Source organism: Aromatoleum toluclasticum ATCC 700605 (assembly GCF_000378245.1).
GTDB lineage: Bacteria > Pseudomonadota > Gammaproteobacteria > Burkholderiales > Rhodocyclaceae > Aromatoleum > Aromatoleum toluclasticum.
Genome location: NZ_KB899495.1, coordinates 91113 through 147659 on the forward strand (window position 1 = coordinate 91113; position 56547 = coordinate 147659).

Consider the following 56547-nt stretch of genomic DNA (forward strand, 5'->3'; position numbering starts at 1 on the left):
TTCATGCCCGGCATCTGGCAGGACGACTGGGGCCTCGAGATCACCGAGAGCATCCTCATCACCGAAAACGGCGTCGAGACCTTCTGCAACACGCCGCGCAAACTCTTCGTCAAGGACTGATGCGATGAAACCCTCCCCCATCAGCGCCTCCGTCGACTTCACGCGCGACGGCGTGCAGCACGGCTTTCTCAAGCTGCCCTACTCGCGCGACGATGCCGCGTGGGGCGCGGTGATGATCCCGATCACGGTGGTGCGTAACGGCGACGGCCCGACCGCGCTGCTCACCGGCGCGAACCACGGCGACGAATACGAGGGTCCGGTCGCGCTGACCAAGCTCGCGGCGACGCTCGTCGCCGAGGACGTGCGCGGCCGCGTGATCATCCTGCCGTTCATGAACTACCCGGCCTTCCGCGCCGGCACGCGCACCTCGCCGATCGACCGCGGCAACCTCAACCGCAGCTTCCCCGGCAAGCCGGACGGCACGGTCACCGAGAAGATCGCGGATTATGTGCAGCGCCACCTGCTGCCGCTCGCCGACTACGTGCTCGACATCCACTCGGGCGGCAAGACGCTGGACTTCCTGCCCTTCGCTGCCATCCACGTGCTCGACGACAAGGGTCAGCAGGAGCGCTGCGAGGCCGCGATGCAGGCCTTCAACGCGCCGTACTCGATGCGCCTGCTGGAGCTCGACAGCGTCGGCATGTTCGACACCGCGGCCGAGTCGGCCGGCAAGGTCTTCGTATCGACCGAACTCGGCGGTGGCGGCAGCGCGACCGCGAAGAGCGTCGCGGTCGCCGACCGCGGCGTGCGGCAGTTCCTGATCCAGGCCGGCATCTGCGCCGGCCGCATCGAGCGCCGCGACACCGTCACCCTCGACATGCCCGACGGCGACTGCTACGTCACGAGCCTGCACGACGGCCTGCTCGAGATGTGCCGCGACCTCGGCGACGCGGTCGACAAGGACGAGGTGATCGCGCGCGTGCATGACGTCACGCGCACCGGCGTCGCTCCCGTCGAATACCGCGCGCGCCGCGGCGGCATCCTCGCCGCGCGCCACTTCCCCGGCCTGATCGGCCGCGGCGACACCCTCGCGGTAGTCGCCGAAATCGTCGGCTGAATGCTCGGCCAACCCCACGAACAATCTTCCAAAGGAGAAACAACATGAGCGAGACCAACAAGGCCGGCACCGCCGCCGTATGGGCGGGCGAGGAGCACCTCTTCGCCGAGGGCGCGATCTGCCTGCCCGTCTTCAACTCGGTGACCTTCGGCTACGACGACATGAACGAATGGTTCGACGTCGCGCTGGGCCGCAAGAAGGGCCACATCTACTCGCGCAACACCAACCCGACCGTGCGCCCGCTCGAGGAGAAGATCCGCATCCTCGACGGCGCCGAGGAAGCCACCAGCTTCTCGACCGGCATGGCTGCGATCAGCAACACGCTGTTCACGCTGCTGAGCCCTGGCGAACGCGTGGTCGCGATCAAGGACACCTACGGCGGCTCGAACAAGATCTTCATCGAGTTCCTGCCGAAGATGAAGGTCGACGTATGCCTGTGCGACACCAGCGACTTCGACATCATCGAGGCCGAGGTGAAGAAGGGCTGCAAGGTGCTCTACCTCGAGACGCCGACCAACCCGACGCTGAAGGTCGTCGACATCGAGCGCCTCGCCAAGGTCGCGCACCAGCACGGCGCGGTGGTGGTGGTCGACAACACCTTCGCCACGCCGATCAACCAGCGCCCGATCGAACTCGGCGCCGATCTCGTCGTGTATAGCGCGACCAAGTTCCTCAACGGCCACTCCGATGTCATGGGCGGGCTCGTCACCGGCAAGAAGGAACTCGTGGACCGCATCTTCCACTACCGCGAGATCACCGGCGCGACGCTGCACCCGCACTCGGCCTACATGATCCTGCGCGGCATGAAGACGCTGGAACTGCGCATCGAGCGCCACAACCAGAACGCGATGCGCGTGGCGACCTACCTGTCGCAGCACCCCAAGGTCGAGCAGGTGTTCTACCCGGGCCTCGAGACCCATCTCAACCACGCGATCGCGAAGAAGCAGATGCGCGGCTTCGGCGGCATGCTGAGCTTCTCGCTCAAGGGCGGCTTCGACAAGGTCGTCACCGTGCTCGAGAACCTCAAGTACGCGCACAAGGCCGCGAGCCTGGGCTCGGTCGGCACCCTGGTCGGCCCCCCGCGCACGACCAGCCACGTCGAGCTCACCGAGCAGGAGCGCGCCAACGCCGGCATCCCCGAGAGCCTCATCCGCTACTCGGCCGGCATCGAGAACGGCGACGACCTGATCGCCGACCTGGAGCAGGCGCTCGCCAAGATCTGATCCGCCCCCACCCCGGCAGCATCCGGCGCGGCGTCCCACGGGGCGCCGCGCCCACAAGGAGCCCCCAATATGAGCCAGATTGTTGAAGTGAAGGTGCCGGACATCGGCGATTTCGATTCTGTCCCGGTGATCGAGTTGTTCGTGAAGGCCGGCGACACCATCAAGGTCGACGACGCGATCTGCACGCTCGAATCGGACAAGGCGACGATGGACGTGCCGTCATCGGCCGCGGGCATTGTCACCGAAGTGCTGGTCAAGGTCGGTGACAAGGTCGGCGAAGGCGCCGTGCTGCTGAAGGTGGAAGCTGCAGGTGCGGCCGCTGCGGCAACCCCCGCCGCCGCGCCGGCTCCGGCCGCTGCCCCCGCCGCGCCGGTCGCCGCTCCAACGGCCGCCAGCCACGCCGGTGGTGCCGACATCGAGTGCGACATGCTCGTGCTTGGCGCCGGCCCCGGCGGCTACTCGGCCGCATTCCGCTCGGCCGACCTCGGCATGAAGACCGTCATCGTCGAGCGCTACGCCACCCTCGGCGGCGTGTGCCTGAACGTCGGCTGCATCCCGTCGAAGGCGCTGCTACACGTCGCCGCGGTGATCGACGAAGCCGAGCACATGTCGGCCGCGGGCATCACCTTCGCGAAGCCGACCGTCGATATCGACGCGCTGCGTGCCCACAAGGACAAGGTCGTCGGCAAGCTCACCGGCGGTCTCGCCGGCATGGCCAAGGGCCGCAAGGTCGACATCGTGCGCGGATACGGCAGCTTCCTCGACCCGAACCACGTCGAAGTCGAAGTCACGACCGGCGACGGTCAGGACAAGACCGGCGAGAAGAAGGTCATCAGGTTCAAGCAGTGCATCATTGCTGCGGGTTCCGCCGCAGTGCATCTGCCCTTCATCCCGCGCGACCCGCGCATCGTCGACTCCACCGGCGCACTGGAACTCCGCCAGGTGCCGGCGAAGATGCTGGTCATCGGCGGCGGCATCATCGGCCTCGAGATGGCGACCGTGTATTCGACCCTCGGCACCCGTGTCGACGTCGTCGAAATGCTCGACGCCCTGATGCAGGGCCCGGACCGCGACGCCGTCAAGGTGTGGGAGAAGCAGAACGCCCACCGCTTCGACAGCATCATGCTCAAGACCAAAACCATCGCCGTCGAGGCGAAGGACGACGGCCTGTGGGTCACGTTCGAAGGCGCCGATGGTGGCAACAGCGCCCCGGCCGGACCGCAGCGCTACGACATGATCCTGCAGGCGGCCGGCCGCAGCCCCAACGGCAAGAAGATCGGTGCCGAGAAGGCCGGCGTCGTCGTCACCGACCGCGGCTTCATCCCGGTGGACGCGCAGATGCGCACCAACGTGCCGCACATCTTCGCCATCGGCGACATCGTCGGCAACCCGATGCTCGCGCACAAGGCGGTGCATGAGGCGCACGTCGCGGCAGAAGTCGCGGCCGGCGAGAAGTCGGCGTTCGACGCCACCGTGATCCCGGGCGTCGCCTACACCCATCCGGAAGTGGCCTGGGTCGGCTACACGGAAGAACAGGCGAAGAAGGAAGGCCGCAAGGTCGAGACCGCCAAGTTCCCCTGGGCCGCTTCCGGCCGCGCGATCGCCAACGGCGCCGACTACGGCTTCACCAAGCTGATCTTCGACGCCGAAACGCACCGCGTCATTGGCGGCGCGATCGTCGGCCCCTCGGCCGGCGACATGATCGGCGAGGTGTGCCTCGCCATCGAGATGGGCGCGGACGCGGTGGATATCGGCAAGACTATCCACCCGCACCCGACGCTGGGCGAGACCGTCGGCATGGCCGCGGAAGTCGCGCACGGCAGTTGCACCGACGTGCCGCCTACACGCCGCCGCTAAGGCGCCAAAACCTTGCGTCCGAGTACGCCCGATCGAGTGTCCTAGGTCATTCGATCGGGCGTACCAGCCCCCTACACTGCATTACACGAACCGATCGCGCGAGCGGCTCGCCCCGCATCGCGACGCCCCTGCTCACACCAAAGGAACCGCGCCATGACACACAATCCGCCGCCCACGAACATGAATTTCGGCGCCGACAGCGACGCCGGCGAGACCCTCGACTGGCTCGACAGCCTCGCCGAAGTCGTCGAGCGCGACGGATTCGGCCGTGCCGAGTACCTCGTCGACCGCCTCATCGAGGCCGGCCGCCGCGCGGGCGGGCGCTTCCACACCCGCCACACGACGCCCTACCGCAACACCATCGCCGTCGAGGCGCAGCCGCAGTACCCGGGCGACCTCGACCTCGAGGCGCGCATCACCTCGATCCACCGCTGGAACGCGCTGGCCATGGTGTCGCGCGCGAACAAGACCCACCCCGAACTGGGCGGCCACATCGCGACCTATGCGTCGATCGCCGACCTCTTCGAAGTGGGCTTCCACCACTTCTTTCGCGCGCGCAGCGAGGCGCACCCCGGCGACCTGGTCTACTTTCAGCCGCATGCTGCGCCCGGCGTGTATGCGCGCGCCTTCCTCGAAGGGCGCCTGAGCGAGGACCGGCTCAACCATTTCCGCCGCGAAGTCTCCGGCGGCATCGGCCGCGGCCTGTCGTCCTATCCGCACCCCACGCTGATGCCGGACTTCTGGCAGTTCCCGACCGGCTCGATGGGACTGGGCCTCCTCAGCGCGATCTACCAGGCACGCTTCCAGCGCTACCAGCAGCACCGCGGCATCGCGCCGCAGAGCGACCGCCGCGTGTGGGCCTTCGTCGGGGACGGCGAGATGGACGAGCCCGAATCGCTCGCCGGCATCTCGCTCGCCGCGCGCGAGCAGCTCGACAACCTGGTCCTCGTCATCAACTGCAACCTGCAGCGTCTGGACGGCCCGGTGCGCGGCAACGGCAACGTCGTACAGGAGTTCGAGACGCTGTTCGCCGGCGCCGGCTGGAACGTCGTGAAGTGCCTGTGGGGCTCGAACTGGGACGTGCTGTTCGCGCGCGACCGCGACGGCTGGATCCTCAAGCGCATGGCCGAGGCGGTGGACGGCGAATTCCAGAAGCTCTCGGCGACCGACGGCCACTACAACCGCGAGCACTTCTTCTCGCGCTACCCCGAACTCGCCGCGCTGGTCGCCAACATGTCGGACCACGACATCGACGCCCTGAAGCGCGGCGGCCACGACCCGATCAAGATTTACGCCGCCTACGCCGCGGCGGTCGCGCACAAGGGCCAGCCCACGGTGATCCTCGCGCAGACCACCAAAGGCTACGGCATGGGCGCCTCGGGCCAGGGCGCGAACAGCGCGCATCAGACCAAGAAGCTCGCGCGCAAAGACCTCGAAAGCTTCCGCGAGCGCTTCGAGCTGCCACTGACCGACGAGGACCTCGACGAACTCAACTACTACCACCCCGGCGAGGACAGCCGCGAGCTGCGCTACCTGCAGGAACGCCGCGCCGCGCTGGGCGGCTATGTGCCGGCGCGCAACCGCGATGCGAAGCCGATCGCGCTCGCGCAGCCCGAGCTCTACGATGCCTTCCACGGCGACTCGGCCGGGCGGGAAGTGTCGACGACGATGAGCTTCGTGCGCCTGCTCGGCAAACTCATGGCCGACAAGCAGCTTGGACGCCGCGTCGTGCCGGTGGTCGCCGACGAGGCGCGCACCTTCGGCATGCAGGCGATGTTCCGCCAGTTCGGCATCTACTCGCCGTGGGGCCAGCGCTACACGCCACAGGACTCCGACCAGCTCGCCTTCTACCGTGAGGATGTGAAGGGCCAGATCCTCGAGGAAGGCATCTCGGAGGCCGGATCGATGGCCTCGTGGATCGCGGCCGGCACCGCCTACTCGCATAGCGACGAGCCAATGCTGCCGTGCTACATCTTCTACTCGATGTTCGGTTTCCAGCGCGTCGCCGACCTGATCTGGAACGCCGCCGACTCGCAGGCGCGAGGCTTTCTGCTGGGCGCGACCGCCGGCCGCACGACGCTCTCGGGCGAAGGCCTGCAGCACGAGGACGGGCAGAGCCACGTCTATGCTGCGACGATCCCGACCTGCCGCGCCTACGATCCCGCCTACGGTTTTGAAGTCGCGGTGATCGTCGAGGACGGCGTGCGCCGCATGATGAGCGAGGGCGACAACGGCTTCTACTACATCACCCTCTACAACGAGAACTACGCCCACCCGGCGATGCCGGCCGGGGCCGAGGAAGGCATTCGCCGCGGTCTCTACCTGCTGCGCGCAAGCGCGCTCGAAGGCAAGCCGCGCGTGCAGCTCGTGGGCAGCGGCACGATCCTGCGCGAAGTGCTCGCCGCGGCCGAGCGGCTGGAAGCCGAGTTCGGCGTCGCCGCCGACGTGTGGAGCGCGACGAGCTTCGGCGAGCTGCGCAAGGACGGCCTCGCCTGCGAGCGCTGGAATCTGCTGCACCCGGAAGAGGCCCCGCGCGAGCCCTGGGTCGCGCAGCAACTCGCGGGCCGCGGCCCGGTCGTCGCCGCGAGCGACTTCATGCGCGCCTATCCGGACCTGATCCGCAACTGGGTCCCCGCGCGCTACACCGTGCTCGGCACCGACGGCTTCGGCCGCTCCGACACGCGCGTCGCACTGCGCGACTTCTTCGAGGTCGACGCCCGCTACGTCACGCTCGCCGCGCTGCGCAGCCTCGTCGCCGACGGCGTGCTGCCGGCCGCGACGCTCGAAGGCCTCGTCGCGCGCCTCGGCATCGCCGCCGACAAACCCAGCCCGCTCGCGATCTGAACGCGGCGCCCGGAAAGAACAATCGAGGTGAACAGATGACCCGACTCATAGACGTGACCGTGCCGGACATCGGCGACTACAAGGACGTGCCCGTGATCGAGCTGCTCGTGCAGCCCGGCGACCACATCACCGCCGACGATCCCATTCTTACGCTCGAATCGGACAAGGCGACGATGGACGTGCCCGCGCCGGTGGCCGGCATCGTCCGCGAACTGCTCGCGAAGGTCGGCGACCGCGTGTCGCAGGGCAGCCTGGTGATGAAGATCGAAACCGCCGAGGGTGGCACGGCGGCAGCTGCTGCGGAAGCCGCGCAGGCTGCGCCGCCCGCGTCCGTCGCTGTCCCGATGGCGGCCGCTCCTGCGGCACCGCCCCCACCGCCCGCGGCTGAACCGTCGGCGCCCGCCGCCCTCCCGCCGGCCCTGCCGCCCGGCGGCAAGGTGCACGCCAGCCCCTCGGTGCGCGGCTACGCGCGCGAGCTGGGCGTTGACCTCGCGCAGGTGCGCGCGAGCGGAGCCAAGGGCCGCATCACCCGCGAGGACATCACGGCGCACGTGAAGGCCGCGATGAGCTCTGGCAGCGTGCCCGGCAAGACCCCGGCCGCGGCGCCGGGCAACGGGCTCGACCTGCTGCCCTGGCCCAAGATCGACTTCGCGAAGTTCGGCCCGATCGAAACCCAGCCGCTGTCGCGCATCAAGAAGATCTCCGGCGGGAACCTCTCGCGCAACGCGGTCGTGATCCCCCACGTCACCAACTTCGACGAGGCCGACATCACCGATCTGGAAGCCTTCCGCGTCGCCCTCAACAAGGAGAACGACAAGAGCGGCAGGAAGCTCACGATGCTCGCCTTCCTGATCAAGGCCTGCGTCTCGGCGCTGCGCAAGTTCCCCGAGTTCAACGCCAGCCTCGACGGCGACAATCTGGTGCTGAAGAAGTACTTCCACGTCGCCTTCGCCGCCGACACGCCCAACGGGCTGGTCGTGCCGGTGATCCGCGACGCGGATCGCAAGGGCCTCTACGAGATCGCCGCGGAGGCCGCCGAGCTCGCGAAGAAGGCGCGCGACGGCAAGCTCGGCCCCGCCGACATGAGCGGCGGCTGCTTCACGGTCTCCAGCCTGGGCGGCATCGGCGGCACCGCCTTCACACCGATCATCAATGCCCCCGAGGTCGCCATCCTCGGCGTCACCAAGGCCCAGACGAAGCCGGTGTGGGACGGCCAGCAGTTCGTGCCGCGCCTGATCCTGCCGCTGTGCCTGTCGTGGGACCACCGCGTCGTCGACGGCGTGCTCGCCGCACGCTTCCTGGTGCATCTGCAGAGCGTGCTCGGCGACTTCCGGCGCATCAGCCTCGAAGGCTGAAGCCCTCGGCGCCGCATTAGCAGGGCGGACACCCCCGCTGCGAGATGTCCGCCCTTCGCCGTCTATGACGCTCGCCGACGCGGGTGGATTGGCGGTATTCGGCAGCCCTATCTGGGTTGGCCGCGACTCCCCTCACCCCAGCCCTTCAACGAGCCCGGCCATCTCGCGATTCCCGTGCGGATCAGCCTCGTCGCGCAGGCCCGCGACGACCCCGGCCCGGTCGGCCTCGCTCCTGTTCTGGCTCATCTTGAACTTGCCCTCCAGGCGCGCGATGGGAATCTCGATGCCGACGATGGCTTTCATCTGTGCCGCGATGTAATCGGCCGGCGCGTCGCTGACCGCCCACGGCACGGGCCGCGGATGCTCGTGGAACGCGGTCAGGTCGTCGAGTTGTCGGCGCAGCCAGGCAGCGTCCTCGATCGCCGTCGGTTTGCCCCAAGCGTGGACGGTGGCGTAGTTCCAGGTCGGAACGGCCTTGTGCGTGTCGGCCTTGCTCGGATACCACGACGGGGTGACATAGCCCTGCACGCCCCCAAAAACGACCAGGCATTCGTCGACGCAGGTTAGCTCCTGCCAGTGCGGATTCGCCCGCGCGAGGTGGGCGCGCAGCACGCCAAACTCCCCCTCGTCCGGGTAGACCAAGAAGGGCAGCGGCGACGCCTGCAGGCCGCCCTCGCCGTGCGTGACCAGCAGGCCGAGCGGATTCGCCTCGATCAGCGCATGCAGGCGGACGGTGGCGTCTTCTCTGAAGCTTGAGGGGGTATACACGGGACAAGCCTTTCTCGATTCGCACGGGTTCCGAGCATACCGCAATGGCTGCGGTGCCCAAGCGGATCTCCTGCCGGGGCTGCCGCCCCTTACTCCTTTCTCACGTCACGGCGGCCGCAGACCGCCCAGCGACGCGCCAGCCGGCGAGCGTGTGTCCGAGCAGCGCGAGCAGCACCACCATCCCCCCGAACAGCACCCGAGCGCCTGGCGCCTCGCCGAGCAGCCACCACACCCACAGCGGGCCGAGCACGACTTCGAGCAGGAGCAGCAAGCCGACCTCGGCGGCACCGATGCGTCGCGGCCCGAGTTGCACGAGCATGAAGCCCAGCGGCAGCAGCAACAGCGCCATTGCCGCGAGCGCGGCGAACTCGCCGGCGTCGAGGCGCGGCGCGCCACCCAGCGCGAACGCTGCGAACGAGGCCAGCAGCGCCCCCGGCAGCAGAGCCGGGCTCATGTCGACGAGCGGGCGGCTGCGCGCGAGCGCGAGGTTCGCGGCGAACAGCGCGGCCGCGGCGAGCGCCAGCAGGTTGCCCGGCAGGCTCGCGCCGGGAGCATCGTCGGAGACGATCAGCACGATGCCGGCGACGCACACCAGGATCGCCGCAAGGTCGCGGCGCGACAGGCGCTCGCCGAGCCAGACCCAGGCGATGAGCCCGGCGACCAAGGGCGAGACGCTGTAGATCAGCAAGGTGCTCGCCGCACCGGCGAGGTTCATCGCCGTGACGTAGCACATCGTGCTCGCCGCGTAGCTCAGCGCGCAGCCCGCGCCAGTCCAGCCGCAGCGCGCGAGCGCTCGCGGCAGCGCGGTGCGATAGCGCAGCCCGAGCAGCACCCCGAGGCCTGCCGCCATCATCAAGGCGCGCCATGCGAGGACGTGCAGCGCATCGGCACTCACCCAGCGCAGCACGAACGCATCGGGCGACATCAGCAGCACGCCGGCTGCGGTCATCAACAAGCCCTTCTGCCGTTCCTGCACGGCGCTCTCCTTGTCGTTGCGCGAGGGTCCACAAATGCGCCGCCACGGCGATCGCGGCGGCGCTGAGGGCGAAGCGCGCAATCAGAACGCGTACTTCGCCGCGGCTTGGAAGCGCAGCGCGCGCGCCGATTCGCCGTCCTGCGTCTCCTTGGCCGCGCGCGAGACCTCGAACGCCAGCGTGACTGGCTCGGACAGCTTATAGAAGTGGCTGAAGTGGATGCTCTCGAGCTTGCGCGTCGAGGTCGGGAACAAGGCCTCGGGGCGATCGCCGTGCACCTGGCCGTAGGACAGCGAGGAGCTGAACCGGCTGGTCCAGTCGTGCGTGAGCGCGACGTTGAATCCGCGCGCGCGGATCGTCTCGAGCGAGCCGTCGGCCTTGATGTAGGCCGCGCCGATACCCGCCGATCCGTCGGACTCGCCGCTCGCGGAATACACGTAGCGGCCGACGCCGTCACCCCAGATGACGCCACCCATCAGCCGCGTCGCCGCACCGAGGGCAACGTTGCCGGCAAGCATCAGGCCGTAGCCGGTCACCGCGTCGTCGTTCGCGCCGTCGTCATAGGCGAGGCGGCGCAGCACCGCGCCGGCCTCGAGTGCCGCCTTGTCGCCGCTCCAGCTGTAGCGCGCCGTCAGATCCGGCGCCGTATCCTTCGCGTCGGCGAAGCCCGTGCCTTCCGGGTTCTCGGCCGAGAACGACAGGCTGCCCGCACCGAGCGGCAGCGTATAGCGCAGCTGGGCCTGGCGCAGAAAGCTGACGCCGACCGGCCCATCAAAGTCGACGGTCGCCGGATAGGCCGCGAAGTGCATGAAGTTCGACCAGGTCTGGCCCGCGAGCACGCCGCCCAGCTCGCCGTAGGCGTGGCGGATGCGGAAGTTGCGCGAGTTGGAGAACAGCTCGTTGCCGCCGGCGCCGAAGAAGTCGGCTTCGAGGTGGGTACGTAGCGACCCCATGTCGGTCGCGGTCGTGGTCTTCACGAACAGGCGCGACTCCCGCGCGTGCATTCGGAAATGGCCGTCCTTGGAACTGCCGCTAGTGGACAATCCGTCGACGAAGAGCGTATCGCCCAGATCCTGGTCGCGGTCATAGATCGCATCGAGCTTGAGGTAGCCGCCGATCTGCACCGAGGTCTTCGAGCCCGGCAGCTTGAAGCTGCCGGGAGTGTCGCCGCCAGTGACGACATTGCCCGCCTTCAGGGCCGCCTCCCCTTCGCGGCCGGATTTCTCGATTTGGTCGATGCGCGCCTGCAGGCGATTGAGTTGCTCGCGCAGCGCCTCGATCGAATTGTCCTGTGCGAACGCGGGGCTAACTGCCAATACGGCGGCAACGCCGGCAAGTACATGTTTCATCGTCTGCCTCACTCCACTGTTTGAAATTGCGACGCCCTTCTCACGGGGCGCCATCAGGAGACAGGCGCACACATCCATGCCACTGAAAAACGTGGATTTCAAACCTGAAAGAGGTGTGCGGCCGTCGCGAGCAAGACTACGAAGGCTGCAGCGGGAATCGAAATATCCTAGTACGCGATATTTCTTTGCACTGGCGTAGAAGCCTTGGCATTCGGATGATGGCAAATGCGAGAGGCTAACCGGATCGCGCTCCACCTGCGCCCTTAGCGACTCGGCGGTCTTTCCCGGCCCCAGCAGGATTGTCTTGATGCCGGTAGCGCTCTTCTGGAACCCCAATGCCGGTTGGTCATAGACGGGAAGACAAAAAGCACGTCCATGACCGCCAAGAGGATGCGAACATCGCGGTCGTGCGAGTTTTCGAACGGCTCTTTCGTGTTGCTCATCCGCGCCGTCATGCCCATCACGTTCGCTGAGGAAGATCAGACGCGTTTTGTTGCGCTGACGCAGGCCGGGTTCAGGACCATTCACCCCGGCAGCGCGATCCGCTTCGGGTTGAGGCCGCTGGAGTTTTCGGCGTGGTTAAAGAGGGAGGCTGGACGTGCTTGAGCGGGTAACGAGCCAAGGGCAGGCAATGCGGTCGATCTGCTGTCGCTCCTCGCCCCCTTGACCGTCGGCAAATCATGCCGATGAAATATGAGCACTGGAGAGTATTTAGTAGAACGGCCGACTTTTGAAAAAACGGCACCCCGAAGGGTGCCGTAATTCCTTGATTTTATGGGGCGACATACCGGGATCGAACCGGCGACACCTGGAGCCACAAGACCGGACTCTAAACCAACAAATCAAATACTTGCGTGACTTTTCTTTCAAAACAACGTCTCGCCATACCCAGTAACGGCGCGGAACGTCGGCGGAGTTTTGAAAGGTCGTCGGGCGTAAATTGACTGATTCCGATGTCCTGATCCAAACGACAGTCACCACCGGGTGCTACCACGTAATCACCACTCGGATCGATCGACGAGAACAGCCGCACGGCCGCGTCCTCAGCAAGATCCGATGGGTCCTCGAGCACACTCTCAGATGGGCGCGGCTGACGCCTGAATGAACTCCTGAGCCCCGTCTGGTCAGGAGGGATGCCGAGCCAGCCGCGTGGTGTCGAAATTCTCGGGTGGAATCAACTCACGGGTGCCGGGTATCGTTCCCGGCCGACCGAGCATGGGATATCGGGCCAACTGGAATGCCGCGTCGCTGAATAGTTCATCCAGCCTGGCCGCCGCCGGTGGGCTATCGGCCGCGATGTAATCCCAGATGTCGGCACGGTCCCGCTGCGCCTCAAGCGTCCAGACGACCCTCACGCCCGGCTCGTCAACTTGGCGCGCCGGGCGGCGAACTCGGCTTCGACCTCATCGTTCGAGTGACCTTGGCCCGCCTGCATCGAAGCCGGACCGGCCTCGACCTTGCGGCGCAGGAACTCGTCGTACTCGCGCGCCTCACGCTGCCGCTGAACGAACTCGCGCATCAGTTCGCGCAGCACCTGCGATACCGGGCGATGGGCGGCCTCGGCCATGAACTCGGCGTGCAGCTCGAACTCCAGCTTCATCGTAAAAACGGCTTGTTTCGGCATGATCAACACCGTGACCGGCGCGTTGGCGGGGATACTCACTGGGCGACCATCGCCTGCAGGGTCACCCGCTGCGGCCTCTCTCCCTTTACGCGGAGATTGGCCGTGCCCGTGACACCCTCGACGGCGACCGGCTTGTCCTGATGATCGGCGACGAAGATCTGCACCCGATCCGGCTTCAGCACCAGTTCGACCCGATAGCCGCCCGACTCGGCGACCAGGCCGCCGTGGGGCGGCACGAGTTTGGCGAGCTCCGATTCGGAGTGCGCCCATGCCAGGCTGGCCAGGGCCACGGCCACGGCCACCGACGCAAACCTCTTGAATGACAGGCCGATCATTTGCCCGCTCCTTTTCCCCATGCACGCCGCCGCTCACATCGGCCCGATGCCGACGGGAATCAGGCTGACGCCCCACAGGACGAAGATCGCGATCACCCATGCCAGGCCGGGCGTGACCTTGCGACCGTTCGTCCACCAGTACCAGAGCACGATCCCGAGGGTCAGCACGATGAAGGACGCCAGCATCACCAGCGCCCAGCCGATGAACCGGTCCACCGCCTCCTTGCGCTTGAGCAGACCCGGCAGGGCGTTCACGCCGAGGATGCCGAGCACCGACAGGAACACGAGCGGCAACGCGCGCCCGATGCCGTTCATTCCCATGAGCCAGAACCAGTCCCAGCTGTTGCCGGTGCCGGCGATGTAGATCAGCAGCACGTAGGTGATGGGGTTCGGGCAGCCGACCCCGGCGTTGCCGAGGAAAAGGCCGAGGAAGAATACCTTCAGGTATTCGGAGCGCTCGTCGATGAATTTCGGTATGTGCGTGTAGGCGGGCAGCTCGAATTTGATCAGTTTCAGTTCCGACAGCCCGAAGAGCATCGCTGCGATGCCGGCCAGCACGTACATGATTCGCGTCGCCTGGCCCAGTCCGAGGTATCTGCCGATCAGGGCGACCGCGACCCCGTAGAAGCCGAGCGTGATGGCGAGTCCAGGCCGAACAGAACGGCCATGGCCAGGCCCTTGCGGTAGCCCTCCGCCATGCTCAGCGGTACGATGATGAAGGCGAGCGGCAGCGTGCACGGTAGAAAGATGTTCGACACGCCGCCCGAGAAGGACAGCGTCGCGGTCGCCGCCGTCGTCGTGCTCGTCGACAAGTACACGAGCGACAGGATGATCGCAGAGAGCAGCGCGAAGGCGAGGCTCACGAAGACGACGCGCATGCGCTTTTCCGCCTCGCTGAGAGTCGAATCGGCGTTCATGACGTTCTCCTCCGATTCCGTTGTTATGCGCTCCGAGCCCGGCCGCTCAGCCGGGAGATGCGCGGCCCCCATGCCGACGCCTCATCTTCCGCCCCAGCGCTGCTGCAGGAAGTTGTGGATCGGCACATAGGCGACGCCCGCGTACAGGCCATACACGAAGCTCTCCACCAGCCCGAGCAGGAACGACGTCCAGCTCAGCCACTTGAAGCCGGGCAGCACCTGTTCGAGGAACGCGTGCATATGCAGGCTCTCGGGTACCGCCAGTCCATATGCCACGCACAGCACGAAGGTGAATGCCCCCCATATACCCAAGGCCACGGAAACAACTTTCATGTTGAGCATGGCGTCACCTCTTGTCGCTATGGGAAGCCCCGCAGCCGCAGTGGCCCGACTCGCGGTTCACGGCGCCGGCGAACTTCTCCGGCGCGGCGGCAAAGGTCCGACGGCAAGCCTCGGAGCAGAAATAGTAGGTATGTCCGGCGTGCTGCGCAGTCGCCGCCGCGTGCGCGGGCTCCACTTCCATGTTGCATACGGGATCTCTTGCCATGATGCACCTCCTCCACATTACGGCCACGCGCGCTGCAAGTAGCGCCGCGCGTGGCCCCTGTTCCTGTCAGCTTCCGCCGCGCGGCTGGTTCGGCCCCCGGTCCCCGGCCACCCGCTCGCGATAGAGATCGCGCCGCGTGAGCGGCACGGGTGGCGGCGCCTTCGCGCGCTTCGACACCAGGATCTGATAGACGCCCACCCCGCCCTGCGCGAATTCGTGCGCGCACGCGGCCATGTAGAGCCGCCAGACGCGGAAAACCTCCGGGCTCACATGCCCGAGCGCTTCGCGCCGCCGCGCTTCCAGCCGTTCGCCCCAGTGCCGCAACGTGAGCGCGTAGTGGGGACGCAGACCTTCCACGTCCCAGATCTCGAAACCGACCCGCTCCATTGCGCGCTGCACGTTGCTCACGGTATCGAGCTCGCCGTCGGGGAAGACGTAGCGGTTGATGAAGCGTGTGCCGACCGAATCCGGCCAGCCTTCCCGATCGTGGGTGATGCCGTGATTGAGGAACAGGCCGCCGTCGCGCAGCAGGCGGTGCGCGCTCGAGAAATAGGTCGGCAGGTTGCGCAGCCCGACATGCTCGAACATGCCGACGCTCGCGATCTTGTCGAATCGCCCCGCTTCATCGATATCGCGGTAATCCTTCAGCTCGACGCTCACCCGCCCCCCGAGGCCGGCCTCGGCGATGCGGCGCCGCGTGTAGTCGAACTGGTTGCGACTCAGGGTGACTCCGTGCGCCTCCACGCCATAGTGCGTCGCGGCCCAGCACAACAGTGCCCCCCAGCCGCAGCCGATATCGAGCAGGCGCTCCCCCGCAGTCAGGCGCAGCTTGCGGCACAGCAAGTCGAGCTTGTTGCGCTGCGCCCGCTCGAGGCTCTCGTCGGGCTGCTCGAAGTAGGCGCAGGAGTACACCATCTGTTCGTCGAGCCACAGCCGATAGAAATCGTTCGACACGTCATAGTGGAAGGCGATGGCTTGACCGTCACGACGACGGGAGTGCTTGAGCAGCGTGCTTCCAGCCTCCCAGCGCCTGCCGCAAGCGTCCGGCCATGCGGTCGCCGCGCGCCGCGGCAGCGCGAGCGCACGGGCGAGCAGCGCCAGTTTTGTCGATGGGCGCAGGCGCAGGGCAGCGAAGTGCTCCTTCAGCGCGAGCACATCTGAAAAATCGCCTTCGACATCCACCGTACCGCGCACATAGGCGTCCGCCAGGCGCAACGGGTCGCGTGTGAGGATCAGCTCGCGCAGCACCCGTGCATCGTGGATGAGCAGAGTGCAACGCGGCCGGCCGTCTCCGAATTCAAGGGTCACGCCATTCCACAGCCGCACTGCAGGCGCCGCGCCGGCGCCGCCCAGCAGGGGCTCGAGGATGCGCCGCGCCCCCACCGCATCAGCGCGCTCGGCTTCTGCGACCGAGATATCTCGCCTGTCGGCAACCATCGTCATCTCCTCCTGCTCGAAGCTTCCTCGTTACGACGCCCGGTCTGCTGCGTCGCCCGTGCCGGCCGCCCTGCCCCCGCGGCGCCGAGATACACCGGAAAGACCGTTGCGATCGACACCCCGAGTACCCTCGAGATGAATATCTTGTGGATCCCCATGGCAGCAATTTCCTTGCAATTGTCGTGACGTAGAGGCCTTCGTCTCAGCGTCGTCCGATCTCCCGCCCGAGGCGCCAGCTCAGCCACAGTGCCAGCACATACCCGAGGATCGCCAGCACCGGGATTTCACCCCAACGCGGCCCGATGCTGTGCTGCATCAGTAGCGACGATGCGACGTACAACCCGAGCGTCACCAGCGCCAGCGACAGGCGACGCCCGGTGCGATCGATCTCCTCCTGCAACCGCTCCAGGCCACGGTGCGAGACCGACAGTTCGATGCCATCGCCCCGCATGCGGTGGAGCGCCCTGCTCAGGTCCGAGGGCAGCTGCCGCAACGACACGAAGGACTCGTACTTGAACCGGGCCCCCGGATCCCCCGCCCCGCCCGCGGTCTCCAACAGTGCGCCAGCCTTGTTGAACAGCCCCTCGACGAGGTTGAACCGCGGGGCGAGCCGCCGCACCGTGCTTTCCATCAGGAACACCGCCCGCAGCAGGACCAGCAGATGATGCGGCAGGCGCGCGTTGCGCCCATGGCCCATGCGCGCGATGCGCAGGAACGCGTCGGCGAACGACCAATCGTTCAAGGGTTTGCGCGCATAGTCCTGAACGAGTTCCTCCATGCCGGCGCGAAACTCCTCGCGGTCCAGTGCGCCGGCGAGCACGCCCAGATCGAGATAGGCATCCACGAGCCAGTCGCCGTCCTGCTGCACGAAGGCCATCATGAAGGCGATGAGGCCCATGCGCGTACGCCGGTCGAGGAAACCGACGAGTCCGAAGTCGTGGAAGCAGATGCGTCCGTCGTCGAGCACGAAGAGATTGCCCGGGTGCGGATCGCCGTGGAAGACGCCTTCGACGAAGAACTGGTGCAGGTAGGCGTCTACGAGGTTGGCCGCAAGCCGCGGGCCCTGGGGCAGAAAGGCCGGATCGTCGATGCGTCGGCCGGGGCTCATCTCCTGCACGATGACCCATTCCGTGTAGAGATCGTCCACGACGCCGGGCACATAGACCGTGGGCGATCCATGGAACATCTCGGCGAAACGGGCGATGTTGTGCGCTTCCTGACGGAAGTTGATCTCCTTGTGCAGGTTGCGCGCGAGCTCGTCCACCAGTTCCAGCGGCTTGATCGCGCGCAGGCCCGGCAGCAACCAGAGAACGCTGCGCACGAACCAGCGCAGGATGCGGATGTCCTCCTCGACCTGGCGCCGGATGCCCGGACGGCGCACCTTGACGATGACGACACGACCGTCGCGGGTCGTCGCGCGGTGCACCTGGGCGATGGAACCCGCCGCCAGCGCCTGCGGCTGGAACTGCGCGAACAGCTCCTTCAGCGGGCTTCCGAACGACGCCTCCACCTCCGCACGGGCCTGCTCGAAGGGAAAGGGCTGGACACGGTCGTGCAGCTTCTGCAAAGCAGTCACATAGTCGTCGGGTAGGAACTCGCGGTGGAGGCTCAGGCCTTGCCCGAGCTTGACGAACGTCGTGCCGAGCCGCTCGAGCGTAGCGGCGAAGCGCTGCGGCGGTGCGGTCCGACCACGCACCACGCCGCTGCGCGCAAGCCCCCACCAGAGGACCAGGCCCCACAGCGCGAGATTGATCTGCAGCAGCCGAATTGCCACGTGCATCGCGATCACTCCCTCCCCGGGCAGCCATCCTTCTGCCGAACGGCCCATTGCCAGCCCGGCGCGTCGCAAGCCCTACGGACGAGCCTGCAACTGCCGCAAGCGGACGGCCAAACCGGGTGACCATGCGTGTATTCATAGTGGCCCCCCTCGCGCTTCCCGACAAGGAACGTCGCGATCACGGTCATACGACACCTCCCGTTTCGGACATCTCGTCTGAACCGGCGCGCTGGGGGCTGCACGGAGCGGCTCAGTGACCGCTGCTTCTTGAAGGCTCACATAAAGTATAAGCGTCGCTCCTCTACGCAAGCGTGACCGACGGATTACATTGCTGTAATCCCCTGGAGCCCCAGCGACAAGGCCGTATCGACGTAGGTCCCCCGCCATCAGGAGCGTCGCGGCAACGCCGACCACGGCCGTCACGCCGAGCCCGGCCCTGAGCGCTCGCGTCTGCATGGCGGTCCAGTGCCTCGGTGCGTTCATGTGCCCTTTCGCCGAGGCATGGCGGAGCCACGGCTTGCTGGCGCCACCGAGCGCTGCCATGTGATGTGCTCGTAGACGCCGGTCCACGCCATTCCGAAGGACAAGCCGAACAGCAGCTCCTCCACCGGCAGGCCATAGATGACCAAGCCGCTGAGCGCCGCGAGGTTCCACACCTGCTCGACATAGCCCGGTGCCGACCATTTCAGGCCCAGCAGGAACAGCGAGTAGATGGCCAGAAAGAGGAGCCCGCCAACAACGGTGTTGCGCGCGAGATCGGGCCGGCAGAGCACTGCAGCGACGGCGCCCAGTGTCAATGCCCCTATCGCCGCGTAGATGGGATTCCACGGGAGGAGGAATAGCAGCGCGAAGGCGACGAAGGGGGTTGCGAGCGCCCCCCGATGCCAACGATGGCGCAGGTGGTGGCGCTCGCGCGCCGTCATGCGCACAAGCCGCCGGTGCATCAGGGCGTTGTAGGCGGCAGCGCCGATGCCGCCGATCGCGAAAGTGAAGACGAGACTTTCGATGTCGAAGCCTGTCGTCTGTGCGAGCTCGAACAGACTGGGCGGATTCCAGTATTCGGGCACGAACAACGGCTCCGTGAGCCCGAACGGCGCGGTGCCCACGCTGGCCCACCACATTTGACGGCGCTGCCGTGGAAATGCGAGGAACGTGATCGCCCACAAGGCCAGGAAGGCGCACGACCAGATCAGCCAGACGTAATTGAATGGCATGACACCCCCTTTCGTCAGCCACGATGATTTGATCGACGCAAGCGCCCGCACATGCTCATCGGAGACGGCTATCGTGAATAAGTGCTACGACAGCGCGGCAGCCTGCACCAGCGCGTGAACGGTCTGCTCAAACACGCCGTCCCTTCGCTCGCCGCAACCGCCAACTAGCAACCCCGCCTGTGGTGCCGATGCTCCGGGGATGTATTTCCACCAAGCACCGCAGCCGCAAAACGCTCCGGCGACTCCTCGAAGATCTCGCGATTCTCACGCGTCGCGAAGTAGTACGTTCGGTCTTTATAGACACTGGTGACGGCTTGGAGCATCTCTACCGGCCGCCCGCTCACCGGGTCGATTGCCGACTGCGAGGGCGGAGTCTCATCGCCCGCACTCGGGCCGGGCGCTCCGCGTTCATCAGAATGTCCACGGCCGTACGATCGGCGCCCTCCACCTCCACATCCCATGCCGCCGCGGCTCATCATCACGAACACCCCCACCAACAGCACGACCCAGATCCAGTTTTCCGATAGCCATTTCATGATCCTCACCTCGCGCTTCGTCCATTACGGCTTTGCGGTCTCACCCGTGCCCCCGGGTCGAGCCCGCCGTACGCGGCCTTGAGCAACGTGCTCCGTACTCACCTCACTGCTGCAGATCGCTCTTACCCAGTATGCATTAGAATGGTTGACCAGGACGTGACCCGCAGATTACATAGCAGTCATTGGGAGACCAGCGCTGTTTGGCCCTCACCTAGCGACTTCGTCGCCATTCAGGTCCTGCGCCACTGCACCACGCCATTCAGGGCGCAGGGTTGCTATGCACGGCGTCCGCTGGATCCTGCACCGCCGAATGTCGCGTTTCGTCGGCGGCGCCCAACAGCTGATCCAGCTCCCCACGGCCCACCATCTCCTTTTCGAGCAGCAAACGCGCCAAGGTGTCCAGCAACCCGCGTCTGGCGCTCAGCGTCTCGCTCACGCGGGTGTGCGCATCGGCCAGGATCATTCTCACCTCTTCATCTATGGCTTCGGCCGTATGCTCGCTGTACTCCTTGCGCCCGGGCATTACCGGGCCATCGAGGAACAGGGCGGCACGGGCGTCCTCCAGCGTCGCCAGCCCCAGTCATTCGCTCATGCCGTACTGGGTGACCATCTGGCGCGCGAGATCGGTGGCCCGCTGCAAATCGTTCCGGGCGCCGGTGGACACGTCGCCGAAGACCATTTCCTCCGCCACCCGGCCGCCCAACAGCACGTCGATGCGTTCGAGCAGATCGGCCCGCGTCATCAGATAGCGGTCCTCACCTGGGGTCTGCCGCGTGTAGCCCAAGGCGGCCACCCCGCGGGGAATGATGGATATCTTGGTCACCCGGTCCGTGCGGGGCCGGGCCTCGGCCACCAACGCGTGACCCGCCTCGTGATAGGCCACCGTTTCCTTCTCCTTCGGATTGATCAGCCGGTTCTTCTTCTCAATACCCGCCACAATGCGGTCCAGGGCCTCGTCGAAATCGGCCATCTCGACGGCATCCTTGCCCTTGCGGGCGGCAAGCAGCGCCGCCTCGTTTACGAGGTTGGCCAGGTATGCGTGGGGAACAGCACGCTCTGAATCAGTAGCAGTACGATGAAGGCACCCACGAAGTACCACAGGGAAAAGACTTGGCGCTTTTCCATCATGCGCTCCAGCGCTGCTGCAGGAAGTTGTGGATCGGCACGTACGGGAGGCGGACATGCACCCCGTACGCGAAACTCACTCCCAGTCCAAGCAGGAAAACCGGTCCGCTCAGCCAGCCTGACAGCATTTGGTCCAGGAACGCGTGCATGTGAATGCGCGCGGGCACCGCCAGTCCGTATGCCACGCCCAACACGAAGGTGAACGCGACCCAGATACTCAGAGCCACGAAAACGACTTTGAGGTTCAGCATGACGCCTCCTTTAGCGATTGTTGAGATCCCCGCCGTCGTTGCCGCGGGAGTCATGGCTGACCGCCTTGGTACACTTCTCCGACGTGGCTACAAACGTCTTGCAGTTGGCCTCCTAACAAATAATAGGCCTGCCCGGGGCACTGGGCCCTGGCCGCTGCGTCGGTTGCATCAACTTCCCTAGTGCATACCGGCTCACACGCCATGGCCCACCTCTTCTGCAAGATCGCTTCCTTTACGTGTTGCCTCCCGAGCGACGCGTCCGTCCTGATGACTGGTCTGCGCTCTGTCACCCCCTCCCTTTCTCGTTCGCCCGCAGCGCCACACCACTCGCAGCCAACCTTGCGGCCGCGAGCGCGGCAGAAACCAGCAGACCGGCACCCAGCCAGAATGGAAGCTCGGGACGTAGATCGAACAGCACGCCGGCGGCCAACGAGCCTGCGGCTTGCCCGAGATTCCCCGCCGCAACGCTCTTGCCCAAGGCACGTCCCTGATTGTCGCCAGCATCGCGGGAAATGCGATAACTCAGGACGGGAATGAGAATGCCTGCAGCGGCGGCGATCACCCCGATCAGCCCCGCCTGAGCCAGATAGCTGTCGCTGTAGGGCAGCAGGGCCATGCCGACCGCCATCGCCACGAGGCCCGATGTCGTCAGAAGCGGGCCATACAAAAGCGAGGAAGGGGACCAGAAGACAGCAATCTGGGCTACGATCATCACGAGGCTGCATTCCATGAACATGACGCTGATGGCCGCGGGCGTCAGCCCGAGGAACCGCTGGGCACGTAGCCCGATGGCCACCTCGAAGCTGCCGAGCCCGAACATGAGCAGCAGCACCAGGAAAAACAATGTCGGCTGCACGCGCGCCGCGTCCGGAGCCGTTGGCGTTCTGGCCATCGGTACGCGGGGCAGGCGGAGGAACAGCGCGATCCAGGCCGCCGCGCCCAGGATCGCGGCGACGGCGAACGGAGAGGCCAACGCCACGTGCCACTGGTCCGCTCCGCCCGATCCAGCCCCCGTCCGTGTCGTAATGCCGCTCAAGGCCGGTCCCGCCAGCAGTCCCAGGCCAGAGGCCGCGCTCAACCAGGCGAAACGGCGTGCGCGCAGTGCCGCCGGGTGGCTGGCCCCCGCGAATGCCATGGTTACCGGCAATACCGCCGCGGCGAAGAGACCGCTGGCGATACGCATGGCGTATGCCTGCCACAGGGTTAGTGACAGCCCGAACAGGAGCAATGTCACGACGTAGCCCGCGAGCCCCACCAGCAGAATCGACCGCTGGCCGACCCGGTCCGACAATCGTCCGCAGATCGGAGCGAAAGCGGACAGCGCCAGCGTGTAAGCACCCATGAGCATCCCCGCATGCCACGACACTGAACGCCTGCCGTTGTCCGCGAGATGCTCGATAAAGGACGCGAGCACCGGCAGCAGACTGCCGTAGCCCATGAACACCACGAACACCGTCGCCGTCAGCAGCAGGTGGATGTCCGTGTCCGCTTGGGGCGATAGTCGCTTCATCGCTGATATGTGCTTTAGCTGAAGATTGACGTTAGCCCGCCCTCGATGCTCACCGCCGTGCCGCGTACAGAATCGATGCCGACCTCGGCCCATCGCTGGTCAACGTGGCTCGCCTCCCGCTCCCCTCGTCGCGGTCGCCACCGAACAGTCCGCCGAATAATAATTTGCCGTGGCCGTGTCCGTGGCGAAGCAGCAAGAGCGCTCCGATCGCCAGCAGGATCCATAGCCCGTTCTCCGATATCCAGTTCATGGTGGCTCTCCCGCCCCTATGGGACCTCGGTGCATTTCAGCGCGACCATGCGTCTCAATGTGCCCTCTTCGGCAACGAACAGATCGACCGCCTGGGGGTCGAATTGCCGGCCGCTCAGGCGCAGTATCTCGGCCTTCGCGGCATCGAAGGGCAGGCCCTTGCGGTATGGACGGTCCGACGTCATTGCATCCAGCGTGTCAATGACCGCAAACAACCGGGCACCGAGCGGAATTTCCGTGCCGCGCAGGGCGCGCGGATACCCCGTGCCATCGAAACGCTCCTCGTGGCAAAGAACGATATCGGCGGCATCGGCCATTCCGGGGAGTCGGCTGACGACCCGGTAGCCGTCATCGGCGTGCCGGCGCATTAGCATCCACTCGTCGGCACGGAGGGGGCCATTCTTGAGCAGCACCCGGTCCGGGATGCCGATCTTGCCGATATCGTGCAGCAGGGCTCCCCAATAGATTTCGCGCAGCTGGGCTGCGTCGGCGATGCAGCGCTTCGCGAGGATGAGCGTGTGGCATGCAACGCGACGCGAATGCTGGCCGGTTTCGTGTTCGCGCAGGTCCAGCAGATCCGCGAGCGCTTCGGCAAAAGTCGCATAAGGATCTTCGGTGGCACCCCGAGCGGCGCGCTGCCGGTCGAGGAAACAGGGCTCACAGACATGCACGCCGTCTTCCTGGGCCGGCAAGGAGCGGACAAGGGTCCGGCCACAGCAATCGCATCGGTGTGCATCCGGCTCGGCTCCGCCCGGGCAAACCTCGCTCGTCCGCTTGCTGGCATCGTGCTGCTGCATTTGTCGCCCTCGCTGCATGACTCCTCCTGGGAGGTCCATGCCCGCCGTGACCCTGTTGCATGAACAAATGCGTCAGCGGGCAGGCGCGTGCGAATGCATGATGTTGCTCCCTTCAGGAGCTTCCATCATAGATCGCATGCCCCGACCACAGGTTGCCCCTGCTATTGCAGTTTTGTCATTTTCTGGAGGCCAACCGAAATCCGACACCCGTCACGCTTGCCCGCAGCGGATCCGCATACCTTGCAAAGATGTAATCCCGGCGTCAGCAATCCGTCGAGTGATCTCGCGCATCATGTCTTCATGCCGGCCGGAGAGCGCGGCGAATAACGACAACCCCTGAGGGGACACCCATGCAGAGACTCAAGCCGTACGGGCTGCTCGGCCTGCTCGCGGTGCCGGCCGGTCCGGCAGTCGCGGCGCTCTGCACGTCCCTGCTGCTCGCAGGTTGTGCGACGAGCGTCGTCGACGACAATTTCGCGACCCTGGGCGAGTTCGGCCGTCAACGGCTCGGATCCGAGTTGCGGTGGCTGCGATCCGAGGAAGCACGTCACGACATGATGCAGGAGGTCGAGGGCCTGCTTGCATCCCCGCTCGGGGCCGACGAAGCGGTCCGCATCGCGCTCGGCTACAGCCCGGCGCTCCAGGTCCTGCTCGCCGAAGCGGCCGCTGCCTCGGCCGACGCGACCCAGTCCGCACGCATCGCCAACCCGGTATTCACTTTCGAGCGGCTCGTGCGCAATGGTCACGACGGACGCGAACTCGAACTCGGACGGACGCTCGGCATCTCGCTGTTCGACATCCTGCTGCTCCCGGCCCGCCGCGAGCGCGCCGCGCAGCGACAGGAGACCACGCGCCTGCAGGCGTCGGTGGCACTCGTGACGCTGGTCGCTGACGTGCGCCGCGCCTGGGTCCGTGCCGTCTCGGCTAACCAAGTGGCGCGCTATCGGCAGGACGTGGCCGACGCGGCGCAGGCCGCCGCCGAGCTCGCACGACGTATGGAGGGCGCCGGCAACTTCAGCCGGCTGCAGCGCGCGCGCCAGCAGGCCTTCCATAGCGATGCGGTCGCGGAACTGGCCCGCTCGCAACAGCAGGCCGCCGCCAGCCGGGAAGCACTGATACGCTTCCTCGGTTTGCCGGCCGCCCAGGCAGCACGACTCAAACTGCCCGATCGACTGCCCGATCTGCCCGCCGTCGAACGCGACGAGAAGGAAGTCACCCAAGCCGCACTCGACGAGCGGCTCGACGTACGGCTGGCCCGCGCCGAGCTCGAGGCCACGGCGCGCGAGCTCGGCCTCACGCGGGTCACCAGCGTCGTCAACGGCCTGCACGTCGCCGGCATCGATAACCGCGAGACGGGCGAGCGCCGGCAACGCGGCTTCGAGGTCGAGCTGCCCCTGCCGCTGTTCGACTTCGGCGATGCCTCCCGCGCCGGCGCCGAGGCGCGCTACCTCGCGGCCCTGAACCGCACGGCACAGGTCGGCGCAGAGGCGGCGTCGCAGGTACGCGAGAGCCATGCCGCCTGGCGAACCACCCAGGCGCTCGCCCGCCACTACCGCGACGAGATCGTGCCGCTGCGCCAGACCATCTCCGACGAGATGGTGCTGCAGTACAACGGGATGCTGACGGACGTTTTCGAGCTCCTTGCCGACGCCCGCTCGCGCATCACCAGCGTGATCCATGCCATCGAAGCGGAGCGCGACTTCTGGCTGGCCGATGCCACGCTCGACGCGGCTCTCCTCGGCACCCCCGTGGCACCGTTTTCCCTGCAGGGCCTCGCCCCTTCCGGCGATGCCGGTGGCGGCGGACACTGATCCGGAGATGGCATCCATGAACTCACGACGACATTTCCTCGCCGGCGCGGGGCTGCTCGCGGCCTCCGCCGTGAGCCGGGTTGCGCTCGCCGCGCTTCCCGAAGCGGCAAGCCAGACGAGCGCGGCGACGATGCCGCCGCTCGCTCCGCCTTCCGGGCGTCCGTACCACCCCGTCGTCACGCTGAACGGCTGGACGGCGCCGTGGCGCATGCGCGACGGCATCAAGGAGTTCCACCTCGTCGCCGAGCCGGTCGAACGCGAACTGGCGCCCGGGATGACCGCTCGCCTGTGGGGCTACAACGGCCAGTCGCCCGGCCCCACGATCGAAGTCGTCGAAGGGGACCGTGTCCGCATCTTCGTCACGAACCGCCTCCCCGAGCACACGTCGATCCACTGGCACGGCCAGCGCCTGCCCAACGGGATGGACGGCGTGGGCGGCCTGACCCAGCCGCAGATTCCGCCCGGCCAGACCTTCGTCTACGAGTTCGTCGCGCGCCGGCCGGGCACCTTCATGTATCACCCGCATGCCGACGAAATGGTGCAGATGGCGATGGGCATGATGGGAATGTGGATCACCCACCCGAAGGACGCCCACCCGCTGATCCGCACGGTCGATCGCGATTTCTGCTTCCTCCTGTCGAGCTACGACGTCGAGCCGGGCAGTTCCACGCCGCGCGTGAGCACAATGCTCGACTTCAACCTCTTCACCTTCAACAGCCGGGTGTTTCCGGGCATCGATTCGCTGAACGTGCGCCGCAACGACCGCGTGCGCATCCGCATCGGCAATCTCACGATGACCAACCACCCGATTCACCTGCACGGCCACGAGTTCGAGGTCACCGGCACGGACGGCGGCCCCACGCCGGTCGCCTCGCGCTGGCCGGAAGTGACCGTCGACGTCGCGGTCGGCCAGATGCGCCAGATCGAGCTCATCGCCGACGAGGAAGGCGATTGGGCGCTGCACTGCCACAAGTCGCACCACACGATGAATGCGATGGGGCACGGCGTGCCGACGATGATCGGCGTCGACCACCGCGGCCTCGTCGAGAAGATCCAGAAGCTCGTGCCCGACTACATGCTGATGGGCGAACGCGGCATGGCCGACATGGCCGAAATGGAAATGCCGCTGCCCGACAACACCCTGCCGATGATGACCGGGCAAGGTCCCTTCGGCGCCCTCGAGATGGGCGGCATGTTCACGGTGATGAAGGTGCGCCGCGGCCAGAAACCGGGCGATTATTCCGACCCGGGTTGGTTCAAGCATCCATCGGGATCGCTCGCGTACGAGTGGACCGGCGAAGTTCCCGAGCCCGAGCGCAGTTCGGCCGCTCCCGGCGGATCCGCCGACCGCGCTCGAACGACTTCCACGCTCGCACTCGCCGTACGCAAGCCGACGCGGCACGGGGCGGCGCACTAGGCGTGCCGCCGCCCGAAGCGGATCGCCCAGGCTTTCTCAGCGACCAGCGCGGTTCGGATGGACCGCGCGTTCGCGGCGCCAGATCTCGTCGCCGTTCATGACGATCTTCCGGCCGTCGCGGGTTTCCATGACGTCCCCTTCCCCCGAATTCGGCGACTGCAGTTCGGGAGGAGCCCCCCCATGCTAGCCAACCCGTCTCGACTTCCCGATGACCTACGGATTACATTCATGTCAGTTCAATTCTGCACTCATCGATGCCTTCGCACGGGAGAGGAGATTTCATGCAGCACGAGACCCTGGCGCGCCTGATCGAGCAGTGGAAGGCCGACCCGCACAGCACCTACAACAGCTGGTTCCTGTGGGAGGAGCGCCTCAAGAATTTCCGCTCGATCCGGCGCGGCATCGCCCAGGTTGTGCAGGAGATCGAGGCCGGCAGCTTCGGGAACGCCTATCGAGGATCGTCGCTGGAGACCGTCGTCGGCTCGATCGCCGAGCAGCGGCAGATCTTCAAGGGAGCCGATCACGCATTCCTCTGGAAACCGAAGCTCCGCATCCCGGACATCTACGAGAACGCGGCCAATCAACGCGCATTCGGCCACCTGCTCCATTCCTGCGACTGCTGCGACACGACGGAGGCCATCGACGGTGCAATCCGCCGCATCGACGCGATGGGTATCAAGGGTCTCGGCCCCGCGGTCGCCAATCTGCTCTACTTCATTCACCCTACCCTGATGGCGCCGTTCAACACGGCGATCGTCAAGGGATTCAATGCCGTCACCGGCGGCAACGTCAAGCTCGGGCGCTGGAATCACTATCTTTCGATGCGGGAAGGTCTGGTCCGGATCAACGAACGGCATCGGGCGCAACTGTCCAACGATCTCGGCGCAATCGCCGGCTTGATGTTCGATATCGGTTCCGGCCGCTACGTCGCCCCGCCGCCCGCGCATGACGATGCGGCCATGCAGGCCTGGGCCGCCGACCTGCAGCGTGTCCGGGACGAGGCCGCGGCGGCCGAGCGGCGGTTGCGGCAGGAATGCGAAAACGATGCCACCCATACCGAAATCCAGGGCTGGCTGCGTGACCTCGGCCTTGCGCTCGGACATGACATATGGATTGCGTCGAACGACAGGAGCCGCGCGTACGGCGCCGGGCGACTCGCAGATGGCTGCCTGCCCGCCCTTCCCGACGCGATCGCCGGCGGGCTCGATTCGGTGCGACTGATCGACGTGTTGTGGGTGTCGCGCGACGGCGACCGGGTCGCCGCGGCATTCGAGGTCGAGCATTCCACGTCCATCTACTCCGGCATCGTGCGCATGCTCGACCTGGCACTGGGAACCGAGATCGCCGCGCGCAGCCCCCTGTTCCTGGTCGCGCCGGACAACCGGCAACACGAGGTCCAACAGCAATTGCGGCGGCCCGCCTTCTCACGCGTGGCGGAACTCGGAATCCGTTATCTGCCCTATAGTGAACTACGACAGCACCGCGAAGCGATCGCCCGATTCGGTTCCGGCATCAAGCCGCTCATGGAAATCTCCAAGTCCCTGTAAGGGCATCGGGGCACGGGCGATAGAGCACGTCGCGTCGCGAGTCCTTTGCGTCTCACCAGTCACGGATTACGCAGATGTAATGTTCGGGTAACGCTGCAGTCTGGAACCAATGTGCATACTATTGTTACGCGGCAATGTGCTCTCCCGTTACCTCAGCGACGCCTCTCATCCTGACCGGCATCATTGAGGTGCGTCGAGACGCCGTAGTGATCGCCGGATGTCGATGAAAATTCGCAGGAGGGGTCATCTCATGAAGGGCATCCTCATAGCCGCCATGGCAGCGTCCCTGGGTCTGGCCATTCCTGCTTATGCGGACGACGCCCACCATCCGGAGCAGGCAGCCGCGTCTGCGCAAGCTCCCGCTGACGCGCCAGCACAAACGCTGCAGAAGATGCAGGACAAGGTCAAGGAGATGCAGGGGCAGCTTGAGCGCGTCGCCAAGGCGAAAACCGACGAGGATCGCCAGAAGGCCATTGCCGAGCACATGATGACGATGCAGGAGAACATGATGCAGGCCCGCCGAATGCAGGACGGCATGATGGGCTGCCCGATGATGGGCTCGGGCATGGGCGCCATGATGGGACAACAGGGCGGACCCGGCGACGGCAGCATGCAGATGGGCATGATGGCCCGGATGTAGCAGATGGAAAAGCGCCTCGACATGATGCAGATGATGATGGAGCAGTCGATGCGCGGGCAGGCGGGACGAAAGGCGGCACCGGCTAGATAAGCAACGCACCCGCCTCCGGCGACAGCGCGCCCGGGGGCGGCTTCGATTCCGGCTGGGGCACTTCGCGCGGGGCAAGACTGCAGCAGGAGCCGATCATGGCTATCGATCCGGTATGCTCGATGCACGTCACGGAGCACGAGGCGGCCGGCAGCGCTGAACATGAGGGACGACGCTACTACTTCTGCTCGGCGCATTGTCTCGACAAATTCCGTGCCAATCCCGCGGCCTATATCAGGTCACCCGTTTCCGCCGCGGCCCCCTTCTCGCAGGCCGTACATGTACATACCCACGCCCATTCGGGCGGTGCCGATGTCCATCCTGCAGCGTCTTTAGCCACACCCGGTAGGACGTCCAGGGACCAGGCAAAGGACCCGATTTGCGGCATGGTCGTCGACAAGGAAACCGCGTTCAAGACCGAGCGCGGCGGTGGGACCATAAGACCAGAGAAGGAGAACATCATGTTGCGAAAACTCTTGCAGAAGCGTCACGCATTCGTGTTGGCGCTCGGGCTCGCCGCCGCGGGGACGGCGCTGGCGGCCGAAACGGGACTTCATCAGGTCGTGGACGGCATCGACGTCTACTACGGCGTCCTGCCCGCCAAGGTCGCGGGGAAGCATCAGCCCACCCACGAAGAGAAAACGATGCATGGCGGCGCTCCGTCCGGCAAGAACGACTATCACCTGCTCGTCGCGCTCTTCGACAAGAGCGGCGCGCGCATCACCGACGCGCAAGTGAAGGCGACGGTGGCGGAACTGGGCATGGCCGGCACACTCAGGAAGCTCGAGCCGATGCGCATTGAGGACACGGTGAGTTTCGGCAACTATTTCGCCCTGCATGGCGAGGGGCCGTACCGCATCACGATCGAGGCTCAGTTGCCCGGCGCGGCAAGGCCGGTCGAAGCGGTATTCGAATACCGGCGTCGGTGACGCTCAGCGGGGCGGACAGGCCTGGCAGCGCACATCGGAGAGGCTGCTGCGGCACGTCGGAAGAGGCGCGTCCTGCACCCTGCAGATGATCCGCCGAGTTCCGGGATGCTTCGTCCGAATCGCGGGGCTTGCCCGGTCGCCGAATCCTTCGGCCGGGACTGTCGCGAAGGGGCAACGTTGAGATGATCAAGACCCATGCACGCAAGATCGTCCTCGCCATCGTGGCGCTATCCATCGCGCTGGGCATAGGCTGGTTCGCGCTTCGTCCAGCTCCGGTACGCGACATCCTCGAGGCGAGCGGCCAGGTACGCGGTACGGAGGTGACGCTCAGCGCGCGCATTCCCGGCATCGCCGAGGTGGTTGCCGTGCGCGAAGGCGATCGGGTGGCGGCCGGCCAGCTCGTGGCGCAGATTGCCGCCCGCGAACTCGAGGCGCGATCGGCGCAGGCGCGTGCACAGGTGGCGGCGGCCCGGAGCCTGGTCGCGGAACTCGACGCCCAGGCGCGAGTGCTCGACGAGACAGCCGGGCAGGCACAGCTCGGCGCCCGTGTCGTGGCGGGTACGACATCCCACGAGGTGCATCGCGCCGCGGAGGCGTTTGCGCGGGCCGCAGCCGAGGTGGCCGCGGCCGAAGCCCAGGCGGCGCAGGACGCCAAGGTCTACGAACGCTTCGCGGACTTGCTCGCGCAAGGGTTCGTGAGCCACAACTACTTCGACGAAGTGGCCGCTCGCCGACGGGCCTCCGAAGCCCGGCTCACCGCCGCGCGCCGGGCCGCCGAGGAGGCGCTCGCCGCACGCCAGAAAGCCAGTGCCGCAACGGGCGAGATCGAGATCCGCGAACGTGACGTCAAACGGATCGCGGCCGAGCGCGAGCGCGTCATCGCCGCGCGGGGCACTGCCGCGAACCAGGTGGACGCGGCGCGCGCGCGGGTCGAGGAGATCGAGGCACAACTTGCCGACACACGCATCCTCGCACCGTCCCCGGGAACGGTCATGGCGAAGTTGGTGGAGCCCGGCGAACTCGTTGCCGCCGGACGCCCGATTGCGACCGTGGTCAATCTCGAAGATCTCTACGTCCGGGTCTACGTGGCGGAGCGCGAGGCCGGACGCGTCCGTCTGGGCAGCTCAGCGGACGTGTCCGTCGACGCGTATCCCGGGCGGACGTTTGCCGGCAAGGTCAGCGAAGTCGCCCAGCAGGCGGAATTCACGCCCAAGGAGGTGCACATGAAGGACGAGCGCGAAAAGCTCGTGTTCGGCGTCAAGATACGCCTCGCGGACCCCGAAGGCCTGCTCAAGCCCGGCATGCCTGCCGACGTCCGGATCAGGGTTGGGCCCGCGGATGAACGCTGACGAAGTGATCGCCATCCGCTCGCTGTCGCGCCGCTTCGGCGCGCGGACCGTCCTCGACGACGTCTCGCTGGCCGTTCGGCACGGAGAACTCTTCGGCATCGTCGGCGCCGACGGCGCGGGCAAGACCACCCTTCTCCAGACGGTGTGCGCAATCCTCGACCCCAGCGCAGGCAGCGTCACGGTGGCGGGTCTCGACAGCGTCCGCGACGCCGCGCGGATCAACGCTTCCCTCGGTTATGTCGCCCAGGCGTATTCGCTTTACGGCGATCTGACCGTGTCCGAAAACCTGGAGTTCTTTGCCGCCATCCGCGCGGTGCCGGAGGAGGCGTTCAGCGTCCGGCGCGAACAGCTCCTGAGTTTCTCGGGCCTCGCCCCCTTTCTCGACCGGCGCGCCAGTGCGCTGTCGGGCGGCATGCAGAAGAAGCTTGCCGTTTGCTGCAGCCTCATACACGAGCCCGACATCCTCGTGCTCGACGAGCCGACGCTCGGCGTCGATCCGATCTCACGCCGGGAGTTGTGGACCATGCTGCGCGACTTCCACCAGCGCGGCAAGACGATTGTCGTCACGACCTCATACATGGACGAAGCGGCCGCATGCGACCGTGTCGCCATCCTGTCCGGAGGGCGCCTGCTCGCCTGCGATCGGCCGGCAACGTTCGGGGGGGATCTCGAGGAGAGGGTCAAGGTACTCCTCGCGGCGGACGCCGCGGCGGCGCCAGCGGCGCCCGACCGGCCGCGTCCCGAAACGCAGGGCGAGGCCATTCGCGTCGCGGGACTGGTCCGACGCTTCGGCACCTTCGTTGCCGTCGAGAGCATGAGCTTCTCCGTGGCGCGCGGCGAGATCTTCGGCCTTCTCGGTCCGAACGGCTCGGGCAAGAGCACGACGATCAGAATGCTGTGCGGCATCCTGCCGCCCGACGGCGGCAGCATCACGGTCGCCGGCATCGACGTGGCCGCTCAGCCGGTGGAGGTCAAGGGTCGCATCGGTTACATGTCTCAGCGCTTCTCCCTTTACCTTGACCTCACCGTTGACGAAAACATCGAGTTCTTCGGCGCGCTCTATGGCCTCGCGGGCGAGACGATGGCCGATCGGCGCGCGTGGGTGCTGCGGCTCGCGGGACTCGGCGGGCACGAACGCAGCCTGGTGAAGAACCTGTCGGGGGCGCTGCGCCAGCGCCTCGCGCTCGGCTGCGCCGTGCTGCACCAACCGGAGGTGCTGTTTCTAGACGAACCGACATCCGGGGTCGATCCGGTATCGCGCGATGCCTTCTGGCGCCTTATCGGCGACATCGGTCGTGCCGGTACCGCCGTGCTCGTCACCACCCATTACATGCGCGAGGCCGAGCGCTGCGATCGGGTGGCTTTCATCGACCGTGGCCGTCTCCTCGCAATCGATTCGCCGCCGAGCCTGCGTGCCCGGTACGACGGAGCGTCCCTCGAAGACATCTTCATCGCCTTGGTGACGCGCAGGGGAACGGCATGAACGGCGCCCGCTGCGGACTCCATGGATCGCCGCGGTTCTTCCTCGCGGGCACGCGGAGTTCGGCAAGAAAATGAACACCTGGCGCGTGCTTCGGGCGCTCGTTCGCAAGGAATTCATCGAAGTCGTGCGCGATCCGATCACGCTCGCCGTGGCCGTGCTGCTTCCTCTCCTGCTGCTGTTCATATTCGGCTACGGCCTTTCGATGGATGTCGAGGACGTGCCGATCGCCGTCTACGATCAGGACCGTACCCAGGACAGCCAGCGCTTCGTCGAGGCCTTCGTGCAGAGCGGCTACTTCCGTCTGCATCGCAACCTGATGTCACCCCGCGAGGTGGATGCCGCGCTCGATCGGGGCGAGGCGACGGTGGTGATCCTGATTCCGCCCGACTTCTCGCGCACGCTCGGATCCGACCGCGAGGCATCGGTGCAACTACTCATCGACGGCTCGTTCTCGCCCACTGCGCTGATCGTGTCGAACTATCTCGCGGCTGTGGTCAACCGCTTCTCGAGCGGACTCGCCGAACGCCGCCTCGCCGAGCTCGGTCTCGATGCGCCACCGCCGCTGCGGCTCGAAAGCCGCGTCTGGTACAACGCACCGATGAAGACCGTGAACTACATCGTCCCGGGGCTCTTTGCCGTCCTCCTGATGGCCTTCCCGCCAATGCTGACCGCGCTCGCCATCGTGCGCGAGCGCGAGCGCGGTACGATCGAGCAGATCTATGTGTCGCCGGTGAGTCCCGCGCTGTTCATCCTCGGGAAGATCCTTCCCTATGCGGCGATCGCGTTTGCCGAAATGCTGCTCGTGCTCGTCGTCGGGACGTACTGGTTCGACATTCCGCTCCGCGGCAGCCTCGCATTGCTTCTCGGCGCCTCGCTGCTGTATGTCTTCGTGACCGTCGGACTCGGCGTCGCCGTATCGACCGTGGCGCGCACACAGGTCGCGGCGGTGTTCCTGTCGCTGGTGGGCACGCTGATGCCTTCCTTTCTGTTCTCCGGCTTCCTGTTCCCGATCGCCACGATGCCGTACGTGATGCAGCTCTACACGTATGTGTTCCCTACACGCTACTTCAACGACATCAGCCGCGACCTGTTCCTCAAGGGGGTCGGCATCGAGTATTTGTGGGGCAACCTCGCGCTGCTCGGGCTCTATGCGATCGTCCTGTTCGGCGCGGCCAGCCTGTCCCTCCGCAAGAAGGTGGCGAGATGAACGCCTCGGCCCGACGTCTGGCCGCAGCGGTCCGCAAGGAGTTCCGCCAGTTCCTGCGCGACCGCCTGCTGGTCGCGCTGGTCGTCTTCATCTACACGGCGGACATGGTGATGTGCACAGTGGCACTTTCCTTCGACGTGTCCAACCTGAAGCTCGCGGTCTACGACGGCGACCGTTCGCAGATCAGCGCCCGCCTGGTGGAACGTTTCACCGCAACCGACTATTTCGGGCAACTGGTTCCGGCGACGAGCCTGCGCGCGATCGACGGAATCCTCGATTCGGGCCGCGCCGACCTCGCGCTGATCATCCCTGCGGGCCTCGCGCAAGACATCGACGCTGGCCGACCTTCGGCGGTGCAGGTCCTGCTGAGCGGAACGAACGCCAATACCGCAAATGCAGCGCGGGGTTATGCCGTGGCGATCGTGGGCGGCTTTGCCCGCGACGTGCTCGTCGAGCACGCCGCCCGCCACGGCGTGGCGGTCGAGTTGCCCGGCGTGCGCGCAGAAACGCGCATCTGGTACAACCCGCAGCTCGAGTTCCGCCACTTCATGGCGGTGTCGATGATCGTCGTGGCCGGTCTTCTCGTCGGGGTCATCACGGCGGCAGCCGGGCTCGTGCGCGAAAAGGAGTCGGGGACCATCGAGCAGCTCATCGTCACGCCGCTGCGCAGCCACGAGCTGATCGCGGCAAAGGCGCTGCCCCCTTTCACCGTCGGCATGCTGACACTGGCCCCCAGCCTGGTGATCGCGAAACTCTTCGGGGTGCCCTTGGCCGGCAACCTGGCACTGTTCATCCTCGCGTCGGCATTCGCACTGGCGGCCTTTCTGTCGATCGGCTTCTTCATCGCCACACTCGCCGAGAATCTCCAGCAGGCCCTGCTGCTGGCCTTCCTCGTCCTGTTTCCGCTGATGTTCCTCTCCGGAACGACGGTGCCCGTCGAGAGCATGCCGCAGGCCATGCAGTGGCTGTCCTACCTCAGCCCGGTGCGCCACTACATGGAGATCGCGCTCGGGGTGCTCATGAAAGGGATCGGTCTCGAGATGCTGTGGCCCCATTTCGCCGCCCTTGCCGCCGCCACCGCGCTACTCGGCACTTGGGGCGTCGTGCGGCTCAAGCGCGCCCTATACGCGTGATGGGCTCCCGACACCGCAGCGACCTCCACTTGATCCTCGCAGCCGTCGCACCGTTGCTGCCTAACACGCTAAATCAAACACTTACGCGACTTTTCTTTCAAAACAACTTCTCGCCAGCCCTGGCAACGGCGCGGAACTCCGGCGGACTATTGAAAGTTTGTTGGGCGTAACTTGACCGATGCCAGAGTCTCGAAATCGCTCCGTGTAGGCCCGTTTCGGCATCCTTGTCTTCATTGCTTTGAGCCAGACGGCCACCGCGGAGAAGTCAAACGAGATCACGGCCATCCGGGAGTTGCTGACCAATCTTCGACTCGGGGGCTGTATCGTCACCTTCGACGCGATGGGCACGCAGACCGACACGCCGGCACCATGCGCGCGCAAGGCGGGCTACGTGATGTGCGCAAAGGATAACCATCTGAAGTTTGCCGCGTCGATCCTGCTCGCCCAGACCGGTGTCGACGACAAATTCGCGGAAGTGTCCCGTTCCGAGACCACCACCGAGGACGGGCGTACCGAGCTGCCGGGAATCAAGGTATGACATTAGATTGCGAGAGCCCTGCCCCACCTAAGCCTTCGATCCTCAAATCCGCAAGCGCCCTGAAGCCGCATGCGTCAAGGCTCTTGGTGAATCGTGCATGGTTGTGCATCAAGACGACTTCCAAACGTCGGTCGTTATGCCCGCGTCCGGTAGTCAAAAGACTCTCTTCAATATGACGGACCAAGTCCTTCGCTCGCACGGGGCGCCGAGTAGGGTGTAGCGTAGTAATGGTGGCGGAGCGCCGGCCATTCGCTGCGGGGGCCGGCGCGCCGATTTCTTCCGCTAGGCTGCGACAGGCTCCGTTTGCATCCCGGAAACGGCTTCAGCCTGCCCGTCTCCCGCCGCCGGCCTGATCTTGAACCAGATGGAATACATGGCCGGCAGGAACACCAGGGTCAGAACCGTCCCGGCGAAGGTGCCACCGATCAAGGTGTAGGCCAGCGTTCCCCAGAACACCGACTGCGTGAGCGGGATGAACGCCAGGATGGCGGCGAGCGCGGTCAGGATGACCGGGCGCGCGCGCTGCACGGTGGCCTCGACCACGGCGTCGAAAGGCGCCAACCCATCCTTCTCGTTGCCGCGAATCTGGCCGATCAGGATGAGCGTGTTGCGCATCAGGATGCCGGACAGCGCAATCAGACCGACCAGCGCGTTGATGCCGAACGGCTGCCCGAACACCAGCAGCGTGGGCACGACGCCGATCAGGCCCAGCGGCGCAGTGGCGAACACCATCGTCATCGCGGAGATCGAGCGGACCTGGAAGATGATCGTGATCAGCGTCAGGGCGATCATGATCGGAAACAGCGGTGCCAAGGCGCGATTGGCCTTGCCGGATTCCTCGATGGAGCCCGCTTGCTCGATCCGGTAGCCGGCCGGGAGCTCGGCAATGATCGGCTGCAGATCCTTCAACACGGCGGTGGATACATCCGGCGGCTGCAGGCCCTCGGCGATATCACCCCGCACGGTGATCGTCGGCGTGCGATCGCGACGACGCAGGATCGGGTCTTCCATGCGCACCTCCACGCTGCCGACCTGCGACAGCGGAATCCGCTGGCCGTTGGCTCCAACCAGCGTGAAATCGGCAATCTTGCCCGGATCGAGCCGCGTGCTTCCGGCCGATCTGGCCGTGACCTGCACCGAACGGATGTCTTCGCGCACATCGGTCACCGGGATGCCATTCAGCAGGAACTGAAGCTGTTGGCCCACGTCGCTGGAGCTCAGGCCGAGGCTCTGCAGCCGGTCCTGGTCGAGCGAGAAACGCAGCGTTGGCACGCGCGCGCCCCAGTCGGTGTTGACCGTCCGCATCTGCGCAGAGCTCTGCATGACGCCACGCACCTCTGCAGCGATGTCGCGCAGCTTGTCCGGGTCCGGCCCCATGACGCGGAAGGCCACCGGAAATGGCGAAGGGGGGCCGAACACGATCTGCGTCACGCGCACCCGCGCCTCGGGCGCCAACCCGTCGGCCGCCGCCTGGCGCAGGCTGAACTTGAGGGCTTCCCGTTCCTTGTCATTGCCCGTGAGGACGACGATCTTGGCGAACGACGGATCGGGCAATTCAGGTGACATCGCCAGGAAGAAGCGTGGCGCGCCCTGGCCGATGTACGCAGTGACGACCTTGGCTTCAGGTTGCTTGGCCAACCAGGTCTCGACTTTCGCGGTGGCGGCACTCGTCTGCTCGATCGAGGTGCCATACGGCATCTGCACCTCGACCAGCACTTCCGGCCGATCGGAGGTCGGGAAGAACTGCTTGTTGACCACGCCCATGCCCAGGATCGCGACAATGAAGGCGCCGATCACGCTCGCCGCGACCAGCCATTTGCGCCGGACTACCCAGCCCAGCAGCCGGCGGAAGCGCTCGTAGTTCGGCGTGGCGTAGATGGCCCCGTGCCCGCCCGCGTGCTTCGAAAAATTCGGCAGCAGCTTCACACCCAGGTAGGGCGTGAACACGACGGCAACGATCCACGAGGCGATCAAGGCGATGCCGACGATCCAGAACATGTTGCTGGTGTACTCGCCGGCGGTCGACTTGGCGAAACCGTTCGGCATGAAGCCGATCGCCGTCACCAGCGTTCCGGCGAGCATCGGCGCGGCGGTGTGGCTCCACGCATAGGCCGCGGCGCGGATGCGATCGTAGCCTTCCTCCATCTTCACGACCATCATCTCGATGGCGATGATCGCGTCGTCGACCAGCAGCCCCAGGGCCAGGATCAACGAGCCCAGCGTGATCCGGTCGAAATTCTTGCCGGTCGCCGCCATGATGATGAAGACTGCGGCGAGGGTCAGGGGAACCGCGGCCGCGACTACAATGCCGGCGCGCCACCCCATGCTGAGGAAGCCGACCAGCATCACCACGCCGAGGGCGACCAGGAACTTGACCATGAACTCGCCGACGGCAGAGTGGATATTGACCGACTGGTCCGTGACCTTGGACAGGCTCATGCCGAGCGGCATCTCGGCGTTGATCGTCACCGCTTCCGCCTCCAGCGCGCGGCCCAGATCCAGGCCGTTCCAACCCTCGCGCATGACCACGCCGAGCAGCAAGGTCGGCTCGCCGTTGTTGCGGATCAGGAAGGTGGCTGGATCCTCGTAGCCCCGCTTCACCTCGGCGATGTCGCCGAGCTTCAGCGTCCGCCCGCGCGCCGCGACCGGCGTATTGCGGATCGCCTCCAGATCGTCGATGGCGCCATCCAGCCGGATGAAGACCTGTGGGCCCTTGGCTTCGATCGAGCCGGCGGGCGTCATGACGTTGCGCCCGTTCAGCGCAGCGAAGAGGTCGCGCGGAGAGACGCCCAGGGTCGCGAGGCGGTCATGGGAAAACTCGACGAAGATCCTTTCGGCCTGCTCGCCGATGATGTTCACCTTCTTGACGCCCGGCACGTGGAGCAGGCGCTGGCGCATGGTCTCCGCGTCACGCACCAGCTGCCGATGCGGCTCGCCCTTCGCTTTCAGGGCATAGAGCGCAAAGGTCACGTCGGCGTACTCGTCGTTCACCAGCGGGCCGATGACGCCACGCGGCAGCTTGAGCCCCTCGTCGCCGAGTTTCTTGCGCGCCTGATAGAACTGCTCGGGGACATCGGCGGGCGGCGTGCTGTCGAGCAGGAACACCGTGGTGAAGGCCAGGCCCGGTCGCGTAAAGGTCTCGGTCCGGTCATACCAGCGCAGTTCCTGCATGCGCTTTTCCAGCGGCTCGGCGACCAGCTCTTCCATCTCCTTGGCCGTAGCCCCGGGCCAGGCGGTGACCACGGTCATCTGTTTGATGGTAAAGGCGGGGTCCTCAGCCCGGCCCAGTGTCAGGAAGGCCACGACGCCGGCGACGAAAATCGCCAGCATCAGAAACAGGGTGACCGAGCGCTCGCGTACGGCGAGAGCGGAGAGGTTGAAGGCGCTCATTTCAGTTCCCCACTCTTGTCGGCCGCGCTGGGCGCGGCTCCGCCGTCCGCGAGTCGCACCTGCTCGCCTTCGTGCAGCAGATGCGCGCCGAGCACGACGACGCGATCGCCCGCTGCGAGGCCGGCGACGACCGAGGCGGATTCGCTACTCAGGCCGGCCAGCTGCACGGCGCGCCAGCTGACCCGGGGCCCCTCCCCGCCCTCCCCTTCGACCCGCCATACGCCGGGCCCTTTGCCCGGATCGAAGATTGCGCCGATCGGTACCTGCAGCGCCGGGGTGGCGCGGTCGGACGGGAGGTGGATGGAAATGGTCGAGCCCAGCGGTGCGTCGGCCAGACGGCCCTCGAGCACATAGCGCGCCTCGAAAGTCCGTGTCTGAGGGTTGGCGGCATCCGACAACTGGCGCAGTTTCGCAGCGCCGGTGAGGCCGTTGCCATACAAGACCGCGCGCCCCGCCGATCCGACCGCCGGGCGCAGGGTTTCGGGGAGCTCGACGAGCGCTTCGCGGCGCCCGGCATGCGCCACACGGACGACCACCTGGCCGGCGCCGACGACCTGCCCCGGCTCCGCCAGGGTCTCCACCACCACGCCGTCCGCGTCGGCGAGCAGGACCGTGTAGCCGGTTTCATTGCGCGCCACGTCGGCCTGGGCCTGGGCCGCCTTGAGCTCCGCCCGGGCCGACTCGGCGGCGGCCTTGATCTTGTCGTAGGCAGAGGCCGAGACCGCACCCGCGGAGACCAGATCGCGGTATCTCGCCTCATCGTCCGCGGTCTGGCGCGCGCGCGACGTGGCGGCAGCAACGGCCTCGTCGTGGGCGCGGGTAGCGAGTCGCAAGTCGGTGGGATCGATGCGCATCAGCGGCTGGCCGCGCTTGACCGCCTGCCCGGTATCGACGAGGCGTTCCAGAATCTTGCCGGGAACGCGGAAACCCAGGTCGCTCTGCACCCGTGCGGCAACGATGCCGGTGAATGAACGCTCGGCCTGCTCGGCGGCGGCAACCGCCCCAACCCGCACGAGGGGAGTCTCGGTCCGCGGATCGACTGAAGAAGTGGCGTCGCTGCACGCTGCCAGAGCCAAGGGCAACAGACCGACGACGGTGAAGAAGGGAAGACTACGGCGCTGAAGCATGGCGACCTCCGGGAATGCGAAGGCCTCCATACTCCATCTAGTGACCATTCATGTCAATAGTCACTAGTACAATTATTGAACCGACTACGGGGCCAGGCTCCGCAGCACCAGGTTCGAAAGCTGCGCCGGGGCCTCCTCGGCAACATCGAGGTTGTACTGGAGCAGGAGCGGATTCACGTAGGGCTGCATGACGAGATCGATCGCATGCACCGTCTCGTCCAGCGGGGTCTTGCGCTCGAACTCGCCGCTCTCCCGCCCTTCGCGGATCACTTCCGTCAGGATCTGACGGATGCGCTCACAGTAGGCACGGGCGGACGGCCATCCCTCACCGGCGGAATACGCCGCGATGTCGTACAGCTTGCGTTCGTTGAAGAACAGACTCACGCCCGTCGTCACCAAGGTCTTGAACAGTCTGCGGAATTTTTCCGTCGGCGTGGCCGCGCCCGCCACCGCCTCTTCGACCGCGGCGATGATGGCACTCAAGGTCTTGGAACAGATGGCCTCGCCAATCGCCTGCTTGGAATCGAAGAACTTGTAGATGTAAGCCTTGGAAAAACCAATGGCCTTGGCCAGGTCGGAGACGGTGGTTTTCTCGTAGCCGTAGTGGCTGAAATGTTCGCCCGCTGCCTCGACGATCTGGTCTCGGACATTGTGGTCGGCGGGGCCGCGCGATACGGGGGCGGAAGACGGGATTTGGCTCATGGAAAAACAATACCTCACAGGTCCTATCTTTTCAACTAGTGACGATTTTAGTTGACAGTCACCTTATAGTGACTAATATCGAATTTAGTCACCGCAACAACTCAACTCCCTGAAGGACTCTCATGCTCGCCTACCCCCGCTCCCTCGCCCTTGTCCTGAGTATCGGCGCATTGACGGGCTGCGCCGTCGGGCCCGACTACCGGCAGCCCGAGATCGCGCTGTCGTCTGTCTTCCTCGGAAAGGAAGGTATCGATCGCCGGCAGGTTCAGCACAAGGCAGACCTCCGTGCCTGGTGGGCCGCCTTCAATGATCCTCAACTGACGCACTTCGTCTCCCTGGCCCTCGAACAAAACCTGGACATCGCGCAAGCGGCGGCACGTGTCGCCCAGTCGCGCGCGTCGTTACGCTACGCCGATGCGGCACTGCTGCCGGCCGCCAATCTGAGTGCAAGCGCTGCGAGAGCCTACCAGTCCGTCGAGACCCCGCTGGGGCAGGTGCTCGACGCCACACCGGGCTTCGACCGTAGCGGCAGCGCCTACGAGGCCGACCTCGGTGCGAGCTGGGAGATCGACGTGTTCGGCGGCCTGCGGCGCGGGCAGGAGGCGGCACACGCCGCGTACGAGGCCTCCGAAGCCGGCGCGGTGGCGACACGGCTGGCAGTGGCCGCGCAGACGGCGGATGTGTACGTCACGATCCGGGGCCTGCAGGCGCGCATCGCGATCGCCAGACAGCAGGTGGAGACTCGCCGCCAGTTGCTTGCCATGGTCAGGCTCCAGTACGAGAAGGGGGTCGCCGCCGAGCTCCAGACAAACCAGGCCGAGGGTTCGCTCACCCAGGCCGAGGCGCAGATCCCCGTACTGGAAGCCGGCCTCGATTCGGCGATGAACGCGCTGGACGTGCTGCTCGGCGTGCAGCCGGGAACCTGGCGCACGGAGCTGGCCGCGGTGGCGCCGGTCCCGGTCGCTCCGGGGCTGGCCGAGACGGGCACCCCAGCCGAGATGATCCGGCGCAGGCCGGATCTGATCGTCGCCGAGCGGCGCCTGGCTGCGGCCAATGCGCGCATTGGCGTGGCGGTGTCGGAGTACTACCCCAAGTTCTCGCTCGCCGCGCTGGTAGGCGCCGCCACCGCGATCGCAAGCGGCAACCTCTTCACCGGGCCCGCCAGTCAGGCTCAGGGCGTCCTCGGACTGCGCTGGCGCCTGTTCGACTTCGGCCGCGTCGACGCGCAGATCGCCGCCGCACGCGGCCAGGAGGCCGAAGCCTTGGCGGCCTACCGCCTGGCCGTGTTGCGGGCGGCCGAGGATGTCGAGAACGCCTTTTCTGCCCTCGTCAAACGCGAGGCCCAGCTCGGCATCCTGACGCGAGGTGAAGCGTCGTTCGCCCGTGCGCGCGAGAACTCGTTTGCCGCCTACCAAGGTGGCGTCGTCAGCCTGATCGAGGTGCTCGATGCCGACAGCAGCCTGTTGCAGGCGCGCGACGCGAAGGCACAGGCGCAAACAGAGGCGGCGCGCGCCGCCATTACCTCCTTCCGGGCCTTGGGCGGCGGCTGGGACGCACCCCATGCAAGCGACGACCGCCTCTACAGCAAGCTTTCCACTACTGACCGCAGGTAAGCCAAATGGCCAAAACGAACAATTCATGGGTGCTCGTCACGGGCGCATCGAGCGGCTTCGGCGAGGAGTTCGCCCGCCAATATGCCGAGCAAGGCCACTCGCTGGTCCTGGTGGCGCGCCGGCGGGACCGTCTTCAAGCCCTCGCCGAGGCACTACGCAGGCAGTACCGCATCGAGGTCGTGGTGGAGGCGGCCGATCTCTCGGATATTGCGGCGATCACCGAACTGCATCGGCGCCTCCGCGAGCGGGGCATTGCGATCGACATCCTGATCAACAACGCCGGTCACGGACTGCAAGGGCCGTTCGCGGATAGCCCGCTCGCCGCAACGCTGGCGATGGTGCAACTGGATGTCGCGAGCCTGACCGCCGTCACCCACGTCTTTGCGCAAGACATGCGGACGCGAGGACGCGGGAAGATCCTGCTGGTGGCGAGCCTGCTGGCCTACCAGGGCGTGCAGAACTTCGCCGTCTATGCCGCCGCCAAGGCCTACGTGTTGCGTCTGGGTGAGGCGCTTCATCGCGAGCTCAAGCGCGATGGCGTCACGGTGACGGCGCTTTGCCCAGGCGTGTCGGACACCGGCTTCGCGACCGCGGCGCAGATGACGCTTACCCCCGCACTAAAGGGCTTGATGATGCAGCCGCCTCCCGTGGTGCGTGCCGGCATCCGCGCCTTGCAGGCCGGACGCATCAGTGTCGTGCCGGGTTGGGCGAACAAGGCCCTCGTGATCCTCACGTGGGCGACGCCACGCTGGCTGCACCAGGCCTTTTTGTCGCGTGCGATGAACGGATGACACGTATTTCCGGCCAAGCGGTGCCCAGCGCCAACGATCCCGTCCGCCGCCTTCACCCCCCCAAAAGGAGACTCATGATGAAACCCATCCTGGCTTTGTCCGGCATCGCCCTCATCCTTTCCGCCGACAGCGCGCTGGCCGATCCCGGTCGCACGCTGGACCCGCACGAGCAGGCGCGGCACTTGATACTGAGCGCGACGCAGCATTCGGAAGCCACCCCCAACACGACGGCACCTGCGACCTTGGCGCTGACGGATCCGCATGAGCTCGCTCGTCGGCGAATCGTCGCATCGACCGGGACGAGTGTCGCGTTCCGGCCTGCGCTGGCGACGGGATCGCAGCCGACGATCGACCCGCACGAGCGCGCACGCCGCTCGATTCTGGGAAGCGCCCGTGAGTAGCCCGACCCCGTTCCATACCCATACATCAAGGACTTGATTTCATGACAGCGCCAACCGACGCGATGAATCCTGACGAAACGCTTGCCCACTGGCGGGCCGAGGAAGCGGCCGTGCGCGCCCGTCTCCAATCGGCTCCCGGCGTGGCCTCACCGGCCCAGCTCGCCGGGCGCAGCGGATTGCAGATATTCCAGGCGCTCCTCGCCGGCGAGATCCCGCCTCCGCCGATGGCGGCCACGCTCGACTTCATTCTGCTTTGCGTCGAGCCAGGGTTGGCAGTATTTCAGGGACGGCCTGGCTTCAGCCACTTCAACCCGATGGGCACGGTGCACGGCGGCTGGTTCGCGACCATGCTCGACAGCGCGATGGGATGCGCCGTGCATTCCGCGCTGCCGGCCGGCAAGGCGTACACAACCCTGGAACTGAAGCTCAACCTCGTCCGCGCGCTCACAGACGCGGTGCCGCTCGTCCGTGCGGAAGGACGGCTGGTCCACGGCGGCCGCCAAGTTGCGACCGCGGAAGGTCGGCTTATCGGACCGGACGGCAGGCTTTATGCCCACGCGAGCACCACTTGCCTGGTCTTTGACCAAGCTTCATAGAAGATTCGACGCCTGCGATGCGATCGACGCGACCACGTGATCCTTCTCCCCTGTCCTACCGTGATCGACGCACCGTTGCATCCCTGCATCGACTGGTGCACATCGCGACTTGATACCAACACCCGAGTAGACGGCTCGGTCAGGCCTGGGATCTTACGAGATTTATCCAATGCGAACGGGAGCCGCTCGGATGTAGCATATGCTGTGGAAGTACTCAACGAGCTAGACCGTGCAGAACGCTTGGCCGTTGGCGCCGCAATCGCTTCCGGGCGCACCGTCAGCGTTGCGCGACTGGAACTGCACCTTTGCGCCCCCTGCTAGCGAGTGCGCGTTCAGTGCTCAAACCAGCCGAAACAGGCACTTGCGTCACTCTTCGTAATATGTCCTTGGCTTACCAAAGATCCGCAAGTGCTTGAATATATGGGCGACATACCGGGATAGAACCGGTGACACCTGGAGCCACAAGACTGGGCCATAAGCCTATAACATCATACACTTACGTCACTTTTCTTTCAAAACAACGTCTCGCCAAACCCAGTAACGGCGCGGAACAGCGGCGGAGTTTTGAAAGTCGTTAGGCGCAACTTGAGCCATTTCATTGCCATAATCAGCATCAGTCACCACGGAGCGTTACTCAGTGATCCCCCCTCGAATCGGCCAGCGAGAGCAGCCGCACGGCCGCATCCTCGGCAAGATCCGATGGGTCCTCGATTACACTGAGAGGCTGAACAGCAGTCCCACCGCTTGTTTACAGGCGCTACGCTGGCTCATCGGGCCTTGGCCGCGAAAGCGACCTCGAAATGACGCTTGCGTTGAAGCTCTCCGGCCGGCAGTCAATGCTCCGGTTCAGTTGGCGTGAGCCAGTTCTCTGTCACCACTTCGGGGTACCTTGCAAAGTCCTTCACGTTGTTGGTGACGACCGTAACGCCGAGCGCCACCGCATGGGCTGCAATCAACTTGTCGAGATGATCCTTCTTGCTCTCGCGAGAGGCCAGCCGGATCGGGCCGTACGCAAGTGCAGCCTCGGCATCGAACGGCATGACCGGGATATCCTGAGCGAGGTCGTCGAGATTGGCGCGCTCGCGCTCTGGATCCGCTGAGGCCGCGACCCCGTATTGAAGTTCGGCAAAGGTAATCGCTGACATCACGACATCACCCACATAGCACTGCGCAAAACGTCGAGCGACCTCCTCGGGATGGTTCTTCATCAGATAGATGCACATGTTGGTGTCGAGCATGTAGCGCGCCATCACAGCGAATCCCTTTCGGTTTGCTCCTGATCGCCGCGACCTTCAGCCATGAAGTCCGGGGAGAACCTCGCGAACTTGGCCATGACACCGGCGAGAGACCGACGAGCGGGACGAATGCGCAACTCGTCGCCAACGCGTTCGATTTCCAGCTCGATGTCGGTGCGTTCGAAAGCCAGGTCCGATGGAATGCGCACGGCCTGTGAATTGCCGTTTTTGAATGCACGCGTGGTGTGCATATCAATCTCCTGTAGCGGATGTACTATGTATGTACACTAGATCGAGCGAGCCATTTTGTAAATACACGGATGTACACCCACCAGACGACAGATTCTGGCATGCACGGGGATCGGATCCCGAACCAAACCCCTTCGAATTCGACGGCCGGCCACGGGCCGTATCCTATAGGCGGCAGTGCACGGAGCGACCGCAGGCGACGTGGTAGCCGCCTCTGATGCGGTCAGCACACAGTCAGACATCCGACCTCCCTCGACCAGACCCTGGATCGATGCACCACAATTTCGCCTTCCCTGCAAGCACGCGTTTCACCTGTAGATCCTGCAGATCCCGCAAAAAACCATCAAGCACGCGGCGAAGCGCCTTCAGGGCGGAATCGCCGCTTTGCGCGTACTCGACCGCGTGGCGCAAGTGGTCGTAGGCGGCGTGCAACCTTGATCTCTGTGATCGCCCCCTTGATACGGGTCATGGCTGGGATCGCCAGCCGAATGCGCCACGACGGAAACGCAGGCAAACACCCACGCGTGCTTGCTCATTCGCGCGGCGTCCGATCCGGCGACGGCGCCAACACTACTTCCAGTTCCAGCACCTCGGCGTCAGCCGCACTGGAATCGAGCATCTGATGGGGCAGGCTGTAGGCGCCCCGCCACTTCGTTGCGTCCGAGGCGCTGCGCGGGTTTCTCGCGAATCTCGACATCGGCGCTGTCGAGATCGATAGCCACGTACGCGATCAGCCACCGCTTGTCGGTGGCTGCATCAAGGACAACGGCCTGCTTGCGTCTGAATTCGAGCACCTTGTCCGCGTGAGCGGGGTTCGTCAGTGGGTCTACGTACTCTATGTCCAGGCCGACACGCAGTCGCGATTGCACCGATGCGCCCCTATTTCGGTAAGCGTCAGCCCGAACCCGAGACAGTCTTGACGCTCGGACCATGGTTCCGTGGAGTTGCAGATCAACCACTGAGCTTCAATTGGAAATTGACGATTTCAAGGCCGCGCCTCGTCGAGTAACGCGGTCAGCCCGGCGCGAACAACTTCACAAAGTGGAGCCGACCGCGTGCGGGTCGCGCGCAAAACCCCGGGGTTCGCCGCCCGACTCGCACCGCGGCCCTGTGCGCCTGTTGACGACCCCCTTGTCGACACACCCGCGGCAATGCCCCTCAGCCTGCCTTGAATTGCGCCGAGATGCGTTCCATCACCGTGTGATGGTTGGCCTGTGCGGCAAGGTTGTAGGGCGTCAGGTTCGCGGCGCGGATGAACGCACGCTCGACCTGCCCTCCTGCGATATCGACATCGATGATGTTGATGCACGCGGGCTCCTGCTCGAAGGCCTTCAGGCCGTGCAGCGAGGCCCCGACGACATGGCTCAGGATGACGCGGTTGACGGCGTCGTGGGCAACGATCAGCAGATTGGCCCAGCCGTCCGCCTGGACGAGTTCGAGCCACACTTCAAGCACGCGACGCTGGAAGTCGGTCCAGGATTCGCCGCCAATGAAGCTCGCGTCCGGCTCCGGGGCCCGTTCGTACGCGCGGGTGATGATCTCGTCGCGCCGCTCCGGCGGCACCGCCGCGAGCCGCCCGGCGCGGATCTCCTTCAGGCGCGGCTCGTCGCGCACCGGCACGGTCCGTCCGTCCAGCACGAGGCTCGCGGTGTGCGCGGTACGCGCCATGCCGGAAATCACCGCATCGTCGAAGGGAACCTCGCGCAGCAGGGCGCCCGCCGCGCGCGCCTGCTCGCATCCGCGTTCGGTGAGCGTCACGTGGCGCGGGTCTATGGGGCGTCCGTCGGCATCAAAGTATTGCACCTCGCCGTGGCGCATCAGGTAGATGCGCCGGCGACGCTCCGTACCCGGCAGACGGCTCATCAGCCCTGTCCCCCGAGATACTTCGGGTTGCTTTCCATGACCTTGGCGCGGATGGTTTCCTGCAGATGCTGCCGCGCCGCGTCGTGCCAGGCACCGGCGTCGGCCCGTCCGGCACGTATCGCATGCGCGAACTCGCGGTCGAGCTCATTGAGCTGCCGGCGCAGGTCGGCCGCTCCCGCGGACGCGTCCCGCCCGGCGTGGCCCAGCAGGCTCCGCAGCGACCTCAGTTCCCTGCGCTCGCCGTCCTCGCCGTTCTTCAACTGGCGCATCGCGATGGCCATGGCGTTGGCGATCATCAGCGCGGCGTGCTTCCGCTCGGGCGGCAGCACGGGCAGGATCTCTTCCCGCAACAAGTTGCGCGCGGTTTCGAGCAATTGTTCGCCGGTCGGTTCGTCGCGCATCAGCGGGCCTCCGTCATGGTCAGGATTTCGTATTCGAGTTCTGGCACGATGTGGCCGGTCAGCGCCAGCATAAGCGAGGTCTCCTCGCCCGAGAGGTGGCGCTCGGCCTGTTGCACGGCGATCACCGCCCAGTTGAGGTGCGCCATCACTTCCCAGTAGTGGATATCCTCGTCTTCGAGGCGGCGCCCGGTGACGTTCGCATAGCCACGATAGAGGTCCTCGCGCGCGCCGACGCCGCCCGCCTCGCCCTTTCCGCCGAAGCGCCAGCACTTGGCGCAGAACCAGCCGACGTCCTCGAGCGGATCGCCCCAGCCGGAGAACTCCCAGTCGAGGATGGCGGCGAGCCCGTTCTCGTCGACCATGTAGTTGCCGGTGCGGAAGTCGCGATGGCACAGGACGAGCTCGCCGCGCTCGGGGGCGTTGATTTCCAGCCAGCGCAGGCCCCATTCCAGCGCGGGGTGCGCGGTGCGATGGGCGTCGAGGAAGCGGCGCATCCGTGCGACGTGCTGCAGCGCGGGCGACGAACCCGGCGACGGCAGGAACGCGAGATCCTCGCGCGGCGGGCGGATCGAGTGGATGCGACCGAGTTCCGCGCCGAGGCGTTCGAGCAGCACGCGACGGTCGCCGCCGAGCGTCGCGTCGCGCACGACGACGTGGGAGGCCGCGATGCCGCCGACAAAGCGCATCACGAAGAACTGCTTACCGATCAGGCTCGCATCGCGGCATAGCCACAAGGGCTCCGGCACGGTCACGCCGGCGGCGTAGGCGGCCTTGAGGAGCGCGAACTCCTCCGCGCGGCAGTGACTGCCCGACACGCCGGACGGCGAGTCGGTGCGCACGACCAGCTTCAGTTCGGGGGCGAACGCCCCGCCCGCGACCTCGGCCTGGATGAACCAGTTTTCCTGGATCGAGCCCCCCGAGAGGAGCTTCGCCTCCTTGATCGATACACGGTCGGCACCGGCTTCCCGTCCGATGAATTCTTCCAGCGCGCTGCGCGTCTGTTCGTTCATGTTGTGCACACTCGTCCGTGGTTCGGAAATGCGATCGCCAGACGCATCACGCTTCACGCGTGATGCCCTTGATGACCCTCTTGGCGATGCTCCAGCGGTGCACCTCGGACGGGCCGTCGTAGATTCGGAACGCGCGCATGTCGGCGAAGATGGCCGCGACGGTGGTTTCGCGCGCGACGCCCTGCCCGCCCAGGATCTGCACGCAGCGGTCGACGACGCGCCAGCAGGCTTCCGAGACGAGCACCTTGGACATGCTGGAGTCGTGGATGGCGAGGTGGCCCTGGTCGAGTACCCAGGCGGTGTGCCAGATCGCGAGCCGCGCCGAGTGGATGTCGATCTCGTTGTCGGCGAGCATGAAACCGACACCTTCGTGGCTGCCCAGCGACTTGCCGAAGGCCTGGCGCCGGCGGGCGTAGTCGGTGGCGATGTCGTGCGCGCGCCGCGCGGCACCCAGCCAGCGCATGCAGTGAGTGAGGCGCGCCGGCGACAGGCGCACCTGCGCGTACTTGAAACCCTCGCCCAGCTCGCCGAGGATGTTCGCAGCCGGCACGCGGACGTTGTCCAGACGCACGACGCCGTGTCCGCCCGGGAAGCAGGTGTCAAGGGTGTCCATCGAGCGTTCGACGACGAAGCCCGGCACGTCGGTATCGGACAGGAACATCGTGGCGCGCCCGTCCTCGAGCTTCGCCATGATGATCGCAAAGGCCGCGCCATTGGCGCCGGTGGTGAACCACTTGCGCCCGTTGATGAGGTAGTCGTCGCCGTCGCGCTCTGCCGTGGTCTGCAGCATCGACGGGTCCGAGCCGGCGCCGGGCGTGGGCTCGGTCATGCAGAAGCAGGAGCGCAGCTTGCCGGCCGCGAGCGGACGCAGCCAGCGTTCCTTGTGCTCGGGGCGCGCGACGACCTCCATCAGGTGCATGTTGCCCTCGTCGGGCGCCGCAATGTTCAGCGCGACCGGGCCGAGCAGCGAATACCCTGCCTCTTCGAAGAACACCGCCTTGGCGCGGTGATCGAGGCCCAGGCCGCCGAATTCCTTGGACACATGCGCCGACAGCAGCTCGGCCGCGCGTCCCTTCGCGATCAGTTCGGCCCGCAGCTCCTCGGAGGGCCCATGTGGGGTCCGGCGCGGATCGCGCTCGAACGGGATGATTTCTTCGGCGATGAAGCGGCGCACTTTCTGCTGCAGCGCCGCCAGCTCTTCCGGCAGATCGAAGTTCATGCTTGTGTGACTCCCGCGAAATGGTTCAGGCGCTGTAATCGAAGAAGCCGCGGCCGCTCTTGCGCCCGAGGAAACCGGCATCGACCATTTCCTTGAGGAGCGGCGCGGGCCGGTACTTGGGATCGTTGAAGCCGGCGTGGAACATCTCCATCACCGACAGCATCGTGTCGAGCCCGATCAGATCGGCCAGGGCGAGCGGGCCGATCGGCTGGTTGCAGCCGAGCTTCATGCCGGCATCGATCTCCTCCGCCGACGCGAGGCCTTCCTGCAGCGCGAAGACGGCCTCGTTGATCATGGGGCAGAGGATGCGATTCACCGCGAAGCCCGGGCTGTTCTTCGCGACGATCGAGGTCTTGCCGATCGCGGCGACGAAGGCGCGGGCGGCCTCGACGGTGGCCTGCGCGGTACGCAGCCCCGGAACGAGTTCAACCAGCGCCATGACCGGCACCGGGTTGAAGAAGTGCATGCCGATGAAGCGCGCGGGGCGTTTCGTCGCGGCCGCAAGGCGCGTGACCGACATCGACGAGGTGTTGGTCGCGATCAGCGCGTCCGGGCCGACGACGGCGTCGACCTGGGCGAGAATCTTCAGCTTGAGCGCTTCGTTCTCGGTCGCCGCCTCGATCACCAGATCGACGCGCGCGAGGTCGGCGTAATCGGTGGAGCCGCGGATACGGTCGAGGTACTCGGCTTTCTGCGCGGCCGTGAGCTGGCCCTTCTTGATCAGGCGATCGAGGCTGCCGGAGATCGTCGCGATCCCCCTCCCGACCGCATCGGACGAAATATCGACCATGACGACGGACAGCCCCGCCGCCGCGCATACTTGGGCAATGCCGTTGCCCATGGTCCCCGCCCCGAGGACCCCTACCGTACCGATACCCATGCTCCGCTCCCTGTGGATCCTTGAAATGTGCGCCCGCGCGTCTTACAGCCGCTCGAAGATGGCCGCGATGCCCTGGCCGCCGCCGATGCACATCGTCACCAGCGCGTAGCGCCCACCGCTGCGGTGCAGCTCGTAAATGGCCTTGGTGGTGATGATTGCGCCGGTCGCGCCGACCGGATGGCCGAGCGAAATGCCCGAACCGTTGGGGTTGACCTTGCGCGGATCGAATCCCAGTTCGCGTGTCACAGCACAAGCCTGCGCCGCGAAGGCCTCGTTCGACTCGATGACGTCGAGGTCCTCGACCTTCAGGCCGGTGCGCTCGAGCACCAGGCGCGTCGCCGGCACCGGGCCGATTCCCATGTAGAGCGGGTCTACGCCCGCATGCGCGTAGCCGACCAGGCGCGCCAGCGGCTTGAGGCCGAGCGCGGCGGCGCGGCCGGCTTCCGCGAGCACCACCGCGGCCGCGCCGTCGTTGAGGCCCGAGGCGTTGCCGGCGGTCACGGTGCCGCCGTCCTTCTTGAAGGCCGGCTTCATTGCGGCGAGCGCCTCGAGCGTGGCGCCGGAACGCACGTGCTCGTCGGTGTCGAAGCGTGCGACGCCGCTCCTGGTCTTCACCTCGACAGGGACGATCTGCTCCTTGAAATAGCCCTCGACGATGGCGACCGAGGCGCGGCGCTGGCTCTCCAGCGCGAGCGCATCCTGCATCTCGCGCGTGATGCCGTAGCGTTCGGCGACGTTCTCGGCGGTGATGCCCATGTGCACCGTCTTCCACGGGTCGTGGAGGATGCCGTTCATGTAGTCGACGAGGCGCGCATCCAGCATCCGCGCGCCCCAGCGGAGGTTCGGCACGGTATAGGGGCCGCGGCTCATCGATTCCGCACCGGCACCGATCGCGAGATCGCAGTCACCCAGACGGATCGCCTGCGCCGCAGACACGATAGCCTGCAGGCCCGAGCCACACAGGCGATTGACGTTGAATGCCGGGACGGTCTCGGGGATGCCCGAATCCATCGCCGCGACGCGGCTCAGGTAGGCGTCGCGCGGCTCGGTCGGGATGACGTTGCCCATCACGACGTGCCCGATCGCATCCGGCGCTGCGCCGGAACGCTGCAGCGCGGCCTTCACCGCGACGGTGGCCAGTTCGGTGAGCGGGACGTCCTTCAGGGTCCCGCCATACGTTCCGATGGGAGTCCGTGCAGCTCCCAGCACGACTACTTCACGCTGCGACATCGCTTTCAACGCCTCTTAAAGGTTATCCGGGTATTCCTTGTGCCGTTCCCGCATACCTCGATGCAGTACGGCCCGACCGGTCGGTCGAACGAATACTAAAACATCGGCGCGACAACGACAAGCCGTTTGTGCAAACCTCGCCCGCCCCGCTCGGAAGTCCACTCGAAGCCGATCAACGACTCGCCGACACGCGCTCCGATGCACGGGGGCGCATAAAAAAAAGAAAGCCGTCCGGTGAACTCGTGTCACCGGACGGCAAAGCTTCGACGCAGGTTGCGTGGAGAGAGAGGAGGCGCAATCGTCGAAGTGAGACACCACCAAAAAGCAGAGGAGACTCGCGCACATGTCACGGCCGTCGGCTGTCGTGCTTTCTTGACACCCGACCGGTCGGTCGGTACGCTTGAGTCGAATCTTAAGTGACTCGATTGCGGATGACAAGCCCCCGCAGCGACGCAGCCGAAATGCGAAGCGCAGGGGCCATCCGGATACCAGGAGAAATCGATGCAGGATCTGGCCGGACGCGTTGCGGTCATCACAGGCGCTGCCAGCGGCATCGGCGCGGCGATGGCGTGGCGCTTTGCGCGCGCGGGTATGAAGATCGTCGCCGCCGACGTCGATGAAACGGGCCTTGCGGCTGTGTGTGCGGAACTCGTCGACGCGGGTCACGCGGCAATTAGCGTCCGCACCAACGTCGCCAGCGCGGATGAGGTGGAAGCCCTGGCCGAGCGTGCATACGCCGCCTTCGGCGCCGTCCATCTGCTGTGCAACAACGCCGGCGTCGTCCCGTCCGGGCGCTACCGGGCAGTGTGGGAGTTCCCGCTCGAGGATTGGCGCTGGTCGCTCGATGTGAATCTCTACGGCGTCATACACGGCTTGCGCAGCTTCATCCCGCGCATGCTGGACGCGGGCCACGAAGGCCACGTGCTGACGACGGCCTCGGTCGCGGGGCTGATCAGCGGCTCGGGCTCCGCCGTGTACAGCGCGGCGAAGCATGCCGCGGTGCGGGTCACGGAAGCCTTGTATGCCTCGCTGCGCGAACGCAACGCGCCGATCGGCGTGAGCCTGCTGTGCCCCGGCCTCGTGAACACGCGCATCTACGAATCCGAGCGAAGCCGCCCCGAGGCCCTGCGGCCCGCTGACGGACCGGCCCGGGAAACCGCGGAGTTGCAGGCGATTGCCGCCAGCCTCTACGCGGGCGCGATGTCCCCCGAGGAAGTCGCCGAGCTTGCCTGCCAGGCCGTGCTCGACGAGCGCCTGTACGTGCTCACCACCGACAGCTTCGACGACGCGATCCGCGAGCGCATGACCGCCATCCTGGAACGCCGCAATCCGGCGTTCGCGACCCTGCTGGCGCTGAGCCGGCGCGACGTCGGCGAACGCGGGCGGCCGTCGACGGCGGCGACTTCACCAACGACGGCAGCTTGAGCTCAGCCTGCCCTAATCCTCCATCACGACAAGGGAACCGCACATGCCCCACCCCGTTCTGGCCCGCCCGGACCTGATCCGGTTCGAAGGCGACACCCCTCACCTCGTCGGCAGCCGCTGCGACGAATGCGGCGAGGTGTATTTCCCCGCCACCGACAGCTGCACGCGCTGCACCGCCACGCGGATGAGTCCGCACGATCTCGGCCACCGCGGCACGCTGTGGTCGTGGACGATCCAGGGCTTCCTGCCTAAGGCGCCCTACAACGGCGGCGAGACGGCCGAAACCTTCCAGCCCTATGGCGTCGGCTACGTGGAGCTGGGCAGCGGCATCAAGGTCGAGTCGCGCCTGACCGTCGCCGACGAGGCGAAACTGCAGATCGGCATGCCGCTCGAACTGACCCTGATCCCCTACCGCAGGACCGACGACGGCGAGGTGCATACGTTCGCCTTCCGCCCGGCTGCATCCGCCTGACGAGGAACATGCGCATGACTCAAGACGTCGCCATCATCGGCATCGGCCTGCACCCCTTCGGCCGCCACGACACGCTCACCGGCCGTGCCCAGGGCGCGATCGCGCTGCGCGCCGCGCTCAAGGACGCCGGCATCGGCTGGGACCGCATCGGCATCGCCTACGGCGGCAGCCACGACGCCGGCAATGCGGATGCGTTGTGCAACGACCTCGGGCTCACCGGCCTGCCTTTCGTGAATGTCGCCAACGGCTGCGCCACCGGCGGCAGCGCGCTCGCGAGCGCGGTCGCGGCGATCCGCTCGGGCAGTGCGGAGTTTGCCGTGGCGGTCGGTTTCGACAAGCACCCGCGCGGCGCCTTCAACCCGCATCCGCGCGACTGGGGCCTGCCCGACTGGTACGGCGAGACCGGCCTGATGCTGACCACCCAGTTCTTCGCGTTGAAGACGCGGCGCTACATGCACGACCACGGCATCACGGAGGACGCGCTGGTGCGCGTCGCACAGCGCGCCTTCCGCAATGGCGCGCTGAACCCGCAGGCATGGCGGCGGCGCGAGATGAGCTATGGGGAGATCGCCGAATCGATGCCGGTGAACCTGCCGCTGCGCCAGTACATGTTCTGCAATCCGGCCGAAGGCGGCGCAGCGGTCGTGCTGTGCCCGGCGGAAGTCGCAAAGCGGTATCACGCGAAACCGATCATCGTGAAGGCCGCCGTCGTGCGCACGCGCCACCACGGCTCATTCGAGGTCTTCAGTCCGGCGCTGGCCGCACAGCAGGCGCCCGCGCCGACGGTGACGGCATCGCGCGCCGCCTTCGAGCAGGCCGGCGTGGCCCCGCGCGACATCGACGTGCTGCAACTGCAGGACACCGACTCGGGCAGCGAGGTCATCCACATGGCGGAAAACGGCTTCTGCGAACACGGCGAGCAGGAGCGTCTGTTGCGCGACGGCGAAACGGAGATCGGCGGACGGCTGCCGATCAACACCGACGGCGGCTGCCTCGCCAACGGCGAGCCGATCGGCGCCTCCGGCCTGCGCCAGGTGATCGAGATCTGCACACAGCTGCGACAGGAAGCGGGCGCGCGGCAGGTGCCGGGAAACCCGCGCCTCGGCTACACCCACGTCTATGGCGCGCCGGGCGTCAGCGGCGTGACGATCCTGCAGCGGTAGGCGCGCGCGGTGCTGTGGCGCAGTCAGATGGCGGACGTCCCCTTCGAGGGGATCTACCGTCGCCAGGTCGACCTCGACGCCCCCGATGCGCAGACCGTCGTCGGCTGGCTGGAGGACGAGTCGCACCACTTCGGGATCACGCTCGTGCATGACGGTACGCACATCCGCGAACTGCGCATGGCCGCGCCGCGCTACCCGTGGACGACCTGCGCCGAGGCCGTCCGTCCGCTGCAGGCGCTGGTCGGCAAGCCGCTCGTGGCGCGCGCTTCGCAGCTCGGCACGCTCGCAGACGTGCGTCTGCAATGCACGCACGTCTTCGACCTCGCGAGTCTGATGGTCGCCCACGCGCACGCCGGCCGCGGCCACCGGCGCTACCACGGCACGGTCGAACCGCTCGCGGCGGTCCGGCCCGATGCGCCCGAGGGCTGGCAGCGCGCGACGCTCCATCGCGACGGCGTCGTCGTGCTGCAGTGGGACCTCCACGACGACCGCATCATGGCGCCGGCAGTCCACGCCGGGCGCACGATCTACCACGGCTTCCGCGAATGGACCGAATCGCTCGCCCCCGAGGAGGCCGAGCACGCGCTGGTGCTGCGCCGCGTCGCCTTCGTGTCGAACGGGCGGCGGATCACCATCGAGCACCTCGATTCGGCCGCCGAGCTGGGTCAGGCCGCGGTGTGCCATTCCTTTCAGCCGGCGCAGCGCGAGCGCGCGACCCCGATGCCCGACTCGCGCCGGCGCTACGACACCACCCCCGAGGAGATGCTCGCGCAGATGCGCGTGCAACCCTGACCGATCACGGAGACCGTTTGCGATGCAGAACTACACCGATT

Annotated in this window: 55 protein-coding genes and 3 pseudogenes (1 of these 58 cut by a window edge); 25 read left to right on the plus strand and 33 right to left on the minus strand. The window is 66.2% G+C overall.

Annotation, left to right across the window (positions count from 1 at the left end; all coding sequences use genetic code 11):
• Positions 1-124 precede the first annotated feature (124 nt).
• The 5 genes from doeB (at position 125) to aceF (ending at position 8396) form a co-directional block, all read left to right on the plus strand.
• Positions 125-1117, plus strand: a complete 993-nt coding sequence (gene doeB, locus F464_RS0109855) for a N(2)-acetyl-L-2,4-diaminobutanoate deacetylase DoeB (protein WP_018989635.1) — start codon at positions 125-127, stop codon at positions 1115-1117.
• Between the two features lie 44 nt (positions 1118-1161).
• Positions 1162-2340, plus strand: coding sequence for a cystathionine gamma-synthase family protein (locus F464_RS0109860; protein ID WP_018989636.1), 1179 nt, complete (start codon positions 1162-1164; stop codon positions 2338-2340).
• Between the two features lie 69 nt (positions 2341-2409).
• Positions 2410-4197 carry a dihydrolipoyl dehydrogenase gene (gene lpdA, locus F464_RS0109865; protein WP_018989637.1) on the plus strand — a complete coding sequence of 596 codons (1788 nt, stop codon included), beginning with the start codon at positions 2410-2412 and terminating at the stop codon, positions 4195-4197.
• Positions 4198-4350: 153 nt separating this feature from the next.
• Positions 4351-7041: a pyruvate dehydrogenase (acetyl-transferring), homodimeric type gene (aceE, locus tag F464_RS0109870; RefSeq protein WP_018989638.1), complete on the plus strand. Its 2691-nt coding sequence runs from the start codon at positions 4351-4353 to the stop codon at positions 7039-7041.
• 35 nt (positions 7042-7076) lie between these two features.
• Complete coding sequence (gene aceF, locus F464_RS28170; protein WP_018989639.1) at positions 7077-8396, plus strand: dihydrolipoyllysine-residue acetyltransferase; 1320 nt, start codon at positions 7077-7079, stop codon at positions 8394-8396.
• 132 nt (positions 8397-8528) lie between these two features.
• Here the strand turns inward: aceF and F464_RS0109880 are convergent, their stop codons facing one another.
• The 20 genes and pseudogenes from F464_RS0109880 to F464_RS32020 form a co-directional block, all read right to left on the minus strand.
• A complete protein-coding gene (locus F464_RS0109880; protein ID WP_018989640.1) occupies positions 8529-9164 on the minus strand; it encodes an FMN-binding negative transcriptional regulator in 636 nt (211 codons plus the stop codon).
• 100 nt (positions 9165-9264) lie between these two features.
• A complete protein-coding gene (locus F464_RS0109885; protein WP_018989641.1) occupies positions 9265-10140 on the minus strand; it encodes a DMT family transporter in 876 nt (291 codons plus the stop codon).
• An 81-nt stretch (positions 10141-10221) separates the two neighbouring features.
• Complete coding sequence (locus F464_RS0109890) at positions 10222-11487, minus strand: DcaP family trimeric outer membrane transporter (protein WP_018989642.1); 1266 nt, start codon at positions 11485-11487, stop codon at positions 10222-10224.
• 1124 nt (positions 11488-12611) lie between these two features.
• Positions 12612-12842 carry a type II toxin-antitoxin system RelE/ParE family toxin gene (locus F464_RS28175; RefSeq protein WP_018989644.1) on the minus strand — a complete coding sequence of 77 codons (231 nt, stop codon included), beginning with the start codon at positions 12840-12842 and terminating at the stop codon, positions 12612-12614.
• The gene (locus F464_RS0109905) at positions 12839-13111 is read right to left on the minus strand and encodes a hypothetical protein (RefSeq protein WP_026295893.1); all 273 of its coding nucleotides are present in this window, start codon (positions 13109-13111) and stop codon (positions 12839-12841) included. Before F464_RS0109905 ends, F464_RS28175 begins: the two co-directional genes overlap by 4 nt.
• A gap of 35 nt (positions 13112-13146) precedes the next feature.
• Positions 13147-13446, minus strand: a complete 300-nt coding sequence (locus F464_RS0109910; RefSeq protein WP_018989646.1) for a hypothetical protein — start codon at positions 13444-13446, stop codon at positions 13147-13149.
• A 33-nt stretch (positions 13447-13479) separates the two neighbouring features.
• Positions 13480-14010 (minus strand): cytochrome c biogenesis protein CcdA, encoded by a 531-nt coding sequence (locus F464_RS30300; protein WP_051092270.1) that lies wholly within the window; start codon positions 14008-14010, stop codon positions 13480-13482.
• Between the two features lie 38 nt (positions 14011-14048).
• Complete coding sequence (locus F464_RS31580) at positions 14049-14363, minus strand: hypothetical protein (protein WP_051092271.1); 315 nt, start codon at positions 14361-14363, stop codon at positions 14049-14051.
• A gap of 81 nt (positions 14364-14444) precedes the next feature.
• Positions 14445-14705, minus strand: coding sequence for a DUF5676 family membrane protein (locus tag F464_RS0109920; RefSeq protein ID WP_026295894.1), 261 nt, complete (start codon positions 14703-14705; stop codon positions 14445-14447).
• 4 nt (positions 14706-14709) lie between these two features.
• On the minus strand, positions 14710-14910 hold the full coding sequence (locus F464_RS28185) for a YHS domain-containing protein (RefSeq protein ID WP_051092272.1): 201 nt from the start codon (positions 14908-14910) through the stop codon (positions 14710-14712).
• A 66-nt stretch (positions 14911-14976) separates the two neighbouring features.
• Positions 14977-16347, minus strand: a complete 1371-nt coding sequence (locus F464_RS0109930; protein ID WP_018989649.1) for an SAM-dependent methyltransferase — start codon at positions 16345-16347, stop codon at positions 14977-14979.
• 202 nt (positions 16348-16549) lie between these two features.
• On the minus strand, positions 16550-18127 hold the full coding sequence (locus F464_RS0109940) for an ABC1 kinase family protein (RefSeq protein WP_018989651.1): 1578 nt from the start codon (positions 18125-18127) through the stop codon (positions 16550-16552).
• A 476-nt stretch (positions 18128-18603) separates the two neighbouring features.
• Entirely contained in the window at positions 18604-19338 is a 735-nt protein-coding gene (locus F464_RS0109945; RefSeq protein ID WP_018989652.1) for a lycopene cyclase domain-containing protein, read from the minus strand.
• 164 nt (positions 19339-19502) lie between these two features.
• Positions 19503-19874 (minus strand): YHS domain-containing protein, encoded by a 372-nt coding sequence (locus tag F464_RS30305; RefSeq protein ID WP_084600479.1) that lies wholly within the window; start codon positions 19872-19874, stop codon positions 19503-19505.
• Between the two features lie 259 nt (positions 19875-20133).
• Positions 20134-21057 (minus strand): annotated as a pseudogene (locus F464_RS31585) (hypothetical protein).
• On the minus strand, positions 20999-21250 hold the full coding sequence (locus F464_RS0109965; protein WP_018989656.1) for a hypothetical protein: 252 nt from the start codon (positions 21248-21250) through the stop codon (positions 20999-21001). Before F464_RS0109965 ends, F464_RS31585 begins: the two are co-directional and overlap by 59 nt.
• A 286-nt stretch (positions 21251-21536) precedes the next feature.
• The gene (locus F464_RS28195; RefSeq protein ID WP_018989657.1) at positions 21537-22760 is read right to left on the minus strand and encodes an MFS transporter; all 1224 of its coding nucleotides are present in this window, start codon (positions 22758-22760) and stop codon (positions 21537-21539) included.
• A 49-nt stretch (positions 22761-22809) separates the two neighbouring features.
• Positions 22810-23010 carry a hypothetical protein gene (locus tag F464_RS30895; protein ID WP_018989658.1) on the minus strand — a complete coding sequence of 67 codons (201 nt, stop codon included), beginning with the start codon at positions 23008-23010 and terminating at the stop codon, positions 22810-22812.
• A 16-nt stretch (positions 23011-23026) separates the two neighbouring features.
• Positions 23027-23680, minus strand: a complete 654-nt coding sequence (locus F464_RS0109980) for an HD-GYP domain-containing protein (protein ID WP_018989659.1) — start codon at positions 23678-23680, stop codon at positions 23027-23029.
• Positions 23667-23888 (minus strand): annotated as a pseudogene (locus F464_RS32020) (DUF2933 domain-containing protein); the annotation flags it as partial. The pseudogene F464_RS32020 and the gene F464_RS0109980, both read right to left, overlap by 14 nt.
• Before the next feature lie 268 nt (positions 23889-24156).
• Between F464_RS32020 and F464_RS0109985 the strand changes: the two are divergent.
• Positions 24157-25617, plus strand: coding sequence for a TolC family protein (locus F464_RS0109985; RefSeq protein ID WP_018989660.1), 1461 nt, complete (start codon positions 24157-24159; stop codon positions 25615-25617).
• A 16-nt stretch (positions 25618-25633) separates the two neighbouring features.
• On the plus strand, positions 25634-27034 hold the full coding sequence (locus F464_RS0109990) for a multicopper oxidase family protein (protein WP_018989661.1): 1401 nt from the start codon (positions 25634-25636) through the stop codon (positions 27032-27034).
• 36 nt (positions 27035-27070) lie between these two features.
• Here the strand turns inward: F464_RS0109990 and F464_RS30905 are convergent, their stop codons facing one another.
• Entirely contained in the window at positions 27071-27196 is a 126-nt protein-coding gene (locus F464_RS30905) for a CopK family periplasmic copper-binding protein (RefSeq protein WP_269744903.1), read from the minus strand.
• A 119-nt stretch (positions 27197-27315) separates the two neighbouring features.
• Between F464_RS30905 and F464_RS0110000 the strand changes: the two genes are divergently transcribed.
• From F464_RS0110000 to F464_RS31590, 9 genes and pseudogenes are all read left to right on the plus strand, one after another.
• Positions 27316-28581, plus strand: coding sequence for a hypothetical protein (locus tag F464_RS0110000; protein ID WP_018989663.1), 1266 nt, complete (start codon positions 27316-27318; stop codon positions 28579-28581).
• A gap of 250 nt (positions 28582-28831) precedes the next feature.
• Complete coding sequence (locus F464_RS28200) at positions 28832-29221, plus strand: hypothetical protein (RefSeq protein ID WP_232428882.1); 390 nt, start codon at positions 28832-28834, stop codon at positions 29219-29221.
• 185 nt (positions 29222-29406) lie between these two features.
• Positions 29407-29532, plus strand: a pseudogene (locus tag F464_RS32025) (YHS domain-containing protein); the annotation flags it as partial.
• A 162-nt stretch (positions 29533-29694) separates the two neighbouring features.
• Positions 29695-30237, plus strand: a complete 543-nt coding sequence (locus F464_RS31315) for a hypothetical protein (RefSeq protein ID WP_018989665.1) — start codon at positions 29695-29697, stop codon at positions 30235-30237.
• A gap of 182 nt (positions 30238-30419) precedes the next feature.
• The gene (locus F464_RS0110015; RefSeq protein WP_018989666.1) at positions 30420-31586 is read left to right on the plus strand and encodes an HlyD family secretion protein; all 1167 of its coding nucleotides are present in this window, start codon (positions 30420-30422) and stop codon (positions 31584-31586) included.
• Positions 31576-33069 carry an ATP-binding cassette domain-containing protein gene (locus F464_RS0110020; RefSeq protein ID WP_018989667.1) on the plus strand — a complete coding sequence of 498 codons (1494 nt, stop codon included), beginning with the start codon at positions 31576-31578 and terminating at the stop codon, positions 33067-33069. Before F464_RS0110015 ends, F464_RS0110020 begins: the two co-directional genes overlap by 11 nt.
• A gap of 70 nt (positions 33070-33139) precedes the next feature.
• Complete coding sequence (locus tag F464_RS0110025; protein ID WP_018989668.1) at positions 33140-34276, plus strand: ABC transporter permease; 1137 nt, start codon at positions 33140-33142, stop codon at positions 34274-34276.
• Complete coding sequence (locus F464_RS28210) at positions 34273-35409, plus strand: ABC transporter permease (RefSeq protein WP_018989669.1); 1137 nt, start codon at positions 34273-34275, stop codon at positions 35407-35409. Before F464_RS0110025 ends, F464_RS28210 begins: the two co-directional genes overlap by 4 nt.
• Positions 35410-35647: 238 nt before the next feature.
• On the plus strand, positions 35648-35947 hold the full coding sequence (locus tag F464_RS31590; RefSeq protein WP_018989670.1) for an ISAs1 family transposase: 300 nt from the start codon (positions 35648-35650) through the stop codon (positions 35945-35947).
• A gap of 282 nt (positions 35948-36229) precedes the next feature.
• Here the strand turns inward: F464_RS31590 and F464_RS0110040 are convergent, their stop codons facing one another.
• From F464_RS0110040 to F464_RS0110050, 3 genes are all read right to left on the minus strand, one after another.
• Positions 36230-39337, minus strand: a complete 3108-nt coding sequence (locus F464_RS0110040) for an efflux RND transporter permease subunit (protein WP_018989671.1) — start codon at positions 39335-39337, stop codon at positions 36230-36232.
• The gene (locus tag F464_RS0110045) at positions 39334-40464 is read right to left on the minus strand and encodes an efflux RND transporter periplasmic adaptor subunit (protein ID WP_040394884.1); all 1131 of its coding nucleotides are present in this window, start codon (positions 40462-40464) and stop codon (positions 39334-39336) included. The genes F464_RS0110040 and F464_RS0110045 overlap by 4 nt, the downstream gene beginning before the upstream one ends.
• A gap of 84 nt (positions 40465-40548) precedes the next feature.
• The gene (locus tag F464_RS0110050; RefSeq protein WP_018989673.1) at positions 40549-41166 is read right to left on the minus strand and encodes a TetR/AcrR family transcriptional regulator; all 618 of its coding nucleotides are present in this window, start codon (positions 41164-41166) and stop codon (positions 40549-40551) included.
• 122 nt (positions 41167-41288) lie between these two features.
• Between F464_RS0110050 and F464_RS0110055 the strand changes: the two genes are divergently transcribed.
• The 4 genes from F464_RS0110055 (at position 41289) to F464_RS0110070 (ending at position 44567) form a co-directional block, all read left to right on the plus strand.
• On the plus strand, positions 41289-42779 hold the full coding sequence (locus tag F464_RS0110055) for an efflux transporter outer membrane subunit (RefSeq protein ID WP_018989674.1): 1491 nt from the start codon (positions 41289-41291) through the stop codon (positions 42777-42779).
• 5 nt (positions 42780-42784) lie between these two features.
• Entirely contained in the window at positions 42785-43570 is a 786-nt protein-coding gene (locus F464_RS0110060) for an SDR family NAD(P)-dependent oxidoreductase (RefSeq protein ID WP_018989675.1), read from the plus strand.
• A gap of 77 nt (positions 43571-43647) precedes the next feature.
• A complete protein-coding gene (locus tag F464_RS0110065) occupies positions 43648-43971 on the plus strand; it encodes a hypothetical protein (protein WP_026295897.1) in 324 nt (107 codons plus the stop codon).
• Between the two features lie 41 nt (positions 43972-44012).
• The gene (locus F464_RS0110070; protein WP_018989677.1) at positions 44013-44567 is read left to right on the plus strand and encodes a PaaI family thioesterase; all 555 of its coding nucleotides are present in this window, start codon (positions 44013-44015) and stop codon (positions 44565-44567) included.
• A gap of 833 nt (positions 44568-45400) precedes the next feature.
• Here the strand turns inward: F464_RS0110070 and F464_RS0110075 are convergent.
• The 9 genes from F464_RS0110075 to F464_RS0110115 form a co-directional block, all read right to left on the minus strand.
• Positions 45401-45817, minus strand: coding sequence for a type II toxin-antitoxin system VapC family toxin (locus F464_RS0110075; RefSeq protein ID WP_018989679.1), 417 nt, complete (start codon positions 45815-45817; stop codon positions 45401-45403).
• The gene (gene vapB, locus F464_RS0110080; protein ID WP_018989680.1) at positions 45817-46053 is read right to left on the minus strand and encodes a type II toxin-antitoxin system VapB family antitoxin; all 237 of its coding nucleotides are present in this window, start codon (positions 46051-46053) and stop codon (positions 45817-45819) included. The genes F464_RS0110075 and vapB overlap by 1 nt, the downstream gene beginning before the upstream one ends.
• Before the next feature lie 594 nt (positions 46054-46647).
• A complete protein-coding gene (locus F464_RS28215) occupies positions 46648-46845 on the minus strand; it encodes a hypothetical protein (protein WP_198292254.1) in 198 nt (65 codons plus the stop codon).
• 364 nt (positions 46846-47209) lie between these two features.
• Positions 47210-47914 carry a histidine phosphatase family protein gene (locus tag F464_RS0110090; RefSeq protein WP_018989682.1) on the minus strand — a complete coding sequence of 235 codons (705 nt, stop codon included), beginning with the start codon at positions 47912-47914 and terminating at the stop codon, positions 47210-47212.
• Positions 47914-48315 (minus strand): DUF6285 domain-containing protein, encoded by a 402-nt coding sequence (locus F464_RS0110095; RefSeq protein WP_018989683.1) that lies wholly within the window; start codon positions 48313-48315, stop codon positions 47914-47916. The genes F464_RS0110090 and F464_RS0110095 overlap by 1 nt, the downstream gene beginning before the upstream one ends.
• Complete coding sequence (locus F464_RS0110100) at positions 48315-49325, minus strand: phosphotransferase family protein (protein ID WP_018989684.1); 1011 nt, start codon at positions 49323-49325, stop codon at positions 48315-48317. Before F464_RS0110100 ends, F464_RS0110095 begins: the two co-directional genes overlap by 1 nt.
• A gap of 46 nt (positions 49326-49371) precedes the next feature.
• Positions 49372-50544 (minus strand): acyl-CoA dehydrogenase family protein, encoded by a 1173-nt coding sequence (locus F464_RS0110105; RefSeq protein ID WP_018989685.1) that lies wholly within the window; start codon positions 50542-50544, stop codon positions 49372-49374.
• 25 nt (positions 50545-50569) lie between these two features.
• Positions 50570-51424: a 3-hydroxybutyryl-CoA dehydrogenase gene (locus F464_RS0110110; protein WP_026295898.1), complete on the minus strand. Its 855-nt coding sequence runs from the start codon at positions 51422-51424 to the stop codon at positions 50570-50572.
• Between the two features lie 42 nt (positions 51425-51466).
• Positions 51467-52654 (minus strand): acetyl-CoA C-acyltransferase family protein, encoded by a 1188-nt coding sequence (locus F464_RS0110115; RefSeq protein ID WP_018989687.1) that lies wholly within the window; start codon positions 52652-52654, stop codon positions 51467-51469.
• Between the two features lie 501 nt (positions 52655-53155).
• On the opposite strand from F464_RS0110115, the gene F464_RS28220 reads away from it, so the two are divergent.
• The 5 genes in view from F464_RS28220 to F464_RS0110140 are tightly spaced (at most 43 nt apart) and all read left to right on the plus strand, a layout consistent with a single transcriptional unit that may run on beyond the window.
• Positions 53156-54079 carry an SDR family NAD(P)-dependent oxidoreductase gene (locus F464_RS28220; protein ID WP_018989688.1) on the plus strand — a complete coding sequence of 308 codons (924 nt, stop codon included), beginning with the start codon at positions 53156-53158 and terminating at the stop codon, positions 54077-54079.
• Between the two features lie 43 nt (positions 54080-54122).
• The gene (locus F464_RS0110125) at positions 54123-54551 is read left to right on the plus strand and encodes a Zn-ribbon domain-containing OB-fold protein (protein WP_018989689.1); all 429 of its coding nucleotides are present in this window, start codon (positions 54123-54125) and stop codon (positions 54549-54551) included.
• Positions 54552-54565: 14 nt separating this feature from the next.
• Positions 54566-55714 (plus strand): thiolase family protein, encoded by a 1149-nt coding sequence (locus F464_RS0110130; protein WP_018989690.1) that lies wholly within the window; start codon positions 54566-54568, stop codon positions 55712-55714.
• Positions 55715-55723: 9 nt separating this feature from the next.
• Positions 55724-56506: a DUF2889 domain-containing protein gene (locus F464_RS0110135; protein ID WP_026295899.1), complete on the plus strand. Its 783-nt coding sequence runs from the start codon at positions 55724-55726 to the stop codon at positions 56504-56506.
• A 22-nt stretch (positions 56507-56528) separates the two neighbouring features.
• Positions 56529-56547 carry the 5' portion of an SDR family NAD(P)-dependent oxidoreductase gene (locus F464_RS0110140; RefSeq protein WP_018989692.1) on the plus strand. Its footprint extends 725 nt past the window's final position, so 19 of the gene's 744 nt are visible here — the first part of the coding sequence; it begins with the start codon at positions 56529-56531; the stop codon falls past the right edge of the window.

What these genes read in the sequence shown, in the direction of transcription:
- doeB (WP_018989635.1), top strand. Translation starts at nt 125, where the DNA reads ATGAAACCCTCCCCCATCAGCGCCTCCGTCGACTTCACGCGCGACGGC.
- F464_RS0109860 (WP_018989636.1), top strand. Translation starts at nt 1,162, where the DNA reads ATGAGCGAGACCAACAAGGCCGGCACCGCCGCCGTATGGGCGGGCGAG.
- lpdA (WP_018989637.1), top strand. Translation starts at nt 2,410, where the DNA reads ATGAGCCAGATTGTTGAAGTGAAGGTGCCGGACATCGGCGATTTCGAT.
- aceE (WP_018989638.1), top strand. Translation starts at nt 4,351, where the DNA reads ATGACACACAATCCGCCGCCCACGAACATGAATTTCGGCGCCGACAGC.
- aceF (WP_018989639.1), top strand. Translation starts at nt 7,077, where the DNA reads ATGACCCGACTCATAGACGTGACCGTGCCGGACATCGGCGACTACAAG.
- F464_RS0109890 (WP_018989642.1), bottom strand. Translation starts at nt 11,487, where the DNA reads ATGAAACATGTACTTGCCGGCGTTGCCGCCGTATTGGCAGTTAGCCCC.
- F464_RS0109905 (WP_026295893.1), bottom strand. Translation starts at nt 13,111, where the DNA reads ATGCCGAAACAAGCCGTTTTTACGATGAAGCTGGAGTTCGAGCTGCAC.
- F464_RS0109910 (WP_018989646.1), bottom strand. Translation starts at nt 13,446, where the DNA reads ATGATCGGCCTGTCATTCAAGAGGTTTGCGTCGGTGGCCGTGGCCGTG.
- F464_RS30300 (WP_051092270.1), bottom strand. Translation starts at nt 14,010, where the DNA reads ATGTACGTGCTGGCCGGCATCGCAGCGATGCTCTTCGGGCTGTCGGAA.
- F464_RS31580 (WP_051092271.1), bottom strand. Translation starts at nt 14,363, where the DNA reads ATGAACGCCGATTCGACTCTCAGCGAGGCGGAAAAGCGCATGCGCGTC.
- F464_RS0109920 (WP_026295894.1), bottom strand. Translation starts at nt 14,705, where the DNA reads ATGCTCAACATGAAAGTTGTTTCCGTGGCCTTGGGTATATGGGGGGCA.
- F464_RS28185 (WP_051092272.1), bottom strand. Translation starts at nt 14,910, where the DNA reads ATGGCAAGAGATCCCGTATGCAACATGGAAGTGGAGCCCGCGCACGCG.
- F464_RS0109930 (WP_018989649.1), bottom strand. Translation starts at nt 16,347, where the DNA reads ATGGTTGCCGACAGGCGAGATATCTCGGTCGCAGAAGCCGAGCGCGCT.
- F464_RS0109940 (WP_018989651.1), bottom strand. Translation starts at nt 18,127, where the DNA reads ATGCACGTGGCAATTCGGCTGCTGCAGATCAATCTCGCGCTGTGGGGC.
- F464_RS0109945 (WP_018989652.1), bottom strand. Translation starts at nt 19,338, where the DNA reads ATGCCATTCAATTACGTCTGGCTGATCTGGTCGTGCGCCTTCCTGGCC.
- F464_RS30305 (WP_084600479.1), bottom strand. Translation starts at nt 19,874, where the DNA reads ATGAAATGGCTATCGGAAAACTGGATCTGGGTCGTGCTGTTGGTGGGG.
- F464_RS0109965 (WP_018989656.1), bottom strand. Translation starts at nt 21,250, where the DNA reads ATGCTGAACCTCAAAGTCGTTTTCGTGGCTCTGAGTATCTGGGTCGCG.
- F464_RS28195 (WP_018989657.1), bottom strand. Translation starts at nt 22,760, where the DNA reads ATGAAGCGACTATCGCCCCAAGCGGACACGGACATCCACCTGCTGCTG.
- F464_RS30895 (WP_018989658.1), bottom strand. Translation starts at nt 23,010, where the DNA reads ATGAACTGGATATCGGAGAACGGGCTATGGATCCTGCTGGCGATCGGA.
- F464_RS0109985 (WP_018989660.1), top strand. Translation starts at nt 24,157, where the DNA reads ATGCAGAGACTCAAGCCGTACGGGCTGCTCGGCCTGCTCGCGGTGCCG.
- F464_RS0109990 (WP_018989661.1), top strand. Translation starts at nt 25,634, where the DNA reads ATGAACTCACGACGACATTTCCTCGCCGGCGCGGGGCTGCTCGCGGCC.
- F464_RS0110000 (WP_018989663.1), top strand. Translation starts at nt 27,316, where the DNA reads ATGCAGCACGAGACCCTGGCGCGCCTGATCGAGCAGTGGAAGGCCGAC.
- F464_RS28200 (WP_232428882.1), top strand. Translation starts at nt 28,832, where the DNA reads ATGAAGGGCATCCTCATAGCCGCCATGGCAGCGTCCCTGGGTCTGGCC.
- F464_RS31315 (WP_018989665.1), top strand. Translation starts at nt 29,695, where the DNA reads ATGGTCGTCGACAAGGAAACCGCGTTCAAGACCGAGCGCGGCGGTGGG.
- F464_RS0110015 (WP_018989666.1), top strand. Translation starts at nt 30,420, where the DNA reads ATGATCAAGACCCATGCACGCAAGATCGTCCTCGCCATCGTGGCGCTA.
- F464_RS0110020 (WP_018989667.1), top strand. Translation starts at nt 31,576, where the DNA reads ATGAACGCTGACGAAGTGATCGCCATCCGCTCGCTGTCGCGCCGCTTC.
- F464_RS0110025 (WP_018989668.1), top strand. Translation starts at nt 33,140, where the DNA reads ATGAACACCTGGCGCGTGCTTCGGGCGCTCGTTCGCAAGGAATTCATC.
- F464_RS28210 (WP_018989669.1), top strand. Translation starts at nt 34,273, where the DNA reads ATGAACGCCTCGGCCCGACGTCTGGCCGCAGCGGTCCGCAAGGAGTTC.
- F464_RS0110040 (WP_018989671.1), bottom strand. Translation starts at nt 39,337, where the DNA reads ATGAGCGCCTTCAACCTCTCCGCTCTCGCCGTACGCGAGCGCTCGGTC.
- F464_RS0110045 (WP_040394884.1), bottom strand. Translation starts at nt 40,464, where the DNA reads ATGCTTCAGCGCCGTAGTCTTCCCTTCTTCACCGTCGTCGGTCTGTTG.
- F464_RS0110050 (WP_018989673.1), bottom strand. Translation starts at nt 41,166, where the DNA reads ATGAGCCAAATCCCGTCTTCCGCCCCCGTATCGCGCGGCCCCGCCGAC.
- F464_RS0110055 (WP_018989674.1), top strand. Translation starts at nt 41,289, where the DNA reads ATGCTCGCCTACCCCCGCTCCCTCGCCCTTGTCCTGAGTATCGGCGCA.
- F464_RS0110060 (WP_018989675.1), top strand. Translation starts at nt 42,785, where the DNA reads ATGGCCAAAACGAACAATTCATGGGTGCTCGTCACGGGCGCATCGAGC.
- F464_RS0110065 (WP_026295897.1), top strand. Translation starts at nt 43,648, where the DNA reads ATGAAACCCATCCTGGCTTTGTCCGGCATCGCCCTCATCCTTTCCGCC.
- F464_RS0110070 (WP_018989677.1), top strand. Translation starts at nt 44,013, where the DNA reads ATGACAGCGCCAACCGACGCGATGAATCCTGACGAAACGCTTGCCCAC.
- F464_RS0110075 (WP_018989679.1), bottom strand. Translation starts at nt 45,817, where the DNA reads ATGGCGCGCTACATGCTCGACACCAACATGTGCATCTATCTGATGAAG.
- vapB (WP_018989680.1), bottom strand. Translation starts at nt 46,053, where the DNA reads ATGCACACCACGCGTGCATTCAAAAACGGCAATTCACAGGCCGTGCGC.
- F464_RS0110090 (WP_018989682.1), bottom strand. Translation starts at nt 47,914, where the DNA reads ATGAGCCGTCTGCCGGGTACGGAGCGTCGCCGGCGCATCTACCTGATG.
- F464_RS0110095 (WP_018989683.1), bottom strand. Translation starts at nt 48,315, where the DNA reads ATGCGCGACGAACCGACCGGCGAACAATTGCTCGAAACCGCGCGCAAC.
- F464_RS0110100 (WP_018989684.1), bottom strand. Translation starts at nt 49,325, where the DNA reads ATGAACGAACAGACGCGCAGCGCGCTGGAAGAATTCATCGGACGGGAA.
- F464_RS0110105 (WP_018989685.1), bottom strand. Translation starts at nt 50,544, where the DNA reads ATGAACTTCGATCTGCCGGAAGAGCTGGCGGCGCTGCAGCAGAAAGTG.
- F464_RS0110110 (WP_026295898.1), bottom strand. Translation starts at nt 51,424, where the DNA reads ATGGGTATCGGTACGGTAGGGGTCCTCGGGGCGGGGACCATGGGCAAC.
- F464_RS0110115 (WP_018989687.1), bottom strand. Translation starts at nt 52,654, where the DNA reads ATGTCGCAGCGTGAAGTAGTCGTGCTGGGAGCTGCACGGACTCCCATC.
- F464_RS28220 (WP_018989688.1), top strand. Translation starts at nt 53,156, where the DNA reads ATGCAGGATCTGGCCGGACGCGTTGCGGTCATCACAGGCGCTGCCAGC.
- F464_RS0110125 (WP_018989689.1), top strand. Translation starts at nt 54,123, where the DNA reads ATGCCCCACCCCGTTCTGGCCCGCCCGGACCTGATCCGGTTCGAAGGC.
- F464_RS0110130 (WP_018989690.1), top strand. Translation starts at nt 54,566, where the DNA reads ATGACTCAAGACGTCGCCATCATCGGCATCGGCCTGCACCCCTTCGGC.